Source organism: Bradyrhizobium sp. HKCCYLS1011 (genome assembly GCF_051167795.1).
In the GTDB taxonomy this organism is placed as follows: domain Bacteria; phylum Pseudomonadota; class Alphaproteobacteria; order Rhizobiales; family Xanthobacteraceae; genus Bradyrhizobium.
In genome coordinates, this window is sequence record NZ_JBNPTT010000015.1 from 1 (window position 1) to 57,671 (window position 57,671).

Genomic DNA, 57,671 nt, shown 5'->3' on the forward strand with positions numbered 1-57,671 from the left:
ACGCTGCCACATTCACCGCAACGGGCGATCGGCTGCGCAACCCCGACCAGCTCCGCCGCTCGCCCGTTGCTCCACCCACGCCAATCGGCGTAAAACCCACTCGGACTCTAAACGCCGCTGGATGAAACTTCAGTGGCAGGTCAGACGCTAAGGCGTATAGACGAGGCAGGCATGCCCGCCTATCTCGAAAACTCGAATCCGAGAAATGCGCCGCTGTGTGAGCGCGGCGGCTTTGTGGCTCAGAAAAACATTCTGCCCGACGACGTACCGCCTCTGATTTCAATGTTGAGAAAAGCCAGTAGCAACGGGTGGGAACGCGAAGTTAGCAATGGTTACCAAAGTTCCTTGTAATCTGGAAACAGCCTCAGTGTCGCGTCGTAGCGCGCCGGCACAATCCAGGGCAACGCGAACCTGAACATCGCATTCGCCAGTGCGGAAGTATGGCGCACATACAGATCTATGGGATCGAGTCGGTGTCTCATATGCAGCTTTGGATCATAGTTTAGGCCGCTACTGCGAAACCATCTGAACCCATTCCCGATCCCCCAACTGATCATGTCCCGAACGACGTAGTGATAGAGATGCAGGTCGAGTGCAACGGCGTAGTCGAAGCCCACATACTCCGCGTACAACGAATCTCCTTGCACCATGCAAAGGCTGAAAGCTACCAGCGCGTTTCCGCGACGCCACGCGAAGAACCGGACCTTATCGCTCATTCTTTGGCCGACTTGGCGAAAAAAGTCCTTCGTTAGCTTCTCGAACTGCATCCTTGAGCGCCCCAGCACCTGCAGATAGAGCGGATAAATCTCATCAACGAAACTCGTCGCATCGTCAGTGACACTCATGCGAATGTCAGATATGCCGGCTGTCGCCGCGAGCTTCTTGCGCAATTTCCTTCGCGACGAGCTCTTCAGCGCCTTTGCCATGTACGCATCAAAGCTGTCATACCCTATGTCGAGCACGGTCATCGGCATGCTCGGCGCACGTGCGAAACCGCATTGCACGAAGCAGTGAAGTATTTTGCGATAGCGAGAGGGAAATTCCTTCAGGACGACCAGTTGCGCGTTGAGCAAACTCGCTTGCGCAATGATGCCGTTCGACAAGGTTTCCGCTACGATGTCGACAGGTAGATTTTCAGTGGCTGCGAGGTGAGCCTCCCCGGCGGAACAACCAACCATCAACGTGCGCAGCTTAAGGAAGCGCGGATAGAAGCGTCGGATGCACGAAATCCAATGAAATCGTTCAGCGCCAAGCCCTTCGAGAATATCTTGATCTACAAGAAAGAACGGCTGGACCGCTCGTATATGGCCCTTATTATCAACGATCGCAAAATATCGGTAATCGAAGTCATCCCGGAGAGTATCGTCCAGAATCTCGTAATACCGATAGTCTTTTCGTTGGTCGGCGAAAGTAGCCATCCAGGGCGCGCATCCAGATAGTTCGGCACGCGACACAACGGAAATCGAAAATGTCTCGCGGTGCGTGCTGGGAACGCCCGGGCGAATAGCGCTCATATTTCCACTCCGCGGGGCTCCGGTGAAATTCACAACTCGACGCGATGCTGACTATTTCCTCGGCAGCCGCGGGAAACGTCGACGCTGAACCAAGATCATGGCGAGACTGTTGGTTTCGCAGACCTCGCTCAGGTCTCATTTCGGGCGCAGTGTCGACGTGATTTCCGACCGCGAATATTGCGGCTTGCGGACCCAAGGCGGTCGTCCAGAAACGCGGCTATTGCTCGCCCGTGCTCATGAAATTTTTTTGCGTCCTTTCATGAGGACGAAGCAGTTCCTGCCGGATCTTCGGGCGGCTTGACGTTGCCGTTGCCCGACGTGCCAGCACGAAACTGCAAGACGGCACGTGCGCTTGGATGGGCTAAAGCGGACGTTCGTGGCGCCCGATTTATGATGGATCGGGCGTCAGCGCGCTGGTGATTGCTGGTAGCGAGCGCAAACGCCCGCGAGCGATCGCACCTACCTGCAGAACTCGGCGGGGCGTGACGGACGGTTGTCTTTGCCACGCACACGCCATCCACTCGTGGTCTACCCGGACTGCGGGCGATCGCGACTGGCGTGACCGGGCCGTCCAGTTGCGGAATCGAAGCAAGCGTTCGAACTCGCGCTGATGTTGCGACCAACACCGTGAATCCAGCCAATCCGCAATCAACGCGCTTCACGTCACCTGCTCCTTCCCCACCGGTGGTGAGCTGGCTGAGGTTGGTCTTGCCGATCGGAATGGTGTAATTTCCGTTGGAGCAGACGGCGCGTTGAGAATCGCGCACGCGCATCGCCGGCAAAGGGCCGGCGATCAGAACCCCGGCATTTCCGCTTGCTGCATGATCACCCTCTTTCCGCGGCGTCAGACCGCAACGAAAGAACACGTCCCAGTCATGAGTCGCCTAAGCCCGCCAATACCCGAGCACACGGAATAGATGCCACTGGTGCCGGCAATTGAAAATTACCGACCGGCGCGAGCCGAGCCGCGAAGGTTTCCGAGGGCAGCCTCGGCTCAATTGCTTTTGCGCGCTATGCGATTCCGGCAATCACGGCGTCACGCACACTCGATCGCCGCGCCGTAACGAGGCGAACGCCATAAGCCTCTGGCCCGCTCATGTGGACGGCTCTCGCCGGCGAGGAAGCTGCACGTCAGGTTGCGTGGACGGTGCCACGCGGCGCGCCAACCGAATCTGCATAGTCGCGCGTCATGCAAGGAGTGTCAGACGCTTCTCAGACATCATCACCTTCAATCACATTGCGCAGATACAGGCACAAGCTGCCGAAAGCGCATAGCGCACCCAGAACGTTTCGACCAATTTCGCCGCGCAGGCGTCCGGCGGGATTGTCCGAACCATCATCACCCTGCTTGGATCGGCAAAGGCAATAACGGTCGGTGGGTGGAACGGGGAAGGCTGTGGCCCGAGCTTCGGCAGCCGACATTGAGGGAAGCAACCATGAGCATTCACAGAGTAGTCTGGGGCGCTCTTGCCGCGTTGTGTACTGCCACAACGATGGCATGTGTCCCTGCCTCCGCCGAGCAGGGACAGAAGCCCAACATCCTCTTCATCATGGGCGACGATATCGGATGGATGCAGCCGAGCATCTACCACCGCGGCCTGATGGTCGGCGAGACGCCGAATATCGACCGCATCGGCAATGAAGGCGCGCTCTTCGTGGACTATGTCGCCATGCAGAGCTGCACCTCCGGCCGCAATGCCTTCTTCACCGGCATGTATCCGCTGCGCACCGGCATGATTCCGCCTCAACTCCCGGGCAGCCCGTCCTATCTGCGGCCCGGCACCCCGGCGCTGGCCCAGTTCCTGCTTGACCTCGGCTACACCACAGGCGAGTTCGGCAAGAACCATCTCGGCGATCACACCGAAGCCCTGCCAACGGCACACGGGTTCCAGGAATACTGGGGCTATCTCTATCACCTCGACGCGATGCAGCAGGTCAGCTTCCCTGACATCAACAAGACCCCGCTCCAGCAGACCGTCGCACCGCCTTGCAAGAACACGCCGATCCCCGGCGTAGCCGAAGTACCCGGCGCGGTGGATCCCAAGACGGCGGTGTGTCTCACGCCTCCACGCAACATCCTGGCGTGCAAGTCCCCGGACGGTACCGGCAAGAACCAGGCGTGCAGTGACGAGGGGCCGCTGACGCTGGACCGTTCAAGGACGGTTGACGAGGAGATCTCGGAAAAGGTCATCAGCTTCCTCGACCGCAACGACCCGAAGAAGACCAATAAGCCCTTCTTCGTCTGGTACAACCCCGCACGCATGCACATCACGACCGTGCTGCCGCCGAAATACGAGGCCATGATTGGCGAGCGCGGCGGCAAGGATTGGGGCCTCAATGAAGCTGGCATGAAGCAACTCGACGATAACATCGGCCTCGTCCTCAAGAAGCTCGACGATATGGGCCAGGCCGACAACACCATCGTCGTGTTCACGACCGACAACGGCGCCGAGGCGATCTCCTTCCCGGACGGCGGCGTGACGCCGTTCAAGGGCCAGAAGGGCGAGTCTTGGGAAGGCGGCTACCGCGCTCCGATGCTCATCAAGTGGCCGGGCGTCATCAAGCCGGGAACGGTGAAGAAAGAGCTGTTCGCCGCCCTCGACTGGGTGCCCACACTAGTTGACGTCGCCGGCGGCCCCAAGGGCGACGAACTGAAGCAGCAGATCGAGGCGGGCCGGTATCCCGGCATCGTCAAGACCACACTCGACGGCTTCGACCAGCGCGACTATCTCGAAGGCAAGTCGGAGCAATCGGCGCGGAACCACTTCTTCTATTTCTCGGGCGCGACGCCGTCCGCGGTGCGCTACAAGAACTGGAAGATGTACTACACCATGTCGCAGCCCGGGCCGGCCGGCTGGATCATGCCGCTCGTCCCCTTCCACTTCACGCTTGTCCAGAACATCAAGCGTGATCCGTTCGAGCAGAACGTCGGCATCGACCAGAAATCGGCCGTGTCCCTGGGCGGCTCGCTCGGCAGTCCGTCCACCGCCTTCCTGTATGACTGGAACATGCTGCCGATCGGCCAGCAGTTGTGGGCGCAGCACTTGGCGAGCTACGAAAAGTTCCCGCCGCTGCAGGCACCAGAGAGCTACAATCTCAGCCAGGTTCTGGAGGAGGTCAAGAAGGCCAACGCCTCCTCCGCGAGCGAGTAGCTTCGTGACGCGGCCGTGATGTGACCAGACGGGCGCTCCCAAGGGGGCGTCCGCACGTGACGGCGGAGCGCTGCATCCACTTCCAATCCCTCGAAAGACCATCACCTGCCCCATGCGCTTGGGTCAGTGAATGCAAGGAGTTGCTCATGTCCATCATGAAGCGAACTGGTTCTTTGATCCTCGCCCTGCTGCTCTGCGGAGCAGCACCGGCGCTGGCCCAGACAGCACCTTCGACGCCGGAGCACGTACCGCTCCAGAAGACGATCGGCCAGCCCGGCCCGGATATCGTGCCGTCGTTGATCGCCATCAACGCCAATGGCGCCAGCCTGCAGAACGGCAAGCTGACACTCAACGGCGTCGCGCCCAACACGATCGTGTTCGCGGACCGCCCGGTGCGAGCGGCAGGGCATACGCTGACGGCGCATTTGCTGGAGGAATGGTCCCCCAGCAATGAAAGCGATGAGAGCTTCACCAAGGATCCGCCGAACGCTACCATCTCCGTGTTCAACGACGACGGATCGAAAATCCGCGATGCCGTCGTGACACTGAAGACGGCGAAGCTCGAGGGCGACAATCTGACCTTCGATGTAGACGTGCTCGAGGGCGAGCTCACGGGCGGCAGCGGGCGGGCGGCCCTGTTCATCGATCGCTTCGGCTTCGGTGGCTTCCACGCCGGGGGCTTCCATGCGGGAGGTTTCCGTTCCGGCGGCTTCCGCGGTGGAGATTTCGGACGAGTCGGGACCGTCGGTGTCGGTCGCGTCGGCGTCGCTCACGTCGGTGCTGTCGGCGTCGGCTATCATCCCTACATCGCGCACGGCGCCTGGTATCGCGGAGCTCCCTACGCGGCTGCCGCGGTCGGTGGTGCCGCGCTGGGTGCGGCGGCAGGCGCCGCGGCGGCGTCCCCCCATGGGGCCTGCGGCTACTATCACTACCCGCCTTGCTACTGAGCTGCCTGGCCTCGTTATTGCCATCCGTCAATGAACAAAGGGAGTGCGTGATGAACAGAGCTCCGATTGCATTGGCATTCTCCGCCGCCCTGATTGTCATGACCGGCACGTCCGCAGCGCTGGCGCAAAATAGCGTCGCGCGAGTATGCGCCGCCGACGTCAAGGCGCAATGCAGCGGCGTCGAGTCCGGCGAGGGCCGGATCAAGGCGTGCATCAAGTCGCATTTCAAGGACCTATCCGCCCCGTGTCAGGCCGTGCTGCTCAAAGCCGCGGCGATCGGCAAGGCCTGCGCGGCCGACGTCAAGCAGGATTGCGCGGGCATCAAGCCCGGCAAGGGCCGCATCGAGGCCTGCATGCAATCGCACATCGCAGATGTGAGCGAGCCCTGCAAGGACGCGATGTCGCAAGCTGCCGCCGGCAGGAGCTGATGCTTTTACCGACGGAACGCGCGATTGCGCACGCGATAGGAACTCTTGCCGGTTGGCATAGCGTCTCGGTTCCCCCGCCAGACAGTTTCGCTCTGAGCACCGCCGAGGGAGCTGCCGAGCCCCGATCTGGAGGAGCCGATCATGAACTCGCTGAAGAGAGTGTTGCTCGTTCTGCTGACATCGCTCGCTTCCATGGATGGTCGCACCCGCATCGGCGCAGCAACCGCAAAAGCCCAACATCCTCGTCATCATGGGCGACGATATCGGCTACTGGAATATCAGCGTCTACAATCGCGGTCAGATGGGCTATCGCACGCCGAACATCGATCGCATCGCCAACGAGGGCGCGATCTTCACAGATTATTATGGTCAGCAATCCTGCACAGCGGGCCGCGCCGCCTTCATCACCGGACAGTCACCGCTGCGCACCGGGCTGTTGAAGGTGGGGCTGCCGGCAGCGAAGGAGGGATTGTCGGAAAAGGACCCGACCATTGCCGAGCTGCTCAAGCCACAGGGCTATGCGACCGGACAATTCGGCAAGAACCACCTCGGCGACCGCAACGAGTTCTTGCCGACGGTGCACGGCTTCGATGTGTTCTTCGGCAATCTCTATCACTTGAACGCCGAGGAGGAACCGGAAAATCCCGACTATCCGAAGAGCCCGAAGTTCAGGGCGCAATTCGGCCCGCGCGGTGTGGTCAAATGCGTCGCGACAGCAACAGACACGCCGGGTGACGATCCCCGCTTCGGCCCATGGGGGAAGCAGAAATGCGAAGACACCGGGCCGCTGACCCAGAAGCGCATGGAAACGATCGATGAGGAGTTTTTGCGGGCTACGATCGACTTTGTCGACGGCGCGGTGCGCGATCGCAAGCCGTTCTTCGTGTGGTTCAACTCGACGCGGATGCACATCTGGACTCACCTCAAACCCACGTCGCAAGGCAAGACCGGGCTCGGCATTTACCCGGACGGCATGGTCGAGCATGACGAACAGGTCGGCGAACTCTTGAAGAAGCTCGACGATCTCGGTATCGCCAACAACACCATTGTGATCTACACCACCGACGACGGCGCCGAGACGTTCTCCTAGCCCGACGGCGGCACCACCACCTTCCGGGGCGAGAAGAACACCAATTGGGAAGGCAGCTACCGCGTGCCTGCGATTGTGCGCTGGCCCGGCCCGGTGCCGCCGCACACCGAGGTCAATGATATCTTCTCCGCCGAGGATTGGGCGGCCACGCTCGTGCCAGCTGCGGGCGAGCCAAACATCAAGGAGAAGCTGTTGCAGGGCTACGATGCCGCTGGCAAGAATTTCCGGGTCCACCTCGACGGCTATGACCAGCGCGATCTGCTGGCTGGCAAAGGTTCGGACAAGCGGCGCGAGTTCTTCTACTGGACCGACGACGGCAATCTCGCGGGCTTGCGGTACCTGCAGTGGAAGGCGGTATTCCTGGAGCAGCGGGCGGAGGGGATGAACGTCTGTGCCAAACCGCTGGCGCAGCTGCGCCTGCCCGGAATTTTCAACCTTCGCTCCGACCCGTTCGAGCGAGCGCAGCACGAATCCGGCGACTACGTGCGCTGGTTCGTCGACCACGCCTTTCTCCTTGTGCCGGCGCAGGCGATTGTGGCGGAGCACATCGCAAGCTTCCGCGAATTTCCACCGCGCCAGCGGCCCGGCAGCTTCTCGGTCGAGCAAGCAATGGAGAAGCTGCGGCTCCCGCCGTCGACGAACTAGGAGACGACCACGGATGATTGACGCGTGCGGAAGGCAAATCGCCGGTCGTCCGACCTGAGCACAACGAAGAGTACACACCTAGATGTGAGCCGTCGCGCGTCGATCACGACCCACGTCAGCCGGAACTGCATAGCGTGCTCATCGTGGCCCCGCCAACCTCGGCGGATGCAAGGCATCTTGAGCCGGACCGTTCCGGTCACCGCATATTGAGCAACGGCTTGGTGCGAGTTCTGCTGGTGCACCTCTTGTGAACGATGGCAGATCGCGCCGCCTTGGCTGATGCAAGAGCCGATGCCCGCAATCAAAAGGAGGCATGTCATGCGCAACAAGAGATTGGCGATTCTAAGTGGTCTTGCGATGCTCGCATCAATACTGGCGCTGACTCCAGAGCCTGCCGGAGCGAGAGGAGGCTTCGGCGGCGGCGGGTTCCATGGCGGCGGCTTCGGCGGCGGATTTCATGGCGGAGGCTTCGGCGGCGGGGGCTTTGCGGGGCGAGGTTTCGCAGCGGGCGGATTTAGGGGCGCCGGCTTCGCGGGAAGCCGCGCCATGGCTTTTGGTGGTCCTGGCTTTCGCAGCGTCGGAGTGGTCGGGCGACCTGGTTGGGGCGGTGCCGCATGGCGTGGTGCGGCATGGCGCGGCGGCTGGGCGGGAGCGGGCTGGCGCCGTGGCTGGGGCGGATGGGGATGGGGCTGGCCGGTTGCGGCTGGGCTCGCCGCTGGTGCCATCGCTGCGAGTACCTGGGACTATCCGTATGCGGATGACGGGTGTGTGTTCTGGAACGGCTTCACTTGGGTGAACGGCTGCTATCAATCCTATGGCTGGTGGTGAAAACATAGAGCGTTTGCTATTCGCCTAAGGGCGGCAAGAGATGAAGCTTCTGAGGGGACTCCTCGCGGCAGCGTTGTTGCTGGCGGGTATCGGGGCAATCGAGGCAGCAGTTCGGATTGCGAATGACTGGGGAGGACGGATTGGCAGCTACTTAGACGGTTATTAGGAACTGGGTGCTTCCGGCCAAGCGGTGGTAATCGACGGTCTTTGCGCGTCGGCTTGGACCATCGTGCTGGCCATCATCCCGCGCCACAAAATATGCGTGACTTCCAAGGCCAGCCTCGCCTTCCACGCTGCCTGGGATTTCGGCGCACACCGACGGATCACGAACTTTGAAGCAACTCGGATGCTGTTTACGATGTATCCCGTACAGGTGCAGCGCTGCATCGCTCGTCGCGGCGGATTGACTCCACGAACAATCATCCTGCGAGGCAAGCGGCTGCAGGCGATGTATCGCTCCTGCTAACGCAATCCGATCCTTTCAACGAGTGCCAACAATCGGGCGATGCCATAAGCCGGTTGGGCGAGCGCCCCTATGCGGGCAAGACCGATGATCTGCGCAACACAAGTGCGGTGCGTGAGTATCGGTCTTGTCCCTAACCCATCTCGGAAATTGAGCCGGGGGGTAAGCAAACTACCGGCAACGGAATCGACGCAAAGATCGAAACTTGCGCCGATATAACGACCGAAAGGCGATCTAGCCGATCGCAATCGACCTGGTCATTTGCTCTTCCCCACCGTAACGGATTGATCGACCAGCGACTGGTTACTGATCGACGTGCAGACTCGTTGAACAGGCTGAGAATCTCCCGAAAAGGTAATTTTCTGCACGTATGGCTTGTCTATCGCAACTGTAATCTTCTTCCCGTCATCGGAGACCCGGAACAGCCTGCTTTCTCCCTCGATGGAGAATTGCTTGCCAGCATTCGGTCCGGCGTTCAGCATACCCTGAAAGGTGCCGGGCTTGACGGCCATACGATATGCGTGATCACCCTCGGGCGTGTAAGTGAACGAGTAAGAGACTGTGCCCGCACTTACTGCCGCTCCATAAGGATTGGGCGGCGGGACAATGGTCACGAACGTCTGCCTCGCCTCACCAGTCCCATCGCCATTGTAGATGACCTGACCTTCGGTGGTGAGCTGACTGAGGTTGGTCTCGCCGATTGGGATCGTGTAATTTCCATTGCTGTCTTGCTTGAACCCGGCCGGTGCGACCAGGCACACCTGAGCACCTACAAGCGAGTAAGTACCCTTGAGATTGTCAGCCGCCGCCGCTGCACCCGCCGCTGTGGATGCAATGACAATTGTCGACCAAAATAGCGAAACACGCATGGACTTTCTCCTGAGCTTTGAAAGCCCCCCATAAAGTCAATGCCTTCCGGCAAGCTTGTTTTTGTTGTCGCACTTAGCGGAAACTGGCGCGTAGAGCTTACTGGAGGTCGCGCACCTCGGCTATGCAACTTCGGCCAACAGCGCCGCTCCTACGGTGGGGCGATCGCTGCGCGGCCATGCAACTTCGGCAAAACCAACGGTCCGAAGACAAATGCTGATCGCAGCGTCGATCTTTAGGTTGGTTCAAATGCTCCTCAACGTTCTGAGAGATCAGCTGGATACCGACGATGAGAAAGGAGCCCTTTCTCTTGCTTCCGCTGTATGCGCCGGAGGACGCGTTCCGGTCAAAGGCATTTAGGATGCCCGATCTAGAGCTGGTGCAATAGGCGGAGTGTCGCCGAGCAAAGCTACTTTGGCCGAGCGATGCCGGCATCCTCTTGCCGAATGCCGCTCCCGGTAGCCCAGCTCAGTTATTCGCGTCGGCTCGGGCGCGCCGAATGACCTGATGATCCTCGTTACTGAGCTACACCGGACCGGAGCTCGAAGTCGCTGGGCAATCCATCGCGAGTCGTGACCTGTCGAGATGTCAGGTTTGCCTCAGCCGATTTCGGCAACGCCGACCCTGACATCGCATGACAACGCGCGCTTGAAGATGACCTGCCATTTCAGCCGAAATCGCATAGTGCGGGGAGACGATCCTTGGCCTAATCTTCGAAGACGCCCTAGCGGCAAATCATGATGTGCCGGGGATCCGTTCCTTCCCCTTAACTTTACCGCTCGACGCTACCGCTCGACCAAAGGTTCTTTGTCCGCGTCAGCGGTCCGACGCCAGTGGATGACCAGGATTACCAGGCACCATTCAAGTTCACCGGCACGATCAACAAACTAACGATCACGCTCGATCGGCCAAAGCTGACGCCGGAAGAACAGAACCACTGTCGGATGCGTATCGCACCGTGCAGGACGCGGTCTGACCGGCACGTCACCTCCGGCTGAGGCTATTACAAACTTCGGCCGATGTAGTTTTCGAAGGGAGGAGTTTTATGAAAGCGAAGTCGCTCCTGCCTGGAATTTTTGCATTCGTGCTCGTGACCGCTGCGCCGGCCGCGGCCCAGCAGGCGATGCGGTGACGCGAGGGTGCATCGGCGTTTGCCTTGTCGAACGTGTAGGCGAGGCTCACGCCCCCGATCGGCTTTTGCGCGATGCGCGTCGACCATGAAGGGTGCGGGAATGCCAGTCGCTTCCACTAAGGCCACTGGATCCCCCATAGCGACCGGGGACAGCGCTGGGGGGCGGAAATCTTCAGAGCGCTTTGCCTGGTCTTGGCAATATTACTTCCGGCCTCGAGATTCGGCGCGTGGGGTGTAATCCTGATGTGATGGGTCCCGCCCCCCCAGCGGGTACTGCTATTGACCGCGGTAATGCAATTGGCGCCGTCATTTTTAATACCCTACGTCAGCACTTGCGACCCATTGATCTCGATCAAGGTCAACTGCCGGACTTCATCCGAACGTAGCGAGTTCGCAACGTGCGCGCACATCGGACGGTTGCAGGATTGTCGCGCTAGAAGACAAATTCACGAATCGCGGGAGAACTATTCGCAAGATTATCGCGCTGATGCGTTAGCCATTTTGGTGGCGGCACTGCATGGTCGGCATATGATGAAAATCAGCCGCGCCATTCTCTCCGAAGCAGGATCTTTCGTCCTCGCTTGCGCTTCAGCGTTGGCTCACGAGATATGACACCAAGTTACCGTTGCTCTGCGTCCTGTCAAGGGAGGGCCTTGCAATGATTACTCGTCAATCGATTTCTGCCGCGCTAATATTCGCTCTTGCAGACCTTCTCCTGATGAATTGGGCCGCGTTCGCGCAACAGACGCCATCGAGCCCACCTCCCCCCGGCTCCCCCGCTGCAACGATCACGATCCCGGGCGACCAGCTCCCCCCGCCGCCGCAGAAATTCGGCGGCAAGATTGAGCGCGATGCCAAGGGTTCGAAGCCGTATTGGCCCGCACGGGTGGTGCCTCCGAAAGGCGCGCCCAACGTGCTCCTGATCATCACCGATGACGCCGGCTATGGCGTACCAAGCACGTTCGGTGGAGTGATTCCGACGCCGGCGCTCGACCGCATTGCCAACAATGGCCTGCGCTACATCAATTTTCATTCTACCGCGCTGTGTTCGCCGACCCGTGCCGCGTTGATCACCGGACGCAACCACCATTCAGCGGGTTATGGAGTCGTCGCCGAGCAGGCGACGGGCTATCCCGGCTATGACAGCGTCATCACCAAGGACAAGGCAACGATCGGCCGCATCTTGACCGACAATGGCTATCACACCGCATGGTTCGGCAAGAACCACAACACGCCGGAATATCAATCTTCGCAGGCGGGTCCGTTTGACCAGTGGCCGACGGGCATGGGATTCGAATATTTCTATGGCTTCATGGGAGGGGACACCAGCCAGTGGGACCCCGGCAATCTCGTTCGCAACACCACGCCGATCTATCCTTTCGTCGGAAATCCGAAATGGAATTTGATGACCGCGATGGCGGACGAGGCGATCGACTATGTGAACCGGATGAACGCCTTGTCGCCTGACACGCCATTCTTCGTCAAGTTCGCGCCCGGCGCGACCCATGCTCCTCATCATCCCACCCCGGAGTGGATCAAAAAGATCAGCGATAAGCATCTGTTCGATCAGGGCTGGAACGAACTGCGCAAGCAGATATTTGCTAACCAGCAGCGGCTTGGGGTGATCCCGCAAACCGCAAGACTGACGCCTTGGCCAGACGATCTGATCAAGAGCTGGGACAAGCTTTCCGACGACGAGAAGAAGCTCTTCATCCGCCAAGCGGACGTCTTCGCCGCCTATGTCGCTTACGCCGACGACGAGATTGGGCGCGTCATTCAGGCGATCGATGATCTGGGCAGGCTCGAAAACACCTTGGTCATCTACATTGAAGGTGATAACGGCACCAGTGCCGAAGGTACCTTGATCGGCACGCCGAATGAAATCGCGATGTTCAATGGCGCCAATCCAACCGTCGAGCAGCAACTGAAATACTTCTACGACATCTGGGGCAGCGAGAAGACCTACAACCATATGTCGGTCGGCTGGGCCTGGGCCTTTGACACGCCCTTCTCCTGGACCAAACAGATCGTATCTCATTTCGGTGGAACGCGCCAGGGCATGGCGATTTCTTGGCCGGCCGTCATTAAGGACAAGGGCGGCATCCGCAATCAGTTCCACCACGTCATCGACGTCGTGCCGACGATTCTAGAGGCCGCTCACATCCAACAGCCCAAGATCGTGGATGGCATCCCGCAGAAGCCGATCGAAGGCGTCAGCATGCTCTATACCTTCGATAAGAAGAACGAGGGTGCGCCGAGCACCCATGTCACTCAGTATTTCGAGATGATGGGCGACCGTGCGATCTATCACGATGGGTGGATCGCCAGTACCAAGGTGATGCGCGTGCCATGGGACAACAAGACCCCGACGGCTAACGTGCTCGACTATCCCTGGGAGCTCTACGATCTCCACAATGACTGGACCCAGTACGAGGACGTCGCGGCCAAAAATCCGGACAAGCTGAAGGAGCTACAGGCTATGTTCTGGCAGGAGGCCGAGAAATATCAGGTAGAGCCACTGGATTCCTCGTTCGTGACGCGGGCCATCACGCCGCGGCCAAGCCTGAGTGCGGGCCGCACGGAGTTCAGTTGGATCCGACCGATGACGAGCGTACCCAACGGCGACGCGCCCAGCATCCTGAACACGTCGTACACCTTCAAAGCGGAGATCGAGGTGCCACAGGACGGCGCTGAGGGCATGTTGATCACCCAAGGTGGTCGCTTCGGCGGATACGGGTTGTATCTGCTCAAGAGCAAGCCGGTCTTCCTCTGGAATCTGGTTGACCTGAAACGCATCCGCTGGGAGGGACCAGAACTTGCTCCTGGAACGCACGTGGTGGAATTCGATTTCCGCTATGACGGTTTGGGACCGGGAACGCTGGCCTTTGGCAATTACAGCGGTATCGGCCAGGGCGGCACCGGCGTGTTGAAAGTTGATGGTAATGAGGTCGCCACGCAGAAAATGGAGCACACCCTGCCTTTCATTCTGCAGTTCGATGAAAGCATGGACATCGGCTCCGACACCGGCTCGCCGGTCAGCGATGACTACCAAATCCCGTTCGCGTTCACCGGAAAGCTCGACCGGATCGCGTTGACAATTGACCGGCCGAAGCTCAGTCCGGCGGACATCAAGCGCCTTGAAGAAACCGCTCGGGCAGCTGGCGACGGTCCCTCGGTGCAAACCGCCGCATCCAACGCTCAGACCGTTGGTCAAGCCCGGGTGTCCGGCAGCGATACTGGGATTGGAGTGGCGCGAAAGATCGAGGTGCAAATGGACAAGCTCGAGACCTGCCGCAAACAAGCCCTTACCCAGAATCTCGGACTTGCCGAGCGAGCGGCCTTCGTGCGTGGCTGCATGCAGTAGCTGGTCACTGCAGGGGCGCAGACGCCGTCCGTAGCTGCGCTACGCCTCGCGACCTTAACCGCCTCCAAGACAGAGCGGAGGACTTTGCCGAATTTGCATAGTCGGACGGGGGTACGCCGTTAGGCTGCGCGCGGCCCGGCCCGTGCATACGCCGCGGACCGGGCCGGCGCGGAGGTTTGAGTGACTCATTGGCGTAGAATGGCGTTGAGGCCGGACGTTAGTCGTAAAGGGGCTAAGCGCATGATCTCGGTCAGGCTGCCGTTTTGGCTCCGTATCGTCGTACTTGTCGCCGCCCTCTGCATAGTCGCCGGCGCAGGTCTTTTCACCTATCGATACTTTACGCATCCAACGACACTCACTGTCGCCGCAGGATCGCTCGACGGTGAAGCGGTGCACGCGATGTCGGCCATCGCGAGCCGGTTGACAGAGACAAATGCGCCGGTTCGGCTCAAGGTCATCGATACCGGCAATGTCGTGGACGCGACCAAGGCATTTTCGGCCGGCAACGTAGACCTGGCTGTCGTCCGGGGTGACGTTGGCGACCTATCGCAGGCCCGAGCCGTGGCGATCGTGGCGCATGCCGTGGTGCTGATTACCGCGCCTCCGGGTTCATCGATCGACAGTGTGACTGGGCTGAAAGGCCATACAGTCGGTGTGATGGGTGGTGAGCTGAACCGGAACGTCGTTGCCGCCTTGACACAAGAGTACAATCTCGATCCCGCCAAGGTCTCTTTCAAGGACGTCGCGCCCGCGGATGCCGGGAAGGCTCTCAAGAACAAGGAGGTCGGCGCACTTCTGGTCGCAATTCCCTTGACTGAAAAATACTTGGCGCTCTTTCGCTCTCTCGTGCAGCCAAATGCGAAGGCCACGCCAGTGTTGGTTCCGATCGAATCAGCCGGCGCGATTGCCCAGACACATGGGGCGTATGAAAGCTTCGACGTGCCAAAAGGCACGTTACGCGGATCGCCTCCGGTTCCCGAGGATGATCTCACGACGCTCCGGGTATCGTTTTATCTGGTCGCGCAGAAGAAGCTCGACTCCGATCTGATCGCGAGCTTGACTCAATCATTCATGAATGCGCGCAGAGATCTTCACGAGCTTCCGATCCTTGCGCAGGTCACGGCCGCAAGCACCGACCAGGACTCCTACATTCCCGTGCACCCCGGTGCGGCCGCGTTCTATAACGGGAATGTGCAGAGCTTCATGGACAAGTACAGCAATGCAATCTACCTGACACCGATGATACTTGGAGCGCTTGCCACAGTCGCAGCCGCCGCGTGGAAATTCCTCGGTTTAGGCAAGGAAAACAAAGAGGGCGTACTCGATTCTCTCTATTCGCTGGCCCGCCAGGCAAGGAATGCCGACAGTGAGGCTGCACTGTCAGATATCGAAGAGGAAATCGATAGCATTCTCAAAGCGCAACTCGCAAAAACCGCTGCAGGCGACGAAGATGCGATCGATGCGGGCACCCTGAATCTGGCTGCTCATCGCCTCGACAACCTGATTCACTATCGCCGTTCGGCGCTTGCAATGAGGCAGACACGTGTACCCGCGGCTTGAGAATTGTCTCTCATCAAGGAGCCGTGGTGCGTCCGCAACGCGGGAGTTTGGAAACGTGGATAATTTGGTTGCGCTCGCGCCCTCACTCAATCAATTGTCCAGCATCATCGGCAGCGTTGCGGCGCCGGCATTTCTCCTGGGCGCAGTTGCAGCGTTCATCTCTGTTTTGCTTTCGCGCATGAATCGCGTCATCGATCGCTCGCAGTATCTTCACAAAATTCCAGATTCCGATGAGACATCTTACCTCAAGGCGGACATTCCGCGCTTGAAGCGTCGGGCCGCGCTCCTGAACAGATCGGTGCTCTATGCCACCATCGCCGCCATATTAACGGCTCTGCTGATTATCATGGCATTCGTCAGCGCGATGCTTCACCTGGCACACGAATACGGCGTTGCGGTCTTCTTCATTGTCGCCCTTACGTTTTTCCTGCTATCGCTCGTCGATCTCGCCCGCGAGACGCGAATTGGACTCAGTGATTTTGACCATCACGCATAGCGGATCGGTTAGGACTGAACGACTTCGGAACTACGAATTTTTGTTGGGGGATCCGATGGATATGCAATTCCGGCAGATGATCAAAGCGCTTTGTCTGTTCTTTGCTATTCTATTCCCAGGCACATGTTCGTCCCTGGAGATTCGGCGTGTAGCCGCTTGCTCGGGTGTTGTCTTGCGGATGCGCGGCGACATCAAGGAAGGTGACTACTCGCGGTTCAGGTCTCACTTCAAGAGAAACGAGTCGATCGTCGGCCTCGATCTGAGTTCAGATGGCGGAGATCTCGAGGAAGGACTCCTGATCGCAGACCTCGTCCATCGCAGGAGGCTTGCCGTCTATGTTGCTGGCGAGTGCGATTCTGCGTGTGCCTTCGTTTTCTTCGCAGCAACGAGCCGCCATTTTGGGAAACAGTCGAAACTGGGTGTCCATGCGGTTTCCGATCATAGAGACATCGAGGACCGCGGGTCCATGATCCTGACCGTTAAGCTAGCGAGGGTCTGGGCAAAGTTCGGGGTCCCCAATGCCGTGATCGGCAAGATGGTCACGACGCGGGCAAAGGCGATCTCCTATTTGGACCAAGCCGATCTATCGGCTCTCGATGCGTCTGCAGGAGACCCCTTTGAGTACAAGCCAGAAAAGTCAACTGAGTCCGGAGGGCAACCGCAAAAGAGCTGCTCCTCGGGGCCGGCCAGACAGGCCCTCAAGTAGTCGACGACTGCGAAAGCTATCGCTTACGACATGACGGCAACTTTTTGCGACTTCTGATCGATCTCGGGGTGTAAGGCGACTCCAGACGGTCGCGGACTGCGCCGCGAGGCACCGCAATGTTTCCGAGGGTGGCTCCCCGAACAGCGCGGGCGCCCGCTATTATGCAAATTCGGCAAGCGGCGCAATCGCATGCCAGCTCCCCTACGCAATATGCCGACTTTGCATAGTCGACCCGGCCAACGGATCGGCAATATAACGCGCGCTGACTGCGTGGGACACACCAGAGAGGCTTTGGCGTCATCTTGGGCGCATGGAACGCGAGGCTGCCGGGCAGGTCCGGGGGGGCTGGACTGCTCGACATCAGGCATTTCTGTCGGCGATTCCTGACAGGACTCGCCGCGTGGCTCGCTTTGTCGTTTAGCATACCTCTTTTCGTGCCCGTCGCCCGCGCGCTTGACCAGGTATCGCTGCAGCTCAAGTGGAAACACCAGTTTCAATTTTCCGGCTACTACGCCGCCTTAGAAAAGGGATTCTATCGTGAAGCTGGGCTTGACGTCGACGTTCGCGAGGGCGGCCCCGATGTAGATGCGATGAAGACGGTCGAGGAGGGCAAGGCTGACTTCGGCGTGTGCACCACAAGCGCTTTGCTCGAAAAGCCCGATGCCCCGCCGCTCGTGATCCTTGGCGTGATCTTTCAGCATTCTCCAGCCGTCATCCTGGTGCCGCACCGCGCCGGCATCCACGCGGTCTCTGAACTCAAGGGGCACCCCCTGATGGACGCCCCCGGCAGCGACGATGTCGCCGCGATGTTGAAGCATGAGGGGCTCGACTATGCGGCCCTCACCCGCGTCACCCATTCCGGCGATCCGCGCGACCTGCTTAGCGGCGAGGCGGATGCTATGGTGGCCTATAGCACCAACGAGCCTTACGCGCTCGAAAAGCTTGGTACGCCCTACCTGATGTTTGCGCCACGCGCCTACGGGCTCGACTTTTACGGCGATAATTTGTGCACGTCGAAACGGCAGTTGGTCGAACATCCCGCGCGCATTCGCGCGTTTCGCGCCGCAAGCCTGAAAGGATGGGAATATGCCCTCGCTCACAAGGAGGAGATCGTCGACCTGATCCGGCGCAAGTACTCGATGCGGAAAAGCCGAGATGCGCTGTTGTTCGAAGCGGCTCGAACGGAACCGCTGATCCAGCCACATCTCACCCCGATCGGACATCAGAGCAGTGCGCACTGGACAGCCATCGCCGGCGCCTATGTCGACCTCGGCATGTTGACCGAGGCGAAGCTGCCGGAAGGGTTTCTCTACAACGCCGACACCGGAGAATGGCCGACGCGGCCGCAAGCGCCGCTGTTGTGGGGGCTGCTCGCCACAATCCTTGCGTCGGCGCTAGGCTGGATTCTCTATCGCAACACCCGTGCGCGCGGCGCGATGCATCTGAGCGCGGTTATGTCAGGGCTATTCGTCCTTCTCAGCATTCCCGTGCTGATCTTCATCCTCGTGTACAACTATCGGCAGAACGCTGCCGCAATCAATGCGACCCTGGTCGAGGCGGTGGCAAAGACCAAGCAGGCCAGCATCGAGGACGCGGAGAACCTGGTCAATCCGGTCGCGGCGACGCTCGAATTGCTCGCGGCCGTGGCTGCGGAGGACCCGGACGTCTTTCGAAAGGAAGAGAGTCGGGATTTGCTCTATCGCGCACTCACATCGGCGCCGCAGATCGACGCAGCATATGTCAGCCTCGAAGACGGCTTTCATCGGGTCGTGACGCGCATCGACGACGACCGCAGGCGCTCCGATCCGAAGATTCCGCCGTCGGCAAACTGGCATTCCAGCTATATCGACAGCTTTTCTGGTTCGCCCCGGCGGGTTCGGCATCGCACGTTCTTCGACATATGGCCGCATGTGGTCGGCAGATACGATGTTGAGCAGATCACGGACGTCAGGACACTGCGGGGGTATCAGGCTGCAAAGGGCGCGCGTGCCCTCATCGTCGAGGAGCCGTCGCTCAATCCGGATACCGGATATCCGGTCATCTCCGTTCGGTTTCCGATCATCAAGGACGGCGCGTTCATCGGCTGCACCTCCGCCAATATTACACTCGACGTGCTGTCGCGGTTTCTCACTAGCCACCGCGCCAGCCCTCATAGCACGACGGTCATTGCCAATCCGACCAAAGGCACCATCATCGCTTATCCCGACCCCAAAAAAAGCGTGCGATCGGAGAACGGCCGGCTCGAATTCACCAGGCTTGACACCATCGCCGATGACAATGTGCGCGAGGCCTACCGGCTGCAGAGCGAGACCGGCAACGACGATTTCCTCTTCCGCTCACCGCAGAACGGGGCGGAGATCAGCGCATCTTTCACCCGCTATCCCGGCAGCTTTGGTCAACCCTGGGATATCATTATCTTGACACCGACCGACGACTTTGTTGGCACCCTCGAGCGGACGAACCGGCAGATGATCGTGCTGATCGCCATTCTGACGAGTATGGAGCTGCTGTTGATCTACGTATTCGCGCGGCGACTGTCGCGACCGATCGAAAACATATCGCGGGAATTGCGATCAGTCGAGGATCTGACATTTGCGCACGCGTCGCCACCCTCGTCGAAAATCCGGGAGATCAAGGAACTGCAGGCAGCGCTGTCGCTGTTCGAGACCTCGCTGCGTTCGTTCTCCTCGTTCGTCCCTTTGGATGTGGTTCGCGAACTCATCAAATCCGGTGCGCCGCTGACACTCGGTGCCGAACAGCGTTTCATGACGGTGCTGTTTGCGGATCTGCAGGATTTTTCCAGCCTCGCCGAACAGATGGCGCCAAATGCACTTCTCGCTCAATTGTCGATCTATTTTGAGACCGTCTCGCAGGCGATCGCGGAAGAGCACGGCACAGTCGACAAGTTCATCGGCGACGGCATCATGGCATTCTGGGGCGCGCCGGCCCCTCGCGATGACCACGTGGTGCGCGCCTGTTGCGGTGCGCTCAAAGCCGCACGGCGAATGCAACAGCTCAACGCGGAATGGGGCGCCGAGGGTCGGCCTCCGTTGCGCTTACGCATCGGGCTGCATTGCGCGAACGTGCTGGTCGGCAACGTCGGCTCGAGCGCGCGGTTAAGCTACACGGTGATGGGCGACGGGGTGAACGTCGCTGCACGTCTCGAAGGTTTGAACAAGACATTCGGTACGACGATCTGCATCAGTGATAGCGTGTTCAACGCCGTGGCATCGAGGGTGCTGGCGCGGCCGTTGCGGCGCGTTCATGTCAAGGGCCGGAAGCAAAGGTTGCTGGCTTATGAATTGCTCGGGATGACCGACAGCGGTGACGCGGAAATCGAAGCTCGATCGTCGGACCAAAGGCTGTGCCAAACGACTTTGGAAGCGTCGGAGTATTTCGAACGGGGAGAGCTCCGGGAGGCGGCTCGTCGCTACGAGAAGATTCTGGAAGAATTCCCAAACGACTCGGTTGCGAAGTCGATGCTTGAGGCCGCGTCGCCAAGCATTGTGCCTTCCGCGACGATCGGCGCCGGTAGAGCCGTCGGCGAATGAAGCTGCCGCCGATCGGCGCGCGATTTGGGCTACGGCCCTTGTATTGCGTAGCATTCCTTCGACGTCGACGTAGCAACAGCGACGATATTTCTATCAACCTAGACCTTTAATCTCGCAGCTAGCGCGAGGCCTCATTGCGCCTCTGCAAAGGCAGCCAACGGGGCGTTTGAATTTTTGCACTACGTTCGTCGCGCTCGCAAGCACGCCATCGGCACAGCATGGGAGGCACCATCTTCAAGCACCAAGCTACCTGCAAGAGGCCGCGACCTTGATCGATTTCGGAAAGCTTATCTCTGAGGGTATCGGAGAGGCAGAGTTGTTAGTCCACGGTCCTTGCCAAGCCGCGCCAGGGCCAATAGCTGTGGCTGTGAACATCCGACATAGGTCTCAAGCCGATTTCGGCCGCACGCGACTATGGGACGGACCTGGGTCAGTCGTCACCATAACTGCTCGGTCGGGCCTTGGCCGTAGCCAAAGTGGATAACGTAATGGCCAATGCTGCAAGAGGAATGCTCCAGTTTGATTCAACTGGCGGGTCCTCTGACGTCAGGTACCACTAACCGAGGTGTGATAATAGCCCGTCCCCAATGACCAGCCGGTTCGTAGGTGCGCCAGCAAGGCTGCCAAATTGGCCTGGAACCCAGAACGACACGCCGGCCTCGTCAGCCCAAGCCCACAGAGAGGACCAACAGCGCAATGGTTGCTACCTCCAGGTAGAGGCGGCGCCGCAAAACACGGGGTGCCGACTCCGGACCCAGTACTGCATTGTCGCTCCTCCTCAAGAAGCCAGCATGCGTGGTCCTGGAAACAATCCGGCTCCGCTACGCTCCGTCTATGCAAATCCGGCAAGGTGCCGATTGCCGGGACGATTGAGGGTATCTGTGTCCAAGCCGACATAGTCGGCCGAGTCTCGGTTTGGGTTTGCGACTTGTCTATTCCCCGAAAGCGTAACGAAGCCAAGGTCAACGGCGGCCTCGATGACGCATTTCGTGTCCTAGCGCCCCGCACTCTGGAACTGCGTGACATTGGGCGCGGGCGGGTTCGGATATTGCTTGACCGATGCCAAATACTCCTCGACGATCTTGATCGCGGGTTCACTGGCGAAGGGAAACAACCCAAAGACGTTGAGATCCTCATGTGGGTCCATCTCTATGTTGAAGATCTTGGGATAACCGGCCATGGGAGCACTGGCTGACCCAGGTCCAGGCTGACGCTGTGGGCCGATTCCAGTCGGGTACACATCGGTGAAGTACACGCGCCATTGCTTCCACCGCGCAGCGACCAGGTCGCCGCCGATGAAGCTCAACAGACTATCACGCTTCCCTGTCTCGCTCTGCCCGCGCAGCACATCGGCCTGATCAACGCCGTCAATAGGACGGTCGCTGGGCAGCTTGGCACCGATGATGTTGGCGAAGGTTGGAAAGAAGTCCATAATGGAGAACATTGCGTAGGAGGTCGTGTCTGGCTTGATGTGGCCCGGCCAGCGAATGAAACAGAAGGTGCGGATCGAGCCCTCGGTGGCTTCACCAAGTTCGCCGCGAAACGGGCCCGGGCTGCCCATGTCCGGCGTTCCTTCGTTGCCATATTCGCGAAAGGCTTCTCCAGACGGGCCGTTGTCAGACGCAAACACGAGCAGCGTACTATCATCCACGCCGAGTTCCTTCAGCGCGTCCAGGATCTGGCCGACATGATAGTCACCCTCCATAAGCTTGTCGCCATAGTTGCCAGTGCGAGACTTGCCCTTGAACTCACTGGACGGCAGGTTGGGAATATGCCCCATAGAGAACGGCAAATAGAGGAAGAAGGGCTTCCCTGCGGCTTTCTGTCGCCGCATAAAGTCAATTGATTTGTCTACAAGCTCATTGTCGATAGTGGCACGCACCTCCGGCGTGAAGGGCTTGACGTCGTGCAACTCCCCGCCAGCCGTCGCCTCGACAATTTGCGGCCCCCGGGCCAGCAACACGTCGCGCGGCGCGGGCGCAAAATGCGTGAGTTCGATCTTATCAACGTAAGTTGAGGAGTCCCATGTCATGTCGGGAGGAATGCCGTAGTACTCGTCGAACCCGTGCGCCGTCGGAAGGCTTTGCGGGTCTTTGCCCAGATGCCACTTGCCGAAGATGGCCGTGGCATAACCTACGCTCTTGAACAGTTCGCCCATCGTGACCGAACGGGCCGACAGTGTGTTCGGCCCGCCTGGAACGAGAATGAGCGATAGCCCCTCGCGGATCGAGTAACGTCCCGTCATCAGGGCCGTTCGCGACGGCGTGCACGCCGGCTCGACCAGGAACTGGGTTAGCCGCAAGCCTTCGCGGGCCAGTTGGTCAACCCGCGGCGTCGGCGCGCCGCGCGGCTCGCCCCCGCCATAGGGACCAAGGTCGCCGTACCCCACGTTATCGGCGAGAATGAAAACGACATTTGGCTTTGTCGGCTGCTGCATGGCTATCGGCGGCGTTTGCGCTTGCGTTGAGGCGGGAAACAAAACTCCCGAAGCAATTGAAAGCGCCGCCAAGCCCGAGAGCAAGGCTCGGCGGTCGATAGCACTTGCTGGCTTCATTGTTGTCCTCCCGTGCAACCTCGACGAGACTTCCTTGACCAAGGCGCCGACCCCGTATTGATCCCGATCAGTCCCGTTCTTACGACGCGGCGAAAACCGACATGGCTCGTCGAAGTGTCGACCGGTTCGGCATGGCGTGTCGCCGGGCGATAGAGCCGGCAGTAATTCGGCGCACACAGATGCGAGCCACCTTTGATGACCTTCCGCGGAATCCTCGGTGTTCGAGAGCCGCGGATCGTAGCTGGCCGATACGGGGCCACCGCGCGGATTTTCCGGAATGCAGCAGGCCTTTTGCGCCGCGGCTTCATGTCCTTGAGTGTACCAGTACGTGATCCACTCCCAGACATACCGATAACGTCGTAGAGCCCATAGCCGTTCGGCGGATATGTCATCACCGGCGAGGTGAGTTCAAAGCCGTCTCGGCTTTGGCTTTCGAAGGGGAAATAGTCTTGCCAGATATTGGCGATGTGCTTGCCGTCTGGCGTCAATTCATCACCGTAAGGACGCCGCCAATTCGCGCCCTTCATGAGCGTCCACCATTGGCTCCAGTCGCGTGGATCGACTGGAAGCGTTGGAGGCGTGAAAACGAGCGAGCCGGCAAATATCAAATGCGGCAACGAGCCCGGATAATCCTTCGGGTCGGGTACAATTTCGGCAAAAGTGGCATGGCCGGTGGCGCGAGCGAATGCCTGGAATTGTCTATTGGGCGTCTGGTCGATCCAAAAGCCACTTACCTTGACGCGATGGGCCGGCACCTCCTCAGGATAGTGCTCGTCGGACCCCATGGTGAACGTACCGCCCGGGATCCAGACCACCCTTGGATGATCTGGCTCATCCGAAAAGGATACGCCTGCCGCAAAGTCGACCTCGCCCATGCGGTACTCGCAGCGGACTTGTTCACAGTGGCCCTACCTACTCGCAGAGGCGCAACCAGCCTATGCAGTTTCGGCAGGAAAGGGCCCAACAATGGCTTCGAACGGTGAATGCCGAAGATAGCGAGAAGTCCTTGGGATGGCATCTAACGGCCGCCTTGCCGCGTTCCGTGGTATTCTCTCAATGGCGAAGCGACGCCCGACGGCAAGTTGGTCTCTGGGCGGTTACGGGACTTCGGAGGCCTCTTGATGGGTGCGCCGGACCTTCGGTCGAAGCAATCTGCCGAGTTTGCATAGCGCGTGCGGTATCGCGGCCTACGATCGAGGCGATTTGCCGGCCCAAACAAAACCAGACCGATCGAAGGAAATACATGTGTGAGGTTCGCCGCCCCGGCAAGGACATCTCGCGGCGCGCATTTGGCATCGAACAGACTCCGTTGGCGTTTCATGATCCTTTGATGGGAGACTTTCATGAAAACTATCGTTCCCATGGTGCTGTTGGTACTCATGGTTGCGCAATCGCCTTCACAAGCCGCGGATTTGAATGGGGCATGGACGGTCGACACCGCGTCCTGTGGTCAGGTGTTTACTAAGGAGGATAACAAGCTTGCGTTCAAGCCGGACGCCGATATGCATGCAGGCGGCTTGATCGTGCGTGGGAAACAAATAACCGGCACATTTCAAAAATGCACTGTCAAATCGCTGCACGATGACGGGGCGAATGCGAAAGTGATTGCGTCGTGCTCGGATGGCGTTTCTGTTTCAGACATAGCATTCGAAGTGACATTCTCCGGAGAGAACATGATCACGCTCAGCAGCAAGGAACCGGTGCCGGTAGAAATGCGATATGTTCGCTGTCCGCTGTGAAACCTCGCACCGACGGCGGGAAGTTTACGTCGGTGGTCCGGATATGCACATGATAAAGCTAACGTTGAGCTCGTCCTTTTGTACGTACCAGACGGCCTATCAGTCCTCCGGACGCTCGCTTCCGGTTGAGCCTTTGACTCATTTCGGAAGTTGAGTCGAGGCGTAAGCAAAGCGCCGACAACGGAATCGGCGCAAGGCTTAGAGCTTGCGCCGATGTTCCGACCGGCGAGGCGGATCAGCCAATCGCAATCAACCTGTCATCTGCTCTTTCCCACTGTCACGAATTCGTTCATCATCGCCTGCTTGCTGATCGACGTGCAGACTCATTGAACAGGCTGAGAATATCCCGAAAATTTTCTGCACGTATGGCTTGTCTATCGCAACCCTGGAAGCAGACGTCCTCGGCGCGGACTGGAAGATCAGAAACGGGCCAAATCCGGACTCATGCACTGCAACGTGCTATGCGGATTCGGCAGATCTCCGATCGCGTGCAAAGTGATGTGCCTCGACTGCCGCTCCGGGAACTAATGATGCGACCTCACAAGGGTGCGGAGCATGTCGGGACCACGAAAGTGGTACGCTACAGGTTCCCCAGAGTCTGACGCCCCGCCCGATCAATGCCGCATATGGTCGTGCCTGTTGCTCCGATTTCGGCGCTGCGAATTTTTCCGAAGTAGCATAGTCAGGCGTCGCAACGTCGATAGGCTACTGCCGGACGTGGCATCTCGCGCCACGGTCCGAGCGCAAGGAGCAAGCCATGACAAATCTAAAAATTCTTGGCGCGGTGGTGATTGCGGCATCCGCCCTGTGCAGCCGCAGCCCAGCACTAGCCCAATGGTACATTTCTGATCCAGCCGCCTCTGAAGATGAATTTGGCAACACCATTGGACGTCCCTCCTCCTACGGTCCGCGCACCGGCTATTATCAGCGGCGAACGGCCTATCGGCACCCGGCGGGCGTTGCCGCAGGGGTGACGGGCGCTGCCGTCGGCACGGCTGCCGCAGTCGCGTCGCCTTACGCAGGTGGTCCGTACTATAGGGCCAGGGTGAGGGGGGCGATGGCGGCCTTCCCATCCGCGTCTTGCTCGACGGGTGAAGGTTGTGTTGGCCAGTCTGCCAACTGGAATTTGGTGGCGGCCTATCGCACGGGTGGGCCCTTTTACGGCTATAGCGGATGGGCTGACTACAAGGCCCGCAACGGTATTGTTTGCACCCCCGGCACGCCTGGCTGCCAATAAGAAAATCAGTAAGACGAAGGAGGCGGCTCAAGAGCCGCCTCCTTCTGGCATCGCCGGATCAGGCTTCCAACCGTGACGTTGATCACCGCCAGCGCAAGGGCTTACGGCGCTTCCTGCGACCGCGTTGTGGCCGACGCTGCCAGTGATGGTCCGGTGCCAATATCATCCGCCCAGATGCTACTGTCGCCATCGAAGCGCTCAGAATGATTGCGAGAGTCTACTGTGGGTCAAAACGCGAAACACTCGGCCTGAATAATTCCGGTCCGCTGACCACCCCCGAGCAGATCTCAAAGCGGCGGCTCGCCACTTCGCTAATGGGCCAAATGCGGTACTGCTGCTATCAGCGGAACCCACTACCCCTACCTCTTTGGCAATGCATGGATACCCCGCTCTATATGACTCCGCCGCTTGCAGGAGCTTGATGGCCTCCGCAGCGGGCACCTTGTCGGAGTCACGCCGATAGCGGCTACTGATCGCGCCGGTTAGTTTTTTCTTGAACTCGGACAGCGGCATTGGCCACGACCGGGATAGCAAAGATTGACCGCAGTAACGATGGCCCGATTGCTCTGATGCCGCCGAACGAGCGGACACGACTCCAATCTATGAAATCGAACGACCGGCCGTCGGCCATTCGCCAGAGCGCATCGTTTGCCTATTGATTGCCGCTGAGCGCAAATCGTCAAGCCGGGCGAGCTGAAGATTGACGTCCGGGGCGATCTCACTGGGATCTTGGCGATTTCGCTCAAAACGAAAACCCCGGCCACAAGGACCGGGGTTTCGCAAGTTGAGATGGTTGCGGGGACGCGCAACCACCGATACCGACATTCAGTTGCGGTTTCAATTTGACCATGACAGGCGGAGGATTCCATACCCACGATCGCCGGTGCCGCGCGCTCGAAGAACTGCAGCAGCGTATCGCGCCGAAAGCGAACCTTCTGGATAACTGCGCCGTCGCCTCCCAGGCCGACAACGTGGAAGATGTTCTTTCCAATATCTATTCCATAGACCGCTGCAGCGCGCGGGGTATTGCATTGGGCCATTGCAACCTCCTTTGGTTTGGCAGCCTCATGATGAGGCGGGAGGACGGGGCGGACCATCCCATTAGTGGTGACGCCCACGGCCAAGCGGAAAGCTGTCGCGCATCTCATTGGCGTTCACGGGATGAGCGAACGGCGGGGGTGTAAAGCCATCGGCTGCTGCCGCATGACCATTCGATACCAGACGAGCCGTGTCGATGATGCCGAGCTACGTCAGCGTATGAGGGTGATCGCCCATGAGCGCCGCCGCTTCGGCTATCGTCGCCTCCACGTCCTGTTCAAGCGGGAGGGCTATCTGGTCAATCACAAGAAGCTGTTCCGGCTCTATCGCGAGGAGCGGCTGACGGTACGCCGCAGGGGCGGCCGCAAGCGGGCCATCGGGACCCGAGCACCGATGACGGTGCCGGTGCTCCCGAATGATCGCTGGTCGCTCGACTTCGTGTCGGATCAGATGACCGATGACCGGCGCTTCCGTGTCCTGACCGTGATCGACGACTGCACCCGGGAGTGCTTGGCGCTGGTGGCCGATACCTCACTCTCGGGCGCCCGGGTCGCACGAGAGCTGGACCGGCTGGTCGCCGAGCGCGGCAAGCCCGGGATGGTGGTGAGTGACAACGGGACCGAACTCACCAGCAATGCCATCCTGACATGGGCCGATCAGAGCCGCATCGCCTGGCACTACATCGCGCCGGGCAAACCCATGCAGAACGCCTTCATCGAAAGCTTCAACGGACGGCTGCGGGATGAACTGCTGAATGAGACGCTGTTCACCTCGCTCGCCCAAGCCCGCGTCGCGCTCCGATGCTGGCGGGCTGACTATAATGACGCGCGGCCACACTCGCAGCTCGGCTGGAAGATGCCGACCGAGTTCGCGGCCACCTGCAATCCGCGTCGGGATCTGCCGCTGCGCTATGTCGAAGGCTCCGCGCCAGCTCCCGCCGCTACCACCGCCCGGATGGCACACCCAACCGCCTGAACGAACTCAGACCTGGATAAAACTTGGGGGCAAGGTCAGTCACGACAAGTCGCGGCTCAAGGTGGCTCCGATCTGCTCCAGCGCCCAATCGACCTGATCGCTGGTGATCACAAGTGCCGGGGCGATGCGGATCGTGTGTCCATGGGTATCCTTGGCAAGAATCCCCTTGCTCTGCAGCGCCTGACAATAGCGACGCGCTTCGCCTGCTTGCGGGTGAAGTTCAACTGCCAGCATCAGCCCACGCCCCCGCACCTCGCGGATGACATTGGAGCGGATGCTCCTCAGGCCATCGAGGAAGCGCGCGCCCTGCACGGCGGCGTTCTCGATCATCCCTTCCTCGACGAGCACGCGCAGGGCTGCCCGCGCCACCGCACAGGCGAGCGGGTTGCCACCGAAGGTCGAGCCGTGTTGGCCAGGTCTCAGGGTACCGAGCACCGCGTTATTCGAAAGGACGGCCGACACCGGATAGAAGCCGCCAGACAACGCCTTGCCCAGCAGCGTCACATCCGCCTCAATATCGTCGTGCTGTTCGGCGAGCAGCTTGCCCGTGCGACCTAGCCCGGTCTGGATTTCATCGAGGATCAACATGACATCGTGCGCGGTGCAGAGCTCGCGCACATTCGCGAAGTAGCCGGGTGGTGGAACGATGACGCCGGCTTCCCCCTGGATCGGCTCGACCAGGAACGCGACTGTGTTCGGCGTGATCGCCTCCTCCAGCGCCTTGGCGTTGCCAAAGGGAATGATCCTGAAGCCTGGCGCGAACGGTCCAAAATGTTCACGTGCCGCCGCGTCGGTGCTGAAGCCGATGATGCCGAGGGTCCGTCCGTGGAAGTTGTCGGCGCAGACGATGATCTCGGCTTGCCCATCCGGCACGCCCTTGACCTCGTAACCCCACTTGCGCACGGATTTGATCGCGCTCTCTACCGCCTCGGCACCGCTGTTCATCGGCAGGATCTTATGAGAGCCAGTAAGTGCCGCGATTTGCTCGTAGAAGGGGGCCAGTTGGTCGTTGTGGAAGGCACGGGAGGTCAATGTCAGTTTACCCGCCTGTTCCACCATGGCGGCCAGGATCTTCGGATGGCAGTGGCCCTGGTTCACAGCCGAATAGGCGGAGAGGCAATCGAGATAACGGTTACCTTGCGTATCCCACACGAAGACGCCTTCGCCGCGCGACAGAACCACAGCGAGCGGCTCGTAGTTCTGCGCGCCAAAGCGCGCCTCCCTTGCGATGAAATCAGAGACCGGTCGACCCATCTTTTCGTCACTCCTGTTGCAGCGAACTGACAGCAACCGGCTTTTCCACTCGCGCTGACCATGGCGAGGACATCGGCTTGCATGCAGCTGCACAATTGTCGGGAGCAACAATTGCCTGCCTGCAGCTTGACCAAGAAGGCAACGCAATCGGCACGATCCCAGGTGAGGACCGTGACGAGGCTACAATAGGTTCAAATCGTGCTCGCAACACTCGATTCTTGCGATTGGTTGGACGGGAAGGTTCCCGGCTCGGGCATAAATAGATCCGTGCCGCGACCTCTGCGTCCCGAACCCTGTCATCGGGCTGCATAGCGAAGTCTATGCATTTTGATTTCATCCGACCACAACTATTTCCGCTCGTCCCTGACGTAGCCGGGGTTAATCCGGGGCTGGCACTCTATAGGTATTGTCAGTTGGTTGCGGGTGCCCGAACACCCGATTCCTTGCGATTGATTGAACGGAACGCTCCCAGGCTTGCCGCGCAAATAGAATCCGATAGAGCCGCTGATTAAGAGGCGTATGATCTGCTTGGAAAATCAACGTTCAATCCGACAGACTTGCCGTTGCTTGGCGTCAAGCTTCGTTAAGGCGAATGCAGAGGCCGCCGCCTCGATGCGTTCACATCGCCTTGGCGAGCGCGAACAACCGGAAATCCTCGAGCGCCGCGTGCCGATGCGGGGCGGCTTCGCGCCGAATTAATGTCGTTTCCATCCTGCATGGCCGCGCCTTCGCTGCAAATAATGCCTCGGCGTAGCCCACCAACACGATAGCAAGCGCACCCGGTGCGAGCTCTCGCCATATCGTGGTATCCAAGTTTGGTATCGTGAGGCTTGGAAGTCCAGATGGGATGTGCCCGCGACCAGCACGCCGATTGCTTCCCCTCCGAGCTGCCCAATCAGGATTTGGCCCCGGACATGACGATAAGTGCCGCGGGCAGCTCGGCGCAAAATGGCGCAACAACAGCATTGCGGCGAGGCACAGTACGGCTGGAGCAAGCGAAGCCTCCGCGAGCTGTTGCAGAACGTGCCAAGGCTTCGCGGAAAAGTTGCCAGAGGAGTCACTTAGTTATTGAACTTGCACGGCAACGGCGGCTTTGGTGTTATCGGGTGTATCGCCGCGCCTGTCGGAGGTCGCTTGAACTATTGCTTCTAACGTGCCCCTAAATGAGCTTTGCGCAATGGTTGTACCAAGGGTACCTGTCGATGGCGTAACGGCCTCTGTTCCAAAAAGAGCGAGCAAAATATGGATATCGGCATTCTTTTTATTCAGCTTGCGAACAGTATCCTGAAACTTGGTTGTGGAAGGTTGGCCGACGTAGCAAACGCATGCCAAAGAGGTCTCCGTCATGTCGAGCGAAAGGAATTTTGACACGGATAAAGCATCTGCTTCTTCCGCCTGCGCTCCGATTTCGTGATGCCGCAGCAGACAAGCCAATACTAGCGCCGCCGCCTCATCGAGCTTGCTGGACCCGGGAATGCAGAGAACCGAACGTGGTGATTCGTTTTTTTCTTCAATTAACGAGGGTTGCAACTTTGCTTGCTCAATTGCGATCGCGGCGCCGGGGCTGGAGCTCAAGTCTGGAGGCGGAAGGTCCGAGGCTCTTACATCGTAGTGCGTTTCCAGATGAGTCACCAACTCGTCAACGGTTGATACAATTCGATCCAGACGTTCTTCGTCGAGATGACCTAATCGGCGGTCGGCTTCGGCGAGCCTCAAACCTTCCAGCAGGATCGAGTCACAATAGTCTTCGAGCGATGACCCTCTAAGAAACTCATCCGCTTGTTCTGCTGCTTCGAGTGGATCGCCGGCAAGCATCCGCTGGTAGATCAGTTGAGAGGGACTCAACGGAGGCTGGTCACCAAGCATGACGTCGAGGAACTTGAGCCGCTCAACGTGACGTCCCACGACAACGAGGCATACCGTCAAAGGCGTCGCTATCACAAGTCCGACTGGGCCCCAAAGCCATGTCCAGAACGAAGCAGACAGAATGATGGCGACTGGGGACAGGCCAGAACTATGACCGTAAACAAGAGGCTCGATGACTTGTCCGGCAAGCAGTTCCAGCACTACGAACAGGAGAGCCGTCTGCAGCAACATTTCCCAGCCAGAGCCGACAGCCGCAGCCAGCGTGAGTGGAAATATCGCTGAGATCAAGGCACCGATATACGGCACGAAACGTAGAACCATCGACATCAGACCCCAGAGCGGAGCTGAAGGAACGCCAATCAATTCGAGACCTGTGCCAATCGCCAAACCGAACACGGCATTGAAAATAATTTGGGTGAGGAAGAGCTTGCTCAGCCGTTTGCCAGCATCATCGAGGGCAGCGGTTGTGCGCTGAATATCTCCCGAGCCGGCAAGGCGGACTAGCCGATTTCTGAGATCCTCCCGTTGCAGCAGGATAAACGCCACAAAGATCACGACGATTCCCGTCGTCGTGAGTGGTGAAAGCAGTGGCTCGATGATCTTGGCCAGTGTTGTCAGAGCGCCGGGGTCAGGTTGTCTGATTTCGACCGGTATCGGAAACGCCTTATCCGATGCTTGCCTCGCAGGTCCATTGTCGGTCTGGCCGGCTACACTCCCGCGTTGCAGTTCTGTTCCCAATTCCTTGAGAACGGTGGACGCCTGTTTCAACGTCCCAGGACCGCCCATCAAACCGCGGAGACTCTCGACCTTGTCGCTCAGCGTTTGCTGATATGCAGGCAGTTGGGCGGCCAGGCGAGTTGCCTCGGACACCATCAGGCCACCCAGGCTGAAAATGATAGAAAACCCGAAGAAGACGACGATTATTACCGAAGCGGTACGTGGAACGCGCCAGGAATGCAGACGGATGACCAGGGGTGCAAGGGCGAAGCTCAGAAGGACGGCTAGCGCTAACGGAACGAAAATTTCCCTGCCAAAATAGAGTCCAGCAATAATCATCGCGGCCACGGCCATGTTGGTGAGCACCGTGCCGCGCCGTTGTGTTAGCTTTATTTGAGCCGGCTTCTCCTGCAACTAGGTGTTCCTCGCTCCGGCCGAACTGCCGATGAAATTCCTCTTACCAAATATCAGATTGGGCATCTGCACCCTGGAATTGGCGCACTATTTCTTCGCCCTCCTGCCACCCGTTTGGAGCAAAATCCTAGTCGGCTTTCGCCTTTGACATTCGTCAACGCTTGCACCTTGGTACAATGTCGGTTGTATCCCGGATTGCCGGGCCCATCATGTCGATGTCGCCCTCGGCCGCTTGCGAAGGCGGGCTGCAGCCCCTGCTCCTGCATCGTGCCGGCTGGATGGATTACCACCCACCAGCAAATCAATGCCGGACTTCATCTCATTCCTGTTGCCGTTGCCCGAACACCCCTGGCCCGGCGATTCCGTTGGATGGCACCTGCGCTACTGATCAGTCACGAGCCCCGGACACCGTCCGGGGCCTTTTTTCTTCGTGGTTTCCGGGATCACAACCGTTGCGTCGGATCCCGGGATTGACGGACTGTGTCGTTGCCTGCCGTTTGCTTTAACGACCCTGACCCTGACCCTGGCCCACGGTGATCTTCGACTGCATTTCATCTGCAATCCGATCCGAGAGTCGGTCCGCAACCTCGGTCCTCGCCGCATCTGCGAGCTTCTCCCGGATGGCGTTGCGCAGTGCCTCACGCTGCTCGGGCGTGAGCTGCTGGATCGCGGCGGCTACGTCGTCGCTAACTCTGGGTGCGATCCTGTCCCGCATTGCGTCCGCAAGCCGATCACGGACCACATTGCGAAGGGCATTCCGTTGCTCGGGCGAGAGCCCTGCCCCGCCGCTGGTCGCCGCACCGACCGTTCCTGCCGCCGCGGTCCCTCGGATCCGGTCGGCAACATTGTCCGCAAATCGTTCCCCGATTGCCGCCGCGGCCTGGTCAGCAAGCCTGTCCTTGACAACGCTGCGAATGGCATTGCGCTGCTCCGGCGTGAGCTGAGCGGAGCCAGCCGCCTCGTCGCCAATTCGATCCGCGAGTCTCCCTCGCATCTCGTCCGCAAGATTGTCCCTGACGGCGCTGCGAATGGCGCTGCGCTGCTCGGGCGTGAGCTGGCCAGCTCCGATGTTCCCTTGCATCCGCTCCGCCAGCTTGTCCACGATCCGGTCCGTAACCTCCCCTCTGACCGCGTCCCCAAGCCTCTCCCGGATGGCGCTGCGAACAGCGCTCCGCTGCTCGGGTGTGAGCTGGGTCGCACCGGCTGCATCGTCGGCAAGCTGCTCGGCGACCCTTTCTCGCATCGCGTCCGCAAGGCGCTCTCTGACCACGCCCCGAAGGACGTTGCGCTGCTCGGGGGTGAGACCTGCTGTCCTACCGGCAGTCGCCGCACCGACCGTTCCCGCGCCCGTCGTGCCGCGCGTCTGCTCCGCGACCCGATCGGCGAGATTGTCCGCGACATCAGCCCTGACCGCGTCGGCAAGCCGATCGCGGATCACGCTTCGAATGGCGTTGCGCTGTTCGGGCGTCAGACGCGTTGCGCCGGCCGCGTCCTCGCCAACACGATCGGCAAGCCTGCCCGCCATCTCGTCTGCGAGTCCCTGCCTAATGGCGCTGCGGATCGCATTCCTCTGGTCGGACTGGGCTCCGGCCGCACCGGTCGTTCCCGCGGCCGTCGTCGCTTGGGCCTGATCCGAAATGCGGTCCACAATGTTGTCAGCAATCTCCCCCCTGACCTCGTTCACAAGCCTCTCCCGGATGGCGCTGCGGATCGCATTCCGCTGCTCAGGCGTGAGTTGGGTCGTGCCCGCCGCATCGTCGGCGAGCCGATCTGCAACTCTGTCCCGCATTTCATCAGTAAGGCGGTCCTTGATGACGGCGCGGATTGCGCTCCGCTGTTCCGGCGTAAGCCCGACGGTGCCGCTCTGGGCGCCGGACTGCGCCGATGCCGTCGCAAGACTCAACAGCATGGTCGCGACTGCAGCAGAGCTAGCGAGCAACGTCTTGGTATACCTCTTGCTGGACTCCGATTTCATGGGCGATCTCCTCGTACCTGACCTTGTCGATAAACAGCCCCGGCCCGCTTCAACCTGAATTGAGCTTGTTGTCTTGGACAGATCATCTTCTGCCGAGAGAAGGCGGCAGCCCTTTAGAAAATCATTCTCGTCTATTGATGTCTGGCCCAGCCACCTCCGCTATTGGACTGGGTCTCCGAGCTCAGCAGTCATTCGGAGAGCCGACGATCTTTTCGATCTAGGCTATCCATCGCGTGCTCCTCGCTTAGAGGGGATGATTTCATGCCGCCTTGGGCCACTAGTATTGATTTGAATCAAGGCCACTACAATCGTACAGTCAAGCGGTCGGGCGAACGGCCTTGGGGCGGGATCAATCGCCTTTGACGCGTTGTCCTGTCGTTCGTGACGCTGATATACCTCGCAGCCGTCCCAATGGAGCGCACCTTGGGCAGCTTCCTGGCACGGAGGCTTACCGCGATGTGCCACATCGAAGCTTCCTTTCGCAGATCCGACATCAATGGGAAGGAACGCTCGAAATAGTGCGGCTGAATGCTCCAAGGAATCGACAGAATGAGATTAAAAGCCTGCAAGCTGGACTAAACGCGTGGAACGTCCCGCGAGAGGATTAGCTGCACTGAATCGTCCCATGAAAGTTACAGGCGAGGACGACCTTACGGCCCTACACGCTCCCTTACCTCGCATGGCGTCCCCCTTACGGGATTTGGAATGTCTTGTAGCCATTTCCCAAGAGTCTACCTATTCCGCCACTGCGAAGCTTCAAAGAACGACTCCGAGATCGCTGAAATCCCAATCGATTTGACCTCGAAATTTGAATTGAATTTTCTCGCTATGTCGCGGCTCTCTTGCTCACCTTGCAAAGCCCTGCAACAGGCATTGAAAGAAAAGGTCGTTGCGGAAGAATATCCGCAGGCAATCAAAAATTCGGATGCCGTTCCGAGCGTAGTTGGCGTAGGTGTCCCTTCTCATTCTCTCACGCGCTCTGAAAGGCGCGACTAGGCCTGCAGCAAAACGCTGCATCGTCAAAGTTTGGGAATCGAACCACGGACAAATCGAGTGGGTAGGGCGCCAGTTCGGTCTTGCTCGCGACCCAGATTCCTACCCAGGTGAGAGCCGTCTGAGACCCGTCACCGTGTGCCATAGCGCATCATCTGGCGTGAGATCGGGAACCGAACCACCGACCTTGGATGGGTAGAAGTCATGGTGCCGGGGCGGAATCGAACCACCGACAGTTTCAATCGCGTCGACAGTAAAATTCGAATTTGCACGCGAGCCGCCCCGCCCGGTTGACCTCGGGCTGCACAACAGGGTCGATGCCGCCAGTACCTGGCGCTATTCCCGCTACGAGACCGTACTAGTTTCTTGATTTAACGTGATAGCGCTTCCTAGGGAAGCGGGGGAAGCCAACAAAATCAGCGCAATAAGAGATCGTTTGGGGAAGAATGGCTTCATTGTCTTGCGAGGCTTTTTAAAAGCGTCACCCAAACAGAGCCGAAGTTGCGATCGTAACGGAGACCGAGCAGCTGAGTGTTACAGTGTCCGCCAATGCCCCTGCCCAGGCGGTTCGACTACAATTTCCGGAAGAGCCCTCCTCTTAAAGCAACGGTGGCGGCGTCAAAGCAGAGCAAACGGGTCTTTCTTATTATGAGCATTATGAGCAGCCTTGGCGCAGAGAAAGCTAGAGCAGCGGGTGCGCCATTTCCCCCCGCCCCATCTCACGTGCTTCGCACCGGTTGAGTGTCCCGCATTCCGGGCGCTGTTCCAGTGCTTTTGCTGTTCAATCAGCCGTTTGGATTCAACGCGATCCTGGGCCTCATTGGGTTGGCCGGGATTCTGATGCGCAACGCGTTGATCCTGATAGGCCAAATCCACGAGAACCAGCACGAAGGACTTGAGCCCTTTCACGCGGTTGTGGAAGCGACCGTCCAGCGAGCGCGTCCGGTTATTTTGACCGCACTAGTGGCGGTGCTGGCTTTCATCGAGCTGACCTCATCCGTGTTCTCGATGGCCAATGTGCTGGTCGGCGGCACGGCGGTTGGCACGGTGCTGATCCTCTTCCTTCTGCCTGCCCTTTATTCGATCTGGCATCGCGTCAAGCGGGCGCCGAGCGACGACCCGCAAGCAACGGAACTGATTGCGCCGAACGTCTCGACTGGCGGTGCAGGGACGCAGGCAAGATAGCGACCGCGATAGGGGAGCGGCCCGGCCGATCAGCCCGAGACAGCCGTGCTCGGCGCGCCAAGCAAATCCGCTTCGATGAAAGTAGCTCGCGCGTGAAATCCTTTTGACTTACGATCATAATATGATATTACGATCATAATTTAACGAGCAGCGAGCACCGCGGTCCTGGATGCTGCATCACAGCTTTAGCGGGGGATTCATGACCGAAACGACAGTCCGAAAGACAATTATTACGGGGGCTTCAACGGCGATTGGAGCCGTTTATGCGCGTAAGCTGGCGGAGCGCGGATACGATTTGATCACCGTGGCCCGCAATGCCGAGCGGCTCGAAGGTAATGCCCGCCGGATCAAGGAGGAAACCGGCAGAACAGTGGAAGTCGTCGTCGCCGACCTTTCCAGGACGGAGGAGGTCGTAAAGCTGGCCGAGCGCATCCGCGAAGATGCAGCCATCGCGTTTCTCGTCAACAACGCAGGCCTCTCGACGCCGGGCGGTATGCCGCAAGGCAGCCTGAAGGATGCCGAGGATCAGATTGCTGTCAACATCACTGCTCCTACACTGCTCTCCATTGCTGCCGCCAAGGCGCTTGCGGAGCGGGGTCGTGGCGCTGTCGCCAACATCAGCTCCGTTACGGCCTTCATTCCGGAGATGTTCGATGGCGCCTACAGTGGATCGAAGAACTACTTGATCAACCTCACTGTATCTCTTGCCGGCAAGACCAAGGATGCCGGCGTGCGCTTCCGAGCCATTCTGCCAGACCCCACCGACACAGAGATGTGGGCGCGCACCGGGGTGCCGGAGAGTGTGATCCTCGCTCGATGATCATGAATCCTAAAGACCTCGTCGAAGTGGCGCTTGTCGGTCTCGACCGTGGCGAAGTCCTAACCTTGCCGACGGTGGCCGATGAATCCGTTTGGGCAGCCTACGAGGCGGCCGCCAAGGTCTCAAAACATCCCTGGCCGCCGGACAGCCTGCGCCCCGGTATCGTCAACCGGCAGACGTGGGCCGCTGAGCTGCAGCGCTTGGGAAAGCCAACCCGCCTGGCTCGCCCCTCTGTGCCGAAAACTGCCTGAACTTCGAGAGCGCCCGAGGAATATCGGAATGGATGAAACCACCGCATCGACCAAGGAAAGTACCGAGACCTCTGTAGACGCGGAAGCTGCGGGCAAGGCTATTGAGGATAGCCGTCATGCGGGCAAGCTTCGGGCACGCGAGGCGATGCTGCACGGCCCGATCTTCAAGACAATGATGCGGTTGGCGCTCCCGACGATCGGCGTTCTCGTCGCGCAAACGCTCGTGAACGTCGCGGAGACCTTCTACGTCTCGCGCCTCGGCACCGAGGCCTTGGTCGGCGTGGCGCTTGTCTTTCCGATATGGATGCTCATGACAATGATGTCCGCCGGCGGCATCGGTGGCGGCGTCGCCTCGGCCGTGGCAAGGGCTTTCGGTGCCGGTCGGCACGAGGACGCAAACGCGCTCGTCCTGCATACGCTCGTGGTTGCGGTCGCTTTCGGGCTGCTGTTCTCAGTCCTCGCCATCGGATTTGGCAGTCATCTCTATCAAGCCTCGGGCGGTGAAGGTGAGGCCCTCCACTCAGCACTTATCTACTCGAACTTCATTTTCCTTGCAGCCGTGCCGATTTGGATCGTGAATCTTCTGTCCGCCGTCCTTCGCGGCATCGGCAATGTCCGTGTGCCTGCACTGGTGACGTTTATCGGCGCGGCCGTGCTCGTCCCTCTTTCACCGGCCTTCATCTTCGGCATCGGGCCGATCCATGGTTTCGGCGTCGCGGGCGCGGGGATCGCCGTCACCCTCTATTACTGCGCGGCCACACTCGCCATGCTGCTCTACATGGCGAGCGGTCGGTCGGGTCTGCGCCTGTCACTCACCCGACTGCGCTGGCCCCTCTTCCGCGATATCCTCAAGGTCGGCCTGCTCGCCGCACTCAACACCGTCCAGTTGAACCTGATGGTGATGCTCGTCACTGCCGCGGTCGGTCGCTTTGGCGTCGATGCGATAGGCGGCTACGGCACGGCCTCGCGGCTCGACTACGTACTCGTTCCGATACTGTTCGGTCTCGGGACCGCGATCCTCACCATGGTCGGCACAAATGTTGGTGCAGGTTACATCGACAGGGCGAAGAAAATCGCCTGGTTGGGAACCGCCGCCAGTGTGGCTATCACCGAGACGGTCGGGCTCCTGGTCGCGCTTTTCCCCGGGCTCTGGATCGGCCTCTTTTCCCATGACAGCACCGTTCTCGGAACGGGGTCGCTGTATTTCCACATCGTCGCGCCCGCCTATGCCGCCAACGGCATTGTCTTCGCGCTGGGCTTCGCAGCGCAGGGCGCCGGCCGCGTGGGGTGGATATTCGTCGCGGGAGCAGTCCGGCTCCTGATTGCGGCTGGCGGCGGATGGTTCGCAGTCTCCGTATTGGGTTTTTCCCAGGCAGGGCTTTTCGCAATCGTGGCCTTCGCCTTGATCGCCGCCGCGACGATTTGCGCGGCCGCAACGCTCTCCGGCGCAGTGTGGCCCGCAGCAGACGAGACAGACCCGGCTCGAAGGCGCGGCCGTCCTGAGCGCCGTCCCTCAGCGAAACCGCACTTTCATTCCAAGCCAGACCTTAGAGGATAACCATGACACAGAAGAGCCCTGCCACCTGGCGGATCGGCGAAACGACTGTCACGCGGATCGAGGAGCTGCTCGGGCCGGCCTTCCGGCCGCAGGAACTGCTCGCGACCTTCGATCCCTCTGTTCTCCAAGAGCACCTGCATTGGATGGCGCCGAATTATTATGTCCCGGCGACCGATCAATTCGTCATGTCGGTGCATTCGTGGCTAATCCGCACACCGCATCACAATATTCTCGTCGATACTTGCTGCGGCAACACCAAGCAACGGCCGGGTTCGCCTCATTTCCATCAGCTTGATACCCCGTATCTCGACCGGCTGCGATGCGCTGGCGTGGAGCCCGAGGATATCGACTATGTCCTTTGCACTCATCTCCATGTCGATCACGTCGGCTGGAATACGCGCCTGCTCGACGGCCGCTGGGTGCCGACCTTTCCGAACGCGAAATACGTCTTCTCGCACGAGGAGCTGAACTTCTGGAATCCAGCGCACAATCCTCACCTGCCGGAGGAGCCGCGCGATGTCTTCGCCGACTCCGTTCTGCCTGTGATCGCCGCGAAGCAGGATCAGGTCGTCAGCATGACGGACCAACTCGGCGACAACCTGCTGATCGAGCCCGCGCCGGGCCACTCGCCGGGCCAGATCATCCTACGGCTGCTGAGCGGCGAGGATGAGGGACTGTTCACCGGCGACGTGATGCATAACCCGATCCAGGTCTATCAGCCCACCTGGAGCAGCCGCTTCTGCATGGACCCCGAGCAGGCTGTGCAATCGCGCCTGAGAGTGCTCGGCCATTGCGCTGAACACAACAGCCTCATGTTTCCAGCACACTTTGGCGTCCCTCACGCCGGCCGCATTCATAGCCATCCGAACGGCTTTTCGTTCGCGCCCGAAGACGCGCGAGAGGCCGGTTTTCACGCCACATCGTCAAAAGGATGAACCGATGATCGAGAGCTTCTCCGAAACCTATGAAGAGGCGCGTCTCAAATTCGTCGCCGCGGCAACGCAGGTAGGTGGCGCTCTAGAGCGGGTCGAGAATGCTGAGCATGGCCCGGACGGCGGCACACTTTCAACGGACTTTGTGCGATTCGGCCCCGCATCGGCGGAAAAACTTCTCGTGATGATTTCCGGCACACATGGCGTGGAAGGCTTCTACGGCTCGGGCGTGCAGGTGGAATGGCTGGCACGCGGCGGCGCGAGCAGCCTGCCGAGGGATACGGCCGCGTTGCTGATTCACGCGATCAATCCCTACGGCTTCGCGTGGCAGCGCCGCGTTGACGAGAACAATGTCGATCTCAACCGCAACTGGCTAGATTTCTCGCGGCCTTTGCCGGTGAACGAAGGCTATGCCGAACTCGCCGACGCTCTATGCCCGGCGGACTGGTCGCCAGAAACGCAGCGCTCCACAGGCGCGGACATCGGCGCGTGGGCCGCGCGGAACGGCATGGCCGCACTACAGCAAGCGGTCACAGGTGGTCAGTGGCATTATCCGCACGGTATCTTCTATGGCGGGAGCGAACCCGTCTGGGCGCGTCGAGCGCTGACCGACATCCTCAAGCGTCAAGCGCAGGAGGCCGGTCGCGTTCTGCTGCTTGATTTTCATACCGGCCTCGGCGCCTACGGCTTTGCCGAACTGATCATCCATCGTCGACTGGACGATCCGGCTTTCACCAGAACGCAGGCATGGATCGGCAAGGGCTCCACCTCTTATCTTGGTGGCAATTCGGTCGCTTCTGAAATCTCCGGTGATGGTTTCAGCGCGATCCCCAGCCTATTGTCTCACGCAACTGTGGACGCCGTAACCCTGGAGTGCGGCATCCGCGCCATTGACGAGGTTGGCACGGCACTTCGTGCAGATGCTTGGCTGCATCGTTACGGCGATCCGTTGTCGCCGCAGGGCCTCGCGATCAAATCACAGATCAGGGCCGCGTTCGACGACCCCAGTGCAGAATGGCGCGGCATGGCCGCAGGACAGGCGATTGCAGCCATTCGCGCTGCGGTCGGCGAGTTGAGCTAGAGCTGAAGCGTGCGGACTCCGTCAGCGCTCCACCGAGAAGAGACTGCCTGAAAACCTAAGCAGCAGAGTCCTGCCCCACTCACGTGAAGCGCGCGGCAAATCTATTCGAATTAGGGGCACAATTATATATTATGGAAGTAATTTGTTGAAGTGCGTTTTTCCTGGCGACCATGAACTGCCGGGCTCGAATGGAAGAGAACATGCGCTTCGAGAAGGGACATAAGGCGGAGACACGGCGGCACATTCTGAGCGTGGCGTCCAAACGTTTTCGCCGAGAGGGAATCTCGGCGGCAGGAATCGCCGGGATCATGGGCGAAGCTGGTCTGACCAATGGCGCGTTCTATCCCCACTTCGAATCCAAGGAAGAACTTGTTCGCGAGGCGGTGTCGTCGGCGATCAGCGAGCGGCAACATCGCGTTGAAGACATCCTGCGGGCGGGCGGCGGGCTTGAGGACATCATTCGGACCTATCTGAGCCGTGAGCATCTCAAAACGCCATCATGCGGCTGCCCGTCGGCTGCCCTGTTGCCGGAAGTCGCGCGTGAGCCGATGGCGACGCGGCAAGCCTATGAGGAGGGAATACAGAACTATCTGTCGGTCGTTTCCGCACTCCTGCCGAAGGCCGACCCTGCCGTCACCGCTCGTCGCGCGACGGCGATCTTTGCGCTGTTGGCGGGCACTCTTCAATACGCGCGCACCGTGACGGACGCCGCAGCAGCAGATCAGATTTTGGAAAGTGGTGTCGAGGCGGCGCTTCTGCTTGCGGGGGCACCTTAACCTTGAACGGGCAATCAAGCGCACAAACGGCGGCGGCCCAGGAGAAGCGTTATTGCATGTCTATCACCCCGCAATGGGTGTGGCTCGGATGCCGTTGGTCGATTGGAATTTGGTGCGGTCGCAGGGAGTAGCTCCGAACAGCCGCCGCTCTGACGTCCCTGCATGGATCGGAGGACTCTGCCCGTCCTTGCAATTAAGGATTTGGGAGGAATGTGGGGAAAGAGCAAAAATAGGAAGAGAATCAAAGCGCGGTGGGAAAGGTTGGCGCTCCCTAGGGGAATCGAACCCCTGTTTCAGCCTGAGAGGAAGACCTGGTCGACCGAGGATAGACGCGTCTGGACGTCAGTCTCGCTCCTGCACGTGCAGAAGTTACCGCACCAATTTTGCTCCAGAGACAACGTGACCGACGCGCAACGAACGCAATCGAATCAAAACAAAAAACCAGAAAAAGCAACGAAGCTAGCCATTATCCCACCGCTCATAACGGTCTGGTTGCAGGTTCGAGTCCTGCCGGGCCCACCAACATCATCAATAGTTTACTTCGTTCTCGCTGACTGCGGCGCAATGGCAGCACCAGAAGCCGCACCAGATACGTCCACTTTTCGTTCACGCGCAAGTTCGCGCATCCACTCGATTCCGCTAGACCCATTTGGGTGATGGCGAATGTAATCGTCGCCCACTCATTCGTCGGAGATGCGCCGACAGACCCGTTGATTAAGATGCGTATGATTTGCTTGAAACCAGCCACAAACAATGAGCCCAGTTACGCTCCCTCATGCGCGGCGCCCGTATCTCACCACCAATGGCGTCGAAGGAATAAACCGCAGGCCACGTGCGACCAAAGTGACACCTCGGGTGGACTGGAAACAAAAACAGCACAGAATTTCCAAATGCCGGGGCAAACGAATTTCCAAACGCGTTCACAGCGCGCCTGAGAACAAAGCTGATCCGCAAGCAAATTCAGGGGCTTGACCTGGCTGGGGCGGGAGGGATCGAACCTCCGAATGGCGGAATCAAAATCCGCTGCCTTACCGCTTGGCTACGCCCCATCAGGCGGACCGGGGCCAAGGCGGCCGGGCCGCCCGCCGATTCCGGCTTCCGGTTCGGTGGTCTACAGACGCGGGTCAGCGTTTTCAACCGCGCGCCGCGGGAATTTTCACCCGGCCCTGCCCTGCCCCGCACCGCCGGCGGATTCGCGAGCTTTCTGAAGGCCTTGCAGCAGGCGGCTCGAGCGCCATGCCCACCGGCGCCACGAGACCCCTCGGCCGGCCGCACCATACGCGAAAAAGTTGAGGACCGGCCGGTTTCATGGGAAGACGGCGGCCAAATCCCAGTCACGCCAGAGGAAGCGTCATGACCTATCGCGCGCCGATCAACGACATCCTGCTCGCCCTCAATCACGGCGCCGGGCTGAAGGCCGCCGTCGAGGCCGGCCATTACGGCGATTTCGACGCTGACATCACCGCCGCCGTGCTGGAGGAAGCCGGCAAATTTGCCTCCGACGTGCTGGCGCCGCTCAACAAGGTCGGCGACCAGAACGGCGTCAAGCTCGCCGATGGCAAGGTCACGACCGCGCCAGGCTGGCCTGACGCCTATAAGCGCTGGACCGAGGCCGGCTGGAATGCGGTGTCCGGCCCCGAGGCCCATGGCGGCCAGGGCCTGCCGCTCGCCATCAACGCCGCCTGCACCGAGATCTGGAGCGCCGCCAATGTCGCCTTCGGCCTGTGCCCGCTGCTCACGCTCTCGGCGATCGAGGCGCTCGATGCCCATGGCAGCGACGAGCTGAAGCAGATCTATCTCGGCAAGCTGATCTCCGGCGAATGGACCGGCACCATGCAGCTCACCGAGCCGCAGGCCGGCTCCGATGTCGGCGCGCTCCGCACCCGCGCCGATCGGCAGGGCGACGGCACCTACCGCATCAAGGGCTCCAAGATCTTCATCACCTATGGCGAGCACGACATGACCGACAACATCGTGCATTTCGTGCTCGCGCGGCTGCCGGATGCGCCCGCCGGCACCAAGGGCATTTCTCTGTTCTTGATCCCCAAATTCCTGGTCAACGCGGATGGCTCGCTGGGCGCGCGCAACGACATCTACGCCAGCGGCATCGAACACAAGCTCGGCATGCATGCCTCGCCGACCTGCACCATGACCATGGGCGACCATGGCGGCGCCATCGGCTATCTGATCGGCGAAGAGAATGCCGGCATGCGCTGCATGTTCACGATGATGAACCAGGCCCGGCTCGGCGTCGGGCTGGAAGGCGTCGGCGTTGCCGATCGCGCGTATCAGCAGGCGCTCGCCTACGCGCAGGAGCGTAAGCAGGGCCGCGCGGTCGGCAAAAAGGGCGACGGCTCCGATCCGATCATCGTGCATCCCGACGTCAAGCGGATGCTGCTGCAGATGCGCGCGCTCACCGCCGCCTCGCGCTCGATCTGCTATGCCACCGCCGTGGCGCTCGACGTCGCGGTGCGCGCGAAGGACGCGGGCGTGCGCGCGGACGCCGCCGCGCGCGGTGCGCTGCTGACGCCGATCGCGAAAGCATTCTCCACCGACATCGGCAACGAGGTCGCCTATCTCGGCGTGCAGGTGCATGGCGGCATGGGCTTCATCGAGGAGACCGGCGCCGCCCAGCATTATCGCGACGCCCGCATCACCGCGATCTATGAGGGCACCAACGGCATCCAGGCGATCGATCTCGTCACCCGCAAACTGGGCGTCAACGGCGGCGCCTCGGTATTCAAGCTCATCGACGAGCTCACCGACATCGTCCGCCGCGTCGAGGCCTCGAACGATCCGGTATTCGGCACCACCGGCGCGAAGCTGCGTGATGCGCTGGGCTCGCTCGATCGCGCCAGCCGCTGGCTGCTCGAAAAACTGCCGTCGTCGCCGAACGACGCGCTCGCCGGCGCGACGCCTTACCTGCGGCTGTTCGGCTCCGCGCTCGGCGGCTGCATGCTGGCCAACGAGGCGCTCGCCGCGCGGTCCTCGGGTGAAGCAGACGGCGCGCGTCACGTCGCCCTCGCCCGCTTCTTCGCCGAGACGTTTGCCGTCCAGGCGCCGTCCTTGGAAAAGACCGTGACCGATAGCGCCGAGAGCGTGATGGCCGCCGACGCCGTGCTGGTGGCGTGAGGCTGGCGCCCCCGGTCTTCACTCCGGAGCGCGCGTGAAAAACTCATCTGTCGTCCCCGCGAACGCGGGGACCCATACCGCGGAGCCTGTCGTTGGCCCGAACGGCCGATATCTTGAGACATCATTTCCGCCTGTGGTTATGGGTCCCGGCTCGCGCTGCCGGACAACGCTGCGCGTTGCCGGGGCTTGGCCGGGACGACAGCAACAGACACAGCTTCCCATCCTCGCGGCGCGTCCAGCACCCGAGCTTTGCATCTCTCGCATCGCCCTCATCAGGTGGAGGGCGCAGGGAAGGCCGGGAGCTCGCCGCCCCCATGGCCCGCCTGCAGCAAAAAAGCAGGCGGCAGTCACCACAGGTTCGGCCTGAGACATCCCGGCCTTCCCTGCGCGATGGTGTTAACGCTTATACGTGATCTCCTTGGGGACCGGCTCTCTTGCCCCCATCGCCCGCGCGCTCGTCGCACCGCAGACTTGGCATCAGCACCGGGATGCCAGGACCACACGATTTCGCCGTCCGCCGCATGCCGCTCGTCCGCATGTGAGACACACACGACGACACACCGCGTCCATCGCATTCCGCAGCCAACGTCCGTGACGATCGCGATACGCCCCTCCGGCGGAACGGAACAGATGCACCATAATGCTGATTTGGCGAAATCGTCAAGCGACTTATGTTTTTCCGAAGTTATTGACAGGCAGAGACGTGGATGGTTTGCCCGCCGGATAATTAGTTACTGGCCCTCGCTAATAAACAGCAAGCGTAGGGCGGGCTAGCCGAAGGCGTAACCCGCCGCCTTTTCCGCTCATCCCCACTGCCGGCGGATTACGCTTCGCTAATCCACCCTACACACCTCGCAGCCCCATCCACTCCGGCCCACTGGCAGCTCATCCGCGGCGGCGATAGGTGAAGCGCGAGGCCGGCTCGGAGGCGTGCAGGATCGCTGTGGAAGCGAAGCAGATGTCCGGGCACTCGGCCTGGCACGCGGTCGTGTCGCAGCGAGCGAGGACGGCCGGCACCTTGGCTTCCGCCGTGCATTTGCAATCAAACCCATGGTGCGAGACGGCAGAACTCAAAGCCCGCTCGCGTGCACTATCAGACCTCGTCGGTTCCGGGCACGGAACGGGATGACAGCTCGGTGACACTGCCGCGCAACACTGTCCGCAAACTTCGCTCGGCGCAGCAATGTTAATTTGCGCTGTCAGCACGATTCAGACCTGCTGTCCCACTGTGTTCTGTTGACGGGGGGACGTCGATGTTGCGGGGTGTGATCTGCGCAGGTGTTCTGATGCTGGCGATGGGTTCGGAGCTGCAGGCCGCGAGCGAACCAGGGCTGGAGCATCAGATCTCCTGCTCGGAGGTGCGATATTATGTCGAGAAATACACCGCGGCGGTGGCCGAGATGTATGCGCGCAGTCACGGCGCGACCGATGCCCAGATCAGCCGAGCCCGCCGCTGTCTGACGGTCACCCACTTCCGACGTGCGGAGCGCTGGCGGACCTATACTGAGTGACAGGCTTGATGCCCGCCTCGCCATGTTCGGCACGGGTTATGGATTCCGAGCCCATCCGCGGGGGCGCGAATGCCCCGGAATGACGGAGGAAAGTGCGGGCGATTGCCCGCTTTAAGTGTTCATTAGCAAAGCAGCACACCGACACGATCAGACACAACTCGTGACGCCCGCTCCGGCGGACATCTGCGTTGAAGAAGCGGGCCAATCGCCATCCGGCGTGGTCAGCACCGATTCCATTCTTCACACGAGAGTCCCATGTCGATCAGCTCCGTCAGTTCACTCACCGCGGCCGCCTCGTCCCAGGCTACATCAGCAACCCAATCCACCTCGGCGACGTCGCAGACCAGCGCGACCTCCGACACCAGCTCGACCAGCAGCGCGTCCGGCAGTTCCGCCAGCAGTTCCTCGGGCGGCGGCTCGTCATCGAGCAAGACCGTGGTCAGCGAGGTCTCCATCACCGTCGACGGCGTCACCACCACGACCATCACCTATTCCGACGGCTCGACCGAAGTGACCAAGACCGCCGCCGCGAGCTCGGGGAACGACAGCAGCAAGGGCGCCCAGACCTACAATGCGCAGGGCACGACCAATGGCGGCACGAGCAACAGCGCGAGCGCATCGTCGAGCGCGGGCGTCGCGGCCTGAACGGCCGCGCATCGGCGCTGACATCTTCCCCTCATCGCATCGCTGGACTGCAAGCGCATAGTGGTCGCACCGGATTCATCTCCCCCTTCCGGGCAGGGCAACCGCATGGGGGCCTCATGGTTCTCCCGGCGATGCGAAGCATCGTCCGGAGACGTGCGCCTTTATTGCGCCGTTCGCGGACGGCCTCGCTGGCGCCCCGGCCTGCTCGGGCGCGCCGCGCCCTCACCATGAGGGTTTGCCATTTTGCCGCAAAGCAAGCCCTCGTCCTGAGGAGCTCGCCAGAGGCCAGCGTCTCGAAGGACGGCCGCGGGAGAAATAGCGGGCCGGCTTTTCTACATGTGCGAGAGCCCGCCTCGCGGCGCTGTCCCGACGATCCTTGCGCCTCGCGCCCTCCCTAGGCTGCTCATCACTGCAGGCCGAAGTCTCCGTTCTCATACATCATTCGCCACACCGTTGTTGCTCTCGGCCACGTCCGTTAACTTGCGAACGTAACGCGCGGCCAATCATCAGAGGGCGCGGTCAGGCGAGGAGATATGCAAATGGTCGCATTTGGTGGAAGCTGCCTGTGCGGCAAGGTCGCCTTTGAGGTCGAGGCACCGTTCGACCATTTCCTGAACTGCCATTGCTCGCGCTGCCGAAAAGCGACCGGGACTGCGCATTCCTGCGAGGTGATCGTGAAAGCCTCGGCGCTGCGATGGCTTCGCGGAGAGGCTTCCGTGGTCCGTTTCGACCTGCCGCAGGCGCGAAGCTTTGCCACTGCATTCTGCAGGATCTGCGGCAGCCCCCTGCCGCACCTGACGCGGAGCCGCCGCGAGGCGATCATTCCGGCGGGAAGTTTCGACCAGCCGCTCGGCACCGCGCCGGACCGCCATGTTCATTGGGCCTCGCGCGCCGATTGGTATATCCACGGCGAGGAACTGCCTGCCGAGGACTGAGGCCCGGGGCGCTCCGATCGTGACGTTTTGTGTCCCGCCATGCGCGCTGCGATGCTCACCCGCGCCATTCGCGCAAGGCGTCCTCACCGTTGCGTGAGCTTCCCCTGCCCTCAGCTTGCAAGGCGTGATCGAGCCGGTAACTCTCGGCCTCGGGGTGACACCAGATCGGGCTTCGAGATGAAACAGAGTTATGCGGCGATCGGGCTCGCGATCGCGCTGACGGCGGCGCTGTCATCGCCGACGCTCGCGCGCGGCGGCTTCGGCCATATCGGACATGGCGGCTTCGGTCACATGGGTTTGGGCCACATCGGCCATGGCGGCGGCGAAGCGATCATGACCCCGACCTATGTGCTGATCAGCACGACCAGGCTGAACGACAAGGACGCCTTCATCAACGCGCTGCACGGCTTGGCGGATGCGGTGCCGTCATTCGAGGGCCGCGTCGTCAGCGACGTCGACAATCCGCCGTCCTGGGACGGAACCGCGGCCGCGCATGTGACGATGCTGCAATTCGACAGCGCCGATGCCGCGCAGCGCTGGAAGGACTCCGATGCGTACAAGAGCTTCGACGATCAGCTCAAGCGGACCTCGGAGTCCTCGCTCCAGCAGCTGCAGGGCCAGCCTGTGGCGCGCCCTGCCGACATGGCCAATGCGCGGTTCCGTGGCCGCCGGGGCCTGGATCCCAAGGCGTACGAGCCGCTGGTCAAGGAGTACGACACGACGCTGAGCAGGATGCACGGCATCTGCCACGGCTGCTGAGGACAACGCCCGCCGCTTACGCCACCGCTTTCGCGGCGACCGCCTCGATCCGCGCCTTGATATGCGGCTCCTGCAGCAGGCTGCGCGGCGCGAGCAGCTGAGCGACCTCGACCATCGCGCGATGGACCACGGGATCGGCGATCACCGCCCGGAACAAGGCGGTGTCGAACCGCCGGCTTTGCTCGAAATTCTCCGGCCGTTCGCCGCGCGTGGTCGGAAAAGCCAGGTCGGTGCGGGTCGACATGCTCCAGGGCGCCTCGACCACCCCCGGGATTTCGGCCATGAAGCCCGCCTGCACCGCGGCAATCGGATCCGGCTCGGCGGCCGCCCGCTCCAACATCTCACGCAGCAGCCGCGCCTGCCGCGCGGCCGATGACATGCCCTGGCCGTAGATCGGGTTGAAGCGGCAGATCGAATCGCCGAGCGGCAGTACGCCGCGCGGCAATCGCGGAAGTTGCTCGAAATGCCGCCACATACTGGCGGCGAAGCCGTAGTGGCTGAGACTCTCGGGCGGCGTGGCGTGACGGATCGCCTGATAGATCGTCGGAGTCGAGAGCCGGCGCGCGGCAGCGAGCAAGTCTTCCCAGGTCTTCAGCTGCCCGGGCGCGCCGTAATCGATGATGGTGACCATCCAGCGGTCGCCCTCCACGGGCAGCAGCAGCGCGTTCAGCGGCTGGGTCGGCGGACTGGGGAGCGTGATCGCGAGTTTCCACGTCGGCGCCTCGTCGGGAATGTCCAGCACCGCGGTCGCGTAGCTGATGTCGACGGCGACCTCGCTCAGCTTCGGCCGCGCCCAGCTGAGCGCGTCGAACAGCATCAGGGTCGGCGCACCGCGGCCCGAGGCATCGATCACCAGATCGGCTTCCAGGGTCTTGGAAGATCCGGACCGGAGCTCGATATGCACCCCGTGGACATCAGCACCTCTTGGCGAGGGAATGATTGCGCTCACTCGGCAGCCCGAATGCAAGGCGATGTTGTTCACCGCTGTGGCGCAATTGCGCAACACCGCTTCGATCAGCGGCCGCGTGGCGCCACGGATCGAGATGCCGAGATCCCGCATCGGCAACGCGCCGACATCGCCGCGCTCGTAGCGGACGTCCTGCGCGATCCCGACCGCGACCGCGCCGGCCTTCGTCAGCTGCCGCGAAAAGCCGGGATAGATCTCGTCCAGCGCCTTGAGCCCGCCCGCGAGCAGCCCATGGGAATGCCGATCCTGCGGGGTGCCCGTGCGCGACGCGGCCGACCCCGCCAGCACGTCGCGCTCGACGATGTCGACCTGCTCGAAATAGGGGGCCAAGGCGCCTGCGGCGGCCAAGCCGCCAATGCCCGCACCGATCACCACCGCACGCCGACCCAACTTTCCGCTCATGCTGCCTGCTCCAGGTTTGCTGGAGCCGCAGATCAGCAGTCGAATTTTTCGAGCGCATGTCCGCGGCGCGAAAAGCGGTTACGTCGGTAATGCGAGGAACGGCGGTAGCCTACCTCTCCCTGCATGCGGGAAGAGGTAGGCTACGAACGCCACCTGAGTTGGCATGTTGCGTACAAACGAATTTGTGCTTTGACCTACTGACCTTTGTTGTTCCGGAACGCCGCCTCGCCGGCATCGGACACCTCGACCCAGCGCTGGTCGGGTGCGGCGCCTTCGACATAGCTGTCGTGCCAGTTCCACCATTTGTAGGTCGGTGTCTGCGGATAGCCTTCCGGCGAATCCTCCCAGACCTCCTGGCGACCGAGCGGCGTGATGTCGAGATAGTTCCAGGTGCCGCCCATCTGCTCATCGCCGCGATTGTTGATGAAATAAGTGCGGAAGATGCGGTCACGATCGCGGAAGAAGACGTTGGTGCCGTGCCACTCGCCGACGCCGAAATCGGCATCGAAACTGTCGGTGATGGTGACCCACGGCATGGTCCAGCCCATTTTTGCCTTCAGCTTCCCAATCTCCGCCTGCGGCGCGCGCGAGGCAAACACCAGCGTGGTGTCGCGGGCATTCAAATGAGCGAGATGGGCGACCTGGTCGGCCACCATCGAGCAGCCGCGGCAGGCGTGATCGGGCCAGCCGAACACGCCAGGCTCGAAGAAGGCGCGGTAGACGATCAGCTGGCGTCGGCCCGCGAACAGATCGCGCAGGCTGAGCCGGCCCGCCGGCCCCTCGAACACATAATCCTTCTCCACAACAGTCCAGGGCATGCGCCGGCGCTCGGCGGCGAGCGCGTCGCGCGCCCGCGTCTGCACCTTCTCCTGCACCAGCAGCGCCTGGCGCGCCGCCTCCCACTCCTGCGGCGACACGATCGGTGGTCGCTTCATGGCCTGCTGTCCAGTTGTTCGTTGGCTTTCGGCTGACGTGGTCATGGCTCGTTCTCCCGATTGCGGCGCGGCTCGTATGACGGAACGTCCCTTGCGCAGCGCGCGTCGTTGGCGTGAGATGGTTTTGGCACTGGAGAGCTGATCGCTGGGAGTAACAAGTGTGGCGCTATTCCAATGACGCGGCTGATCGCTCGCGGAACTCGCGGCCAGCTCGCGCGTTATCAACTTTGTGCCTTGTGAAAGCCGCTCCCTTCTTGAAAGCCTCCGCCTCATGACTCGAGCACGCCCGGTCCCTCCGTTTCGAACCGACGTCCGCCGCGCCATGCTGGCCGGCATCACCGCCTTCACCATGATCGCGGCGCCCGCGCTCGCCCAGGACACCGGCACCAGCGGGATTCCGCTCGGGCCGGCCAACATCAACGGGCTCAACGGCGTGCTGCGCGACCCCTCAGGCATCGGCAATGCGGCGCGGGCGCCGGTGCTGCCGCAGCCCAACCTCAATCCGGTGCCGGTGCCGGGCGCAGCCCCGCTGCGCTCCACCCAGCCGGCCTACACGCCGCGTGCGCGCTATGTCCGCCAATGGCAGCATCTGTCCAAGCGCGAGCGCCAGCGGCTCGAGCGCCAGACGGTCAAGGAGAACGACCGGCTGCTGAGATATGGCGTGACCAGCATCTGCCGGGGCTGTTGAGAAGCCTTACCCGGTTGGGTCGCGCGATGCGCAATTGATCCATGCTTTCCGGCGAGGGTGCAGCGACCCTGTTGCGAAACGATATCGCTCCCGCGTTTCCCGCTCTGGTTGAGTGGACGACATGCCGGGAAAGGCCCTGCACGCCACTTGGCCTCGCATCGGATTGATGTAGGCTATCGTTCCAACGGACTCAAAAGGCAGCACGAGCCGCCGGGGGCAAGGCGAGGCACGACATGACCGACCATCTGATCACCACCGACGAGGGCGAGACGCGGGTGATCAAGCTCCGCCGCCCGGAAAAGAAGAACGCGATCACGCAGGCGATGTATCGCGGGATGACCGAAGCGATCGATACCGCGCAGAACAATCCGAACATCCGCTGCCTGATGATCACCGGCGGCTCCGGGGTATTCACCTCCGGCAACGATCTCGAGGAATTCCTGCATGCGGGCACCATCAGCAGCGAGGCCGTGCGCACCTCCGACATGGTCAAGTTTCTCTATTCGCTGGCGCATAATGTGAAGCCGATCATCGCCGCCGTGGACGGCATCGCGATCGGCATCGGGACCACGCTGCTGTTCCATTGCGACCATGTGCTGGCCTCCACGGCGGCGACCTTCTCGACGCCGTTCCTGCGGCTCGGCCTGGTGCCGGAAGGGGCCTCGAGCCTGTTGATGCCGCAGACCATGGGCTATCAGCGCGCCTTTGCGATGCTGGTGATGGGGCGGACCATGACCGCGGCGGAAGCCCACATCGCCGGTTTCGTCAATGCGGTGGTGTCGCCGGGCCATGCCGAGGTCGAAGCGCACAAGGTCGCCCGCGAGATCTGCAAGCTGCCGGCCGAGGCGGTCGCGATCTCGCGCAAGCTGATCCGCACCCCGCCGGACGAGCTGACCCGCCGCATCGACCAGGAGGCGCATATTTTCGGCGAGCGCATGAGCTCCAAGGAGGCGGTGGCGGCGTTCACCGCGTTCCTGGAGCGGAAGAAGCATTGACAGGACCGAGCTCGCGGGCGGCGGTTCACGCGCGCCTTGAAGACGCCGCGTCAATGCGAGCCACCCGGTCCAATTAAACCGTCATTTTCCCGTCTGCGCCTCGGCAGTCTGCTTGGCCAGCCCGTCGGCGAACTGCGTCTCGAGCTTGTCGAGATAGGTGTTGAACTCGCCGGGCTTGACGAAGGGATTGGGCGCACCGTCGGCGATCTTGGCGCGCTTGGCCGCCATGTCGTACATCTCGGGATGCGGCGCCAGCAGGATGTCGGGATGCTCCGTCTTCGACCACGCGAACGTCTTCCTGTAGTCGTCGACGATGCCGGGATAGGTCGGCGGGCCGACCAGCCGGTTGAGCGCGACAGTGGCGCTGCAGAAGAAGAGCACGCTGCGCGTTGCCTCGCCGTCTTTCACGGTGGTGGTCCAGCTGGTGCAGCCCGGGGTATGGCCGGGGGTCTCGTGTGCGGTCAGCGTGACCCCGCCGACCGACACCGTGTCGCCCTCGTGCACGGCACGGTCGACCTTGACCGGCGGAAACATCAGCTCCTTCTGTTCCTCGCGGCCCGGATAATAGCCGCCCTCCAGCAGCGGCTGGTCCTTGGCGCCGGCCACCATCTCCGCACCGGAATCGTGCTTGATCTGCGCGAGCCCGCCGGTGTGGTCGATATGGGCATGGGTGTTGATGAGATACTTGATGTCGGCGACCTTGAAGCCGAGCTTGGCGATATTGCCTTCGATCTGCCCGGTCGCCTCCGGCATCGCGGTGTCGATCAGGATGTGCCCCTGCGGCGTGGTCACGAGATAGGAGGCAAGCCCGTCGGTGCCGACATAATAGATGTTGTCGATGACCTTGAACGGCTCGGTCGGGGTGTTCCAGTGCTTGATCATCTCCTTCACGAGATCCGGCACCGACTGCGCTGCGACACCGGTCGCCACACACAATCCCGCGAACAAAACGAGCGATCTTTTCACGAATTCCTCCCCGATCATTGCTGTGATTTGGCATCGTTATGCCATCCGCAGTAGAGTGAGACAATTGCGGTCGCGTCATGAGGCGGTCGCGCGAATCACGTCTTGCAATCGTCTCGTCTTGCAATTGTCACGTCTTGCGATCGTCATGAACCTTCTCAGTCGCGCTGCCCTCGCCTGCCTCTTGGCGAGCTCCATCGTCCCGGCCGGTCGTGCCGAAACCGCAGCTCCCGTGAAGGTGCGCATCCTCGCGATCAACGATTTCCACGGCAATCTGAAGCCGCCGCCGTCGGGCATCAGGATCAGCGATCCGGCCGATCCGACCAGGACCACGCTCGTTCCCGCCGGTGGCGCCGAGCACATGGCGACGCTGGTCAAAAAGCTCAGCGAGGGACGCGCCAACACGATCTTCGTCGCCGCGGGCGACCTGATCGGCGCCAGCCCGTTCCTGTCGGCGATGTTTCATGACGAACCGACGGTCGAATCGCTGTCCATGATGGGACTTGCCGTCGCGTCGGTCGGCAACCACGAATTCGACGAGGGCAAGGACGAACTGCTCAGGATGCAGAATGGCGGCTGCCATCCGAAGGACGGCTGCCAGGGACCGCATCCGTTTCGTGGCGCCGGCTTCCATTATCTCGCGGCCTCGACCATCGTGAAGGACACCGGCAAGACCGTGTTTCCGCCCTACGAGATCCGGACTTTCGAGGGCATTCCGGTCGCCTTCATCGGGCTCACCTTGAGGGGCACCTCCGACATCATCTCGCCGGCCGCCTCAGCCGGCCTCGACTTCCGCGACGAAGCGGACACGGTGAATGCGCTGGTGCCGGAATTGAGGGCGAAGGGCGTGCAAGCGATCGTCGTCCTGATCCATGAAGGCGGCTGGCCCACCGGCGGCTATAACGAATGCCCGGGCATTTCAGGGCCGATCGTCGACATCGTGAAGAAGCTCGACCGCGCCGTCGACCTGGTCATTTCCGGCCACACCCACCAGGCCTATGTCTGCACCATCGACGGCCGGCTGGTGACGTCGGGCGACAAGTTCGGCACCCTCGTCACCGCGATCGACCTCACGCTCGATTCCGCCACGCGCGACGTGACCAGCGCCAAGGCCGACAATGTGATCGTGAACACGACCTTGCCGAAGGATGCCGAGCAGACCGCGCTGATCGAGGCTTACGACAAGGTCGCAAGCCCCATCGCCAACCGGCCGGCAGGGGTCCTCACCGAGACCTTGTCGCGGATGCCGAATGCATCGGGCGAAAGCGCGCTCGGCGACGTCATTGCCGATGCGCAGCTCGCCGCGACGGCTGCCGCCGACAAGGGGGCCGCCGTCATCGCCATGACCAATCCCGGCGGCATCCGCACCGATCTGACGCGGCATGAGAACGGTAGCCCGGTGACCTACGCCGAGGTGTTTGCGAGCCAGCCGTTCCGCAACCAGCTGGTCACGGTGACGCTCACGGGCGCCGACATCAAGGCGGCGCTGGAGCAGCAATGGCACGACCCGAAGCGGCCACGCATCCTGCAGGTGTCCAGGGGCTTCTCCTATGCGTTCGATCCGGCGAAGCCGGACGGCGGGCGGATCGAAGCGGCGTCGATCACGCTGAACGGGGCGCCGATCGATCCCGCCGCGTCCTATCGCGTGACCATCAACAACTATCTCGCGCTCGGCGGCGACAATTTCACCGCGTTCAAGGCCGGCCGCGATCCGCTCACGGGCAGGTTCGACGACGAGGTGCTGTTCGGCTATCTCGCAGATCGCAGCCCGCTGGCGCCGCCGCCGCGCGACCGCATCACCAACCGGGCGCCGTAATCTCCTAAGGGGCTAACGCCCGCTGTAGACCTCGCCCCGCTTGCGGGGAATGGGAGCTCACCACCCCTGGGGCAACGGCTCGTGGCGCAATGGCTCGCGAACGTCCGTGAGACGGGACGAAACCCGTCATACCGCCGTCATGGCCCTTTCCGAGCCTCCCGCCAGCGCCTAGATTAGGCGTTCAACCGCAACGCGCGTGAGGCCGGCTTTCAGTATGTCCACACTGTACCTCTCTCATCCCGCCTGCCTCGATCACGCCACTCCATCGGGACATCCGGAGCGGGCCGACCGGCTGCGCGCCGTCGAGGAAGCTTTGACCGAAGAGCGTTTCGCGCTGCTCGACCGCGACGAGGCGCCGGAGGGTGATCTCGACCTGGTGCTGCTGTGCCATCAGGAGCACTACGTGACCGAGCTCCGGCACATCGCGCCGACCTCCGGCATCGTCTATCTCGACGGCGACACCTCGATGTCACCGGGCACCTGGGAAGCCGTGATGCGCGGCGTCGGCGGCGCGGTCGCAGCCACCAGTGCGGTCATGTCGGGCAGCCATCAGAACGCCTTCGTCGCGGTGCGTCCGCCCGGCCATCATGCCGAGATCAACAAGCCGATGGGCTTCTGCTTCTTCGACAATGTCGCAATCGCCGCCCGCTACGCGCAGCGCCAGTTTGGCATCGAACGCGCCGCCATCGTCGATTTCGACGTCCATCATGGCAATGGCACCCAGGACATCTTCTGGGCCGACAAGAGCGTGATGTACTGCTCGACCCATCAGATGCCGCTGTTCCCGGGCACCGGCGCGCGCGGCGAGCGCGGCGACCACGACACCATCGTCAACGCGCCGCTGGCGGCGGAAAACGGCAGCCTGGAGTTCCGCTCCGCCTTCGAGAACCTGATCCTGCCGCAGCTCACGAAATTCAGCCCCGAGCTCGTGATCATCTCGGCCGGCTTCGATGCCCATTATCGTGACCCGCTGGCCTCGCTCAATCTGCGGGCCGAGGATTTCGGCTGGGTCACCCGCAAGCTGATGGAGCTTGCCGACAAGACCGCTGGCGGACGCGTGGTCTCGGTCCTGGAAGGCGGTTATGATCTTCAGGGTTTGAAGGAATCGGTCGCCGCTCACGTCGCTGCGCTGACCGGGGCGTGATCTCCTGTGGAGAAACTTGACGGTCGCAGCGCGTCGACCGGAACATCGCAATACGACCACCAAACCAGAAGCTCGATTGGAATCAATTAGTTAACTACCAGACTTGACGCCAAGCATGCGCCTCCCAGATGGAATGCAGGTGCTGGTGTCGCAGGACGAGGTACCATTGTTGGCCAGGCCTGACATGCAAGCCTGACATGGACGACGCGGGGGTGTAAAAGCCGGCCCCGGTCGAAACCCGGCCATGAAGCGCTAATCGCAGGATCCCGGTATGGCAGAGAACACCCTCCCCGACGTCAAGACGCTGTCGTTCGAGCGCGCAATCGAAGAACTGGAATCGATCGTCAAACGGCTCGAAGAAGGCAAGGTGCCGCTGGAGGAATCGGTGGCGATCTATGAGCGGGGGGAGGCCCTGAAGCGGCGCTGCGAGGATCTGTTGCGGCAGGCCGAGGCACGGGTCGAGAAGATCACGACCGACGCCAGCGGCCAGCCGGTCGGGGTAGAGCCGCTCGACGTGCAGTGAGCTTATTCTGAGAAAGCCGCGGACCTTGCCGGCTGAACCCTTATCCCGCGTGAAGCCGGCCCCCACCCTCCTCCTTGAGGTAAGATCGATCATCCCCGCAGCAGCGGCCGGTCAGCCCGCACCAGAACCTGCGCGCATTCACCGCGGG

37 protein-coding genes, 1 tRNA gene and 6 pseudogenes are annotated in these 57,671 nt (G+C 61.0%); 30 read left to right on the top strand and 14 right to left on the bottom strand.

Going from position 1 to position 57,671, the window contains the following annotated elements:
* Nucleotides 1-332 precede the first annotated feature (332 nt).
* Nucleotides 333-1,514 carry a GNAT family N-acetyltransferase gene (locus ACQR1W_RS36395; RefSeq protein WP_434855285.1) on the bottom strand — a complete coding sequence of 394 codons (1,182 nt, stop codon included), beginning with the start codon at nt 1,512-1,514 and terminating at the stop codon, nt 333-335.
* A gap of 1,493 nt (nt 1,515-3,007) precedes the next feature.
* Between ACQR1W_RS36395 and ACQR1W_RS36400 the strand changes: the two genes are divergently transcribed.
* From ACQR1W_RS36400 to ACQR1W_RS36425, 6 genes and pseudogenes are all read left to right on the top strand, one after another.
* Nucleotides 3,008-4,666, top strand: a complete 1,659-nt coding sequence (locus ACQR1W_RS36400; protein ID WP_434855433.1) for an arylsulfatase — start codon at nt 3,008-3,010, stop codon at nt 4,664-4,666.
* 146 nt (nt 4,667-4,812) lie between these two features.
* A complete protein-coding gene (locus ACQR1W_RS36405; protein WP_434855286.1) occupies nt 4,813-5,613 on the top strand; it encodes a hypothetical protein in 801 nt (266 codons plus the stop codon).
* A 50-nt stretch (nt 5,614-5,663) separates the two neighbouring features.
* Complete coding sequence (locus tag ACQR1W_RS36410) at nt 5,664-6,041, top strand: hypothetical protein (RefSeq protein WP_434855287.1); 378 nt, start codon at nt 5,664-5,666, stop codon at nt 6,039-6,041.
* Between the two features lie 165 nt (nt 6,042-6,206).
* Nucleotides 6,207-7,776 (top strand): annotated as a pseudogene (locus ACQR1W_RS36415) (arylsulfatase); the annotation flags it as partial.
* A 318-nt stretch (nt 7,777-8,094) separates the two neighbouring features.
* Nucleotides 8,095-8,604, top strand: coding sequence for a hypothetical protein (locus ACQR1W_RS36420; RefSeq protein ID WP_434855288.1), 510 nt, complete (start codon nt 8,095-8,097; stop codon nt 8,602-8,604).
* Nucleotides 8,605-8,644: 40 nt separating this feature from the next.
* A pseudogene (locus ACQR1W_RS36425) lies at nt 8,645-9,070 on the top strand (hypothetical protein).
* A gap of 254 nt (nt 9,071-9,324) precedes the next feature.
* Here ACQR1W_RS36425 and ACQR1W_RS36430 read toward each other — a convergent pair.
* Nucleotides 9,325-9,936, bottom strand: coding sequence for a hypothetical protein (locus ACQR1W_RS36430; RefSeq protein WP_434855289.1), 612 nt, complete (start codon nt 9,934-9,936; stop codon nt 9,325-9,327).
* A 1,848-nt stretch (nt 9,937-11,784) separates the two neighbouring features.
* Here ACQR1W_RS36430 and ACQR1W_RS36435 point away from each other — a divergent pair.
* The 5 genes from ACQR1W_RS36435 (at nt 11,785) to ACQR1W_RS36455 (ending at nt 20,743) form a co-directional block, all read left to right on the top strand.
* On the top strand, nt 11,785-14,430 hold the full coding sequence (locus ACQR1W_RS36435; protein ID WP_434855434.1) for an arylsulfatase: 2,646 nt from the start codon (nt 11,785-11,787) through the stop codon (nt 14,428-14,430).
* A gap of 240 nt (nt 14,431-14,670) precedes the next feature.
* Nucleotides 14,671-15,990 (top strand): TAXI family TRAP transporter solute-binding subunit, encoded by a 1,320-nt coding sequence (locus ACQR1W_RS36440; RefSeq protein WP_434855290.1) that lies wholly within the window; start codon nt 14,671-14,673, stop codon nt 15,988-15,990.
* Between the two features lie 55 nt (nt 15,991-16,045).
* A complete protein-coding gene (locus tag ACQR1W_RS36445; RefSeq protein ID WP_434855291.1) occupies nt 16,046-16,486 on the top strand; it encodes a DUF2721 domain-containing protein in 441 nt (146 codons plus the stop codon).
* Nucleotides 16,487-16,541: 55 nt separating this feature from the next.
* Nucleotides 16,542-17,192, top strand: coding sequence for a hypothetical protein (locus ACQR1W_RS36450; protein WP_434855292.1), 651 nt, complete (start codon nt 16,542-16,544; stop codon nt 17,190-17,192).
* A 434-nt stretch (nt 17,193-17,626) separates the two neighbouring features.
* On the top strand, nt 17,627-20,743 hold the full coding sequence (locus ACQR1W_RS36455) for an ABC transporter substrate-binding protein (RefSeq protein ID WP_434855293.1): 3,117 nt from the start codon (nt 17,627-17,629) through the stop codon (nt 20,741-20,743).
* A gap of 994 nt (nt 20,744-21,737) precedes the next feature.
* Here the strand turns inward: ACQR1W_RS36455 and ACQR1W_RS36460 are convergent.
* Nucleotides 21,738-23,297 carry an arylsulfatase gene (locus ACQR1W_RS36460; protein WP_434855294.1) on the bottom strand — a complete coding sequence of 520 codons (1,560 nt, stop codon included), beginning with the start codon at nt 23,295-23,297 and terminating at the stop codon, nt 21,738-21,740.
* Nucleotides 23,294-24,172 (bottom strand): annotated as a pseudogene (locus tag ACQR1W_RS36465) (formylglycine-generating enzyme family protein). The gene ACQR1W_RS36460 and the pseudogene ACQR1W_RS36465 overlap by 4 nt, the downstream one beginning before the upstream one ends.
* Before the next feature lie 468 nt (nt 24,173-24,640).
* Between ACQR1W_RS36465 and ACQR1W_RS36470 the strand changes: the two are divergent.
* Nucleotides 24,641-25,036 carry a hypothetical protein gene (locus ACQR1W_RS36470; RefSeq protein WP_434855295.1) on the top strand — a complete coding sequence of 132 codons (396 nt, stop codon included), beginning with the start codon at nt 24,641-24,643 and terminating at the stop codon, nt 25,034-25,036.
* A 2,091-nt stretch (nt 25,037-27,127) separates the two neighbouring features.
* On the opposite strand, the pseudogene ACQR1W_RS36475 reads toward ACQR1W_RS36470, so the two are convergent.
* A pseudogene (locus tag ACQR1W_RS36475) lies at nt 27,128-27,313 on the bottom strand (IS110 family transposase); the annotation flags it as partial.
* Between the two features lie 64 nt (nt 27,314-27,377).
* Here ACQR1W_RS36475 and ACQR1W_RS36480 point away from each other — a divergent pair.
* Nucleotides 27,378-28,306, top strand: a pseudogene (locus ACQR1W_RS36480) (IS3 family transposase); the annotation flags it as partial.
* Between the two features lie 19 nt (nt 28,307-28,325).
* Here the strand turns inward: ACQR1W_RS36480 and rocD are convergent.
* The 4 genes from rocD to ACQR1W_RS36500 form a co-directional block, all read right to left on the bottom strand.
* Nucleotides 28,326-29,540 (bottom strand): ornithine--oxo-acid transaminase, encoded by a 1,215-nt coding sequence (gene rocD, locus ACQR1W_RS36485; RefSeq protein ID WP_434855296.1) that lies wholly within the window; start codon nt 29,538-29,540, stop codon nt 28,326-28,328.
* 618 nt (nt 29,541-30,158) lie between these two features.
* The gene (locus ACQR1W_RS36490; RefSeq protein WP_434855297.1) at nt 30,159-30,353 is read right to left on the bottom strand and encodes a hypothetical protein; all 195 of its coding nucleotides are present in this window, start codon (nt 30,351-30,353) and stop codon (nt 30,159-30,161) included.
* A 252-nt stretch (nt 30,354-30,605) separates the two neighbouring features.
* A complete protein-coding gene (locus tag ACQR1W_RS36495; RefSeq protein WP_434855298.1) occupies nt 30,606-32,537 on the bottom strand; it encodes an AI-2E family transporter in 1,932 nt (643 codons plus the stop codon).
* 502 nt (nt 32,538-33,039) lie between these two features.
* Nucleotides 33,040-34,512 (bottom strand): hypothetical protein, encoded by a 1,473-nt coding sequence (locus ACQR1W_RS36500; RefSeq protein WP_434855299.1) that lies wholly within the window; start codon nt 34,510-34,512, stop codon nt 33,040-33,042.
* A gap of 1,743 nt (nt 34,513-36,255) precedes the next feature.
* Here ACQR1W_RS36500 and ACQR1W_RS36505 point away from each other — a divergent pair.
* From ACQR1W_RS36505 to ACQR1W_RS36535, 7 genes and pseudogenes are all read left to right on the top strand, one after another.
* Nucleotides 36,256-36,690: pseudogene (locus ACQR1W_RS36505) on the top strand (efflux RND transporter permease subunit); the annotation flags it as partial.
* Nucleotides 36,691-36,889: 199 nt separating this feature from the next.
* Complete coding sequence (locus ACQR1W_RS36510; protein ID WP_434855300.1) at nt 36,890-37,510, top strand: SDR family NAD(P)-dependent oxidoreductase; 621 nt, start codon at nt 36,890-36,892, stop codon at nt 37,508-37,510.
* Complete coding sequence (locus ACQR1W_RS36515) at nt 37,507-37,761, top strand: hypothetical protein (RefSeq protein WP_434855301.1); 255 nt, start codon at nt 37,507-37,509, stop codon at nt 37,759-37,761. The genes ACQR1W_RS36510 and ACQR1W_RS36515 overlap by 4 nt, the downstream gene beginning before the upstream one ends.
* Nucleotides 37,762-37,789: 28 nt before the next feature.
* On the top strand, nt 37,790-39,319 hold the full coding sequence (locus ACQR1W_RS36520) for an MATE family efflux transporter (protein ID WP_434855302.1): 1,530 nt from the start codon (nt 37,790-37,792) through the stop codon (nt 39,317-39,319).
* Nucleotides 39,320-39,321: 2 nt separating this feature from the next.
* The gene (locus ACQR1W_RS36525; RefSeq protein WP_434855303.1) at nt 39,322-40,254 is read left to right on the top strand and encodes an MBL fold metallo-hydrolase; all 933 of its coding nucleotides are present in this window, start codon (nt 39,322-39,324) and stop codon (nt 40,252-40,254) included.
* A gap of 4 nt (nt 40,255-40,258) precedes the next feature.
* A complete protein-coding gene (locus tag ACQR1W_RS36530; protein ID WP_434855304.1) occupies nt 40,259-41,332 on the top strand; it encodes a M14 family metallopeptidase in 1,074 nt (357 codons plus the stop codon).
* Between the two features lie 200 nt (nt 41,333-41,532).
* On the top strand, nt 41,533-42,108 hold the full coding sequence (locus ACQR1W_RS36535; RefSeq protein ID WP_434855305.1) for a TetR/AcrR family transcriptional regulator: 576 nt from the start codon (nt 41,533-41,535) through the stop codon (nt 42,106-42,108).
* A 974-nt stretch (nt 42,109-43,082) separates the two neighbouring features.
* Here ACQR1W_RS36535 and ACQR1W_RS36540 read toward each other — a convergent pair.
* A tRNA-Gln gene (locus tag ACQR1W_RS36540) sits at nt 43,083-43,157 on the bottom strand.
* 304 nt (nt 43,158-43,461) lie between these two features.
* Here ACQR1W_RS36540 and ACQR1W_RS36545 point away from each other — a divergent pair.
* Both ACQR1W_RS36545 and ACQR1W_RS36550 read left to right on the top strand, forming a co-directional pair.
* Nucleotides 43,462-45,240 (top strand): acyl-CoA dehydrogenase, encoded by a 1,779-nt coding sequence (locus ACQR1W_RS36545; protein WP_434855306.1) that lies wholly within the window; start codon nt 43,462-43,464, stop codon nt 45,238-45,240.
* Nucleotides 45,241-46,493: 1,253 nt separating this feature from the next.
* Nucleotides 46,494-46,751, top strand: a complete 258-nt coding sequence (locus ACQR1W_RS36550) for a hypothetical protein (RefSeq protein WP_035982780.1) — start codon at nt 46,494-46,496, stop codon at nt 46,749-46,751.
* Nucleotides 46,752-46,972: 221 nt separating this feature from the next.
* On the opposite strand, the gene ACQR1W_RS36555 is transcribed toward ACQR1W_RS36550, so the two are convergent.
* On the bottom strand, nt 46,973-47,206 hold the full coding sequence (locus ACQR1W_RS36555; protein ID WP_434855307.1) for a hypothetical protein: 234 nt from the start codon (nt 47,204-47,206) through the stop codon (nt 46,973-46,975).
* Between ACQR1W_RS36555 and ACQR1W_RS36560 the strand changes: the two genes are divergently transcribed.
* From ACQR1W_RS36560 to ACQR1W_RS36570, 3 genes are all read left to right on the top strand, one after another.
* On the top strand, nt 47,187-47,396 hold the full coding sequence (locus tag ACQR1W_RS36560; RefSeq protein WP_434855308.1) for a hypothetical protein: 210 nt from the start codon (nt 47,187-47,189) through the stop codon (nt 47,394-47,396). The genes ACQR1W_RS36555 and ACQR1W_RS36560 overlap by 20 nt on opposite strands.
* 539 nt (nt 47,397-47,935) lie before the next feature.
* The gene (locus ACQR1W_RS36565; protein ID WP_434855309.1) at nt 47,936-48,331 is read left to right on the top strand and encodes a GFA family protein; all 396 of its coding nucleotides are present in this window, start codon (nt 47,936-47,938) and stop codon (nt 48,329-48,331) included.
* A gap of 177 nt (nt 48,332-48,508) precedes the next feature.
* Nucleotides 48,509-49,090, top strand: coding sequence for a DUF1330 domain-containing protein (locus tag ACQR1W_RS36570; protein WP_434855310.1), 582 nt, complete (start codon nt 48,509-48,511; stop codon nt 49,088-49,090).
* Between the two features lie 16 nt (nt 49,091-49,106).
* Here the strand turns inward: ACQR1W_RS36570 and ACQR1W_RS36575 are convergent, their stop codons facing one another.
* On the bottom strand, nt 49,107-50,459 hold the full coding sequence (locus ACQR1W_RS36575) for an FAD-dependent oxidoreductase (RefSeq protein WP_434855311.1): 1,353 nt from the start codon (nt 50,457-50,459) through the stop codon (nt 49,107-49,109).
* A gap of 194 nt (nt 50,460-50,653) precedes the next feature.
* Nucleotides 50,654-51,439: a DUF899 domain-containing protein gene (locus tag ACQR1W_RS36580; protein ID WP_434855312.1), complete on the bottom strand. Its 786-nt coding sequence runs from the start codon at nt 51,437-51,439 to the stop codon at nt 50,654-50,656.
* A 226-nt stretch (nt 51,440-51,665) separates the two neighbouring features.
* On the opposite strand from ACQR1W_RS36580, the gene ACQR1W_RS36585 reads away from it, so the two are divergent.
* Both ACQR1W_RS36585 and ACQR1W_RS36590 read left to right on the top strand, forming a co-directional pair.
* A complete protein-coding gene (locus ACQR1W_RS36585) occupies nt 51,666-52,082 on the top strand; it encodes a hypothetical protein (protein ID WP_434855313.1) in 417 nt (138 codons plus the stop codon).
* A gap of 233 nt (nt 52,083-52,315) precedes the next feature.
* Nucleotides 52,316-53,077, top strand: coding sequence for an enoyl-CoA hydratase-related protein (locus ACQR1W_RS36590; protein ID WP_434855314.1), 762 nt, complete (start codon nt 52,316-52,318; stop codon nt 53,075-53,077).
* 81 nt (nt 53,078-53,158) lie between these two features.
* Here the strand turns inward: ACQR1W_RS36590 and bla are convergent, their stop codons facing one another.
* Entirely contained in the window at nt 53,159-54,025 is an 867-nt protein-coding gene (gene bla / locus ACQR1W_RS36595) for a subclass B3 metallo-beta-lactamase (RefSeq protein WP_434855435.1), read from the bottom strand.
* A 163-nt stretch (nt 54,026-54,188) separates the two neighbouring features.
* Here bla and ACQR1W_RS36600 point away from each other — a divergent pair, with 163 nt between their 5' ends.
* From ACQR1W_RS36600 to ACQR1W_RS36610, 3 genes are all read left to right on the top strand, one after another.
* On the top strand, nt 54,189-55,856 hold the full coding sequence (locus ACQR1W_RS36600; RefSeq protein WP_434855315.1) for a bifunctional metallophosphatase/5'-nucleotidase: 1,668 nt from the start codon (nt 54,189-54,191) through the stop codon (nt 55,854-55,856).
* 214 nt (nt 55,857-56,070) lie between these two features.
* Nucleotides 56,071-57,000, top strand: a complete 930-nt coding sequence (locus tag ACQR1W_RS36605; protein ID WP_434855316.1) for a histone deacetylase family protein — start codon at nt 56,071-56,073, stop codon at nt 56,998-57,000.
* Nucleotides 57,001-57,271: 271 nt separating this feature from the next.
* Nucleotides 57,272-57,523 carry an exodeoxyribonuclease VII small subunit gene (locus ACQR1W_RS36610; RefSeq protein ID WP_008972087.1) on the top strand — a complete coding sequence of 84 codons (252 nt, stop codon included), beginning with the start codon at nt 57,272-57,274 and terminating at the stop codon, nt 57,521-57,523.
* Nucleotides 57,524-57,671: the final 148 nt, after the last annotated feature.

What these genes read in the sequence shown, in the direction of transcription:
- ACQR1W_RS36520 (WP_434855302.1), top strand. Translation starts at nt 37,790, where the DNA reads ATGGATGAAACCACCGCATCGACCAAGGAAAGTACCGAGACCTCTGTA.
- ACQR1W_RS36570 (WP_434855310.1), top strand. Translation starts at nt 48,509, where the DNA reads ATGAAACAGAGTTATGCGGCGATCGGGCTCGCGATCGCGCTGACGGCG.
- ACQR1W_RS36590 (WP_434855314.1), top strand. Translation starts at nt 52,316, where the DNA reads ATGACCGACCATCTGATCACCACCGACGAGGGCGAGACGCGGGTGATC.
- ACQR1W_RS36410 (WP_434855287.1), top strand. Translation starts at nt 5,664, where the DNA reads ATGAACAGAGCTCCGATTGCATTGGCATTCTCCGCCGCCCTGATTGTC.
- ACQR1W_RS36585 (WP_434855313.1), top strand. Translation starts at nt 51,666, where the DNA reads ATGACTCGAGCACGCCCGGTCCCTCCGTTTCGAACCGACGTCCGCCGC.
- rocD (WP_434855296.1), bottom strand. Translation starts at nt 29,540, where the DNA reads ATGGGTCGACCGGTCTCTGATTTCATCGCAAGGGAGGCGCGCTTTGGC.
- ACQR1W_RS36470 (WP_434855295.1), top strand. Translation starts at nt 24,641, where the DNA reads ATGAAAACTATCGTTCCCATGGTGCTGTTGGTACTCATGGTTGCGCAA.
- ACQR1W_RS36535 (WP_434855305.1), top strand. Translation starts at nt 41,533, where the DNA reads ATGCGCTTCGAGAAGGGACATAAGGCGGAGACACGGCGGCACATTCTG.
- ACQR1W_RS36555 (WP_434855307.1), bottom strand. Translation starts at nt 47,206, where the DNA reads ATGGAGACCTCGCTGACCACGGTCTTGCTCGATGACGAGCCGCCGCCC.
- ACQR1W_RS36545 (WP_434855306.1), top strand. Translation starts at nt 43,462, where the DNA reads ATGACCTATCGCGCGCCGATCAACGACATCCTGCTCGCCCTCAATCAC.
- ACQR1W_RS36575 (WP_434855311.1), bottom strand. Translation starts at nt 50,459, where the DNA reads ATGAGCGGAAAGTTGGGTCGGCGTGCGGTGGTGATCGGTGCGGGCATT.
- ACQR1W_RS36515 (WP_434855301.1), top strand. Translation starts at nt 37,507, where the DNA reads ATGATCATGAATCCTAAAGACCTCGTCGAAGTGGCGCTTGTCGGTCTC.
- ACQR1W_RS36420 (WP_434855288.1), top strand. Translation starts at nt 8,095, where the DNA reads ATGCGCAACAAGAGATTGGCGATTCTAAGTGGTCTTGCGATGCTCGCA.
- ACQR1W_RS36610 (WP_008972087.1), top strand. Translation starts at nt 57,272, where the DNA reads ATGGCAGAGAACACCCTCCCCGACGTCAAGACGCTGTCGTTCGAGCGC.
- ACQR1W_RS36530 (WP_434855304.1), top strand. Translation starts at nt 40,259, where the DNA reads ATGATCGAGAGCTTCTCCGAAACCTATGAAGAGGCGCGTCTCAAATTC.
- ACQR1W_RS36500 (WP_434855299.1), bottom strand. Translation starts at nt 34,512, where the DNA reads ATGAAATCGGAGTCCAGCAAGAGGTATACCAAGACGTTGCTCGCTAGC.
- ACQR1W_RS36580 (WP_434855312.1), bottom strand. Translation starts at nt 51,439, where the DNA reads ATGACCACGTCAGCCGAAAGCCAACGAACAACTGGACAGCAGGCCATG.
- ACQR1W_RS36600 (WP_434855315.1), top strand. Translation starts at nt 54,189, where the DNA reads ATGAACCTTCTCAGTCGCGCTGCCCTCGCCTGCCTCTTGGCGAGCTCC.
- ACQR1W_RS36605 (WP_434855316.1), top strand. Translation starts at nt 56,071, where the DNA reads ATGTCCACACTGTACCTCTCTCATCCCGCCTGCCTCGATCACGCCACT.
- ACQR1W_RS36430 (WP_434855289.1), bottom strand. Translation starts at nt 9,936, where the DNA reads ATGCGTGTTTCGCTATTTTGGTCGACAATTGTCATTGCATCCACAGCG.
- ACQR1W_RS36525 (WP_434855303.1), top strand. Translation starts at nt 39,322, where the DNA reads ATGACACAGAAGAGCCCTGCCACCTGGCGGATCGGCGAAACGACTGTC.
- ACQR1W_RS36395 (WP_434855285.1), bottom strand. Translation starts at nt 1,514, where the DNA reads ATGAGCGCTATTCGCCCGGGCGTTCCCAGCACGCACCGCGAGACATTT.
- ACQR1W_RS36400 (WP_434855433.1), top strand. Translation starts at nt 3,008, where the DNA reads ATGGCATGTGTCCCTGCCTCCGCCGAGCAGGGACAGAAGCCCAACATC.
- ACQR1W_RS36510 (WP_434855300.1), top strand. Translation starts at nt 36,890, where the DNA reads ATGACCGAAACGACAGTCCGAAAGACAATTATTACGGGGGCTTCAACG.
- ACQR1W_RS36405 (WP_434855286.1), top strand. Translation starts at nt 4,813, where the DNA reads ATGTCCATCATGAAGCGAACTGGTTCTTTGATCCTCGCCCTGCTGCTC.
- ACQR1W_RS36550 (WP_035982780.1), top strand. Translation starts at nt 46,494, where the DNA reads ATGTTGCGGGGTGTGATCTGCGCAGGTGTTCTGATGCTGGCGATGGGT.
- ACQR1W_RS36435 (WP_434855434.1), top strand. Translation starts at nt 11,785, where the DNA reads ATGAATTGGGCCGCGTTCGCGCAACAGACGCCATCGAGCCCACCTCCC.
- ACQR1W_RS36440 (WP_434855290.1), top strand. Translation starts at nt 14,671, where the DNA reads ATGATCTCGGTCAGGCTGCCGTTTTGGCTCCGTATCGTCGTACTTGTC.
- ACQR1W_RS36460 (WP_434855294.1), bottom strand. Translation starts at nt 23,297, where the DNA reads ATGAAGCCAGCAAGTGCTATCGACCGCCGAGCCTTGCTCTCGGGCTTG.
- ACQR1W_RS36450 (WP_434855292.1), top strand. Translation starts at nt 16,542, where the DNA reads ATGGATATGCAATTCCGGCAGATGATCAAAGCGCTTTGTCTGTTCTTT.
- ACQR1W_RS36565 (WP_434855309.1), top strand. Translation starts at nt 47,936, where the DNA reads ATGGTCGCATTTGGTGGAAGCTGCCTGTGCGGCAAGGTCGCCTTTGAG.